The sequence below is a fragment of the Kitasatospora sp. NPDC098663 genome (genome assembly GCF_044760075.1).
Classification (GTDB): Bacteria; Actinomycetota; Actinomycetes; order Streptomycetales; family Streptomycetaceae; genus Kitasatospora.
On the sequence record NZ_JBIWAP010000012.1, the window covers coordinates 168,931 to 216,935 of the forward strand.

Genomic DNA, 48,005 nt, shown 5'->3' on the forward strand with positions numbered 1-48,005 from the left:
GTGTGCTCGATGAACGCGGAGACGTCGGAGGCGAGGAAGTTCTCGCCCTCGCCGCGCCCGACCACGAGCGGCGAGTTGCGGCGGGCGCCGACGACCACGTCCGGCGCGTCGGCGTGCACGGCGACGAGGGTGAAGGCGCCGTCGAGGCGGCGGCAGACCACTCGCATGGCCTCCGCGAGGTCGCCGTCGTAGGCCTCGCCGAGCAGGTGCGCGACGACCTCGGTGTCGGTCTCGGAGCGGAGGGTGTGGCCGCGCTCGGCGATCTCGGCCCGCAGCTGGGCGAAGTTCTCGATGATGCCGTTGTGCACCACGGCCACCCGGAGGTGGTCGTCCAGGTGGGGGTGGGCGTTGGCGTCCGTCGGGCCGCCGTGGGTGGCCCAGCGGGTGTGGCCGATGCCGGTGGTGCCGCCGGGCAGAGGGGTCTCGGCGAGCGACTTCTCCAGGTTGGCGAGCTTGCCGGCCCGCTTGTCGGTGACCAGACTCCACTGCCCGTCGGAGTCCTGCGCCTGCACCGCGACACCGGCCGAGTCGTAGCCCCGGTACTCCAGTCGCTGCAGGCCTGCGATTACTACGTCGAGGGCGGACTGCGCGCCCACGTATCCAACAATTCCGCACATGCGTGCCAGCATAAGGGCGGTTCTGAGGCCCTTTTCCCGATTGCCGCGAACAGTGCGTGACCGACACCACAACCACGGTGAACGCCGCCACGGCTCACAATGGAGCATGTGCTGACCGAACTCTGTACGCGGGGCGCCGCCACGCCCGGCCCGTCGCCGTCCCCCTACGTGGACCTCAGTCGGGCCGAGTGGAGCGCACTGCGCGAGCGTACGCCGCTGCCGCTGACCGCCGAGGAGGTGGAACGGCTACGCGGCCTCGGTACCGCCCTCGACCTGGACGAGGTCCGCGACGTCTACCTGCCGCTGTCCCGGCTGCTGAACCTGTACATCCACGCCACGCACGAGCTGCGCGGCACGCTGGGCACCTTCCTGGACACGCCGGACACCGAGCGCACCCGCACCCCGTTCATCATCGGGGTGGCCGGCTCGGTCGCGGTCGGCAAGTCGACGACGGCCCGCCTGCTCCAGGCCCTGCTCGCCCGCTGGCCCGAGCACCCGCGGGTCGAGCTGGTGACCACGGACGGCTTCCTGCTGCCCAACGCCGAGCTGCGCCGCCGGGGCCTGATGGCCCGCAAGGGCTTCCCGGAGTCGTACGACCGCCGGGCGCTGATGCGCTTCGTCGCGGACGTGAAGGCGGGCAAGGAGCGCGTCACCGCACCGGTGTACTCGCACCTGGTGTACGACATCGTGCAGGGCGAGCGGCTCACCGTGGAGCGCCCGGACATCCTGATCGTCGAGGGCCTGAACGTGCTCCAGCCGGCCCTGCCCGGCAGCGACGGGCGCACCCGTCTGGCGGTGGCCGACTACTTCGACTTCTCGATCTACGTCGACGCCCGCACCGACGACATCGAGCACTGGTACCTGGACCGCTTCCGCAAGCTCCGCGAGACCGCCTTCCAGGACCCGAACTCCTACTTCCGCCGCTTCACCGAGGTGCCGGAGGAGGAGGCGATGGAGTACGGCCGACAGGTCTGGCGCACCATCAACAAGCCGAACCTGCTGGAGAACGTGCTGCCGACCCGCGGCCGGGCGACCCTGATCCTCCAGAAGGGGGCGGACCACAAGGTCCGCCGGGCGCTGCTGCGCAAGCTCTGACACCGATGCGACAAAAGGGGCCCCGCCGGCGGCGGGGCCCCTTCCGTCATGCCGGGCCCGTTCAGCCCAGGTGCGTCCGCACGGCCTCGGCCAGCCGCTGCGCGACGGACTCGGCCTGCACCGGGTCGGCGGCCTCGACCATGACCCGGACCAGCGGCTCGGTGCCGGACGAACGCAGCAGCACCCGGCCGGTGGAGCCCAGTTCGGCCTCGGCCTCGGAGACGGCGGCGGCCAGCTCGACGCTGGTGTTCACCCGGCTCTTGTCGACGCCCCTGACGTTGATCAGCTGCTGCGGCAGACGGGTCATCACGGCGGCCAGGTCGGCCAGCGGCTGCTTGGTGGCGGCCAGTCGGGCGCCCAGCATGAGGCCGGTCAGGGTGCCGTCGCCGGTGGTGGCGTGGTCGAGCAGGATGACGTGGCCGGACTGCTCGCCGCCCAGCGCGAAGCCGTGCTCCTTCATCGCCTCCAGCACGTACCGGTCGCCGACGGCGGTCTCCACCAGGTCGACGCCCTCGCGCTCCATCGCCAGCTTGAAGCCGAGGTTGGACATCACGGTGGCCACCGCGGTGTTGCGGCGCAGGGTGCCGGCGTCCTTCATGGCGACGGCCAGGATGGCGATGATCTGGTCGCCGTCCACCTCGTTGCCGTCCGCGTCGGCGGCCAGGCAGCGGTCGGCGTCGCCGTCGAGGGCGATGCCGAGGTCGGCGCGGTACTCCGTCATGGCGGCCCGCAGCCGGTCCAGGTGGGTGGAGCCGACGCCGTCGTTGATGTTGAGGCCGGTGGGCTCCGCCCCCAGGGTGTGGACGACCTCGGCGCCGGCCCGGGCGAAGGCCTCGGGGGCGACGTAGGCGGCCGCGCCGTGGGCGCCGTCGATGACGACCTTGATGCCGTCGAGGCGGTTGGGCAGCACGCCGATCAGGTGGGCGACGTACTTGTCGAAGCCCTCGGTGTACTCGCGCACCCGGCCGACGGCGGCGCCGGTCGGGCGGTTCCAGTCCTCGCTGCCGAGCGTGTGCTTGCGGTAGTGGGTCTCGATCGCGTCCTCGATGCGGTCGTCCAGCTTGTGGCCGCCGCGGGCGAGGAACTTGATGCCGTTGTCGGGCATCGCGTTGTGGCTGGCGGAGAGCATCACGCCGAAGTCGGCGCCGAGCGCGCCGGTGAGATACGCCACAGCCGGGGTCGGCAGCACGCCGACCCGGAGCACGTCGACGCCGGCGCTCGCCAGGCCGGCGATGACAGCGGCCTCCAGGAACTCGCCCGAGGCGCGCGGGTCCCGGCCGACCACCGCGACCGGCCGGTGGCCCTCGAAGGCGCCGGCCTCGCCGAGCACATGGGCCGCCGCGACCGACAGCCCGAGCGCCAGCTCGGCCGTCAGACCCTCGTTGGCCACCCCGCGCACGCCGTCCGTACCGAAGAGTCGTCCCACTGTCCCGTCCTCCATCACCACTGCTCGGAACCCAACCGATGGCACCCGGCCGCCGCACGATAGCCGGGGAACACGTCGCCCCGGAGTACACGTGGTACTCCGGGGCGACGGTTCGCGCAACCAGGGGGTGCGCCGCCAGGGCGGACCGCACCCCCAGGGACGCGATTAGCGCTTGCTGTACTGCGGCGCCTTGCGGGCCTTCTTGAGACCGGCCTTCTTGCGCTCGACGGCGCGGGCGTCACGGGTCAGGAAGCCGGCCTTCTTCAGCGCGCCGCGGTTGTTGTCCACGTCGGCCTCGTTCAGGGCACGGGCCACACCGAGGCGCAGCGCGTAGGCCTGGCCGGAGACGCCGCCACCGCTGATGCGGGCGACGACGTCGTAACGGCCGTCAAGCTCGAGGAGCTTGAAGGGCTCGTTCACGGTCTGCTGGTGCACCTTGTTGGGGAAGTAGTTCTCCAGGGTGCGACCGTTGATCTTCCACTGGCCGGTGCCGGGGACGATGCGCACGCGGGCGATCGCCTCCTTGCGACGGCCGAGGCCGGCGCCCGGGATGGCCTCGCCGAAGCGGCCGGCCAGCGACTCGGAGGTGTAGCTCTCCTCGGAGGTGTACTCGCCCTCGACGGCCTCAACGGCCTCGTCGAAGTCGACCTCAAGGGTTTCAGTGGTCTCGGCCACGGTGTTCCTCAGCTCTTTTCAGTGTTGGGGGGCTTGGTGGCCGAATTACTGCGCGACCTGGGTGATCTCGAACGGCACCGGCTGCTGGGCAGCGTGCGGGTGCTGGTCGCCCGAGTAGACCTTCAGCTTCGAGAGCATCTGGCGGCCCAGGCTGTTCTTGGGGATCATGCCCTTGATGGCCTTCTCGACGGCCTTCTCCGGGTTGTTCGCCAGCAGGTCGTCGTAGCGCACCGACCGCAGACCGCCCGGGAAGCCAGAGTGGCGGTAGGCCAGCTTCTGGGTCTTCTTGTTACCGGACAGGTGCACCTTGTCGGCGTTGATGATGATGACGAAGTCACCAGTGTCAACGTGCGGCGCGTAGATCGCCTTGTGCTTACCCCGGAGGAGGTTGGCGGCCTGGGAAGCCAGACGGCCGAGCACGACGTCGGTCGCGTCGATGACGTGCCACTGACGCTGGACGTCGCCGGGCTTGGGGCTGTACGTACGCACGGTCGTAGCCTTCGCTTTTCAGTGAGTGAGTCCTGACAGGAGCACCTGGGACGGAAGAGCAGCCTGGCCACCCTTGGACGCAATTCAAGGGGGACCGCTGGTCGTCGAACCTGATGTCTCCGGCGTACCGACCTCTCACGTGAGATAGAGCGAGCCAATACGCACATCAAGCGTCCAGGTTACCGGGCGGGCGGGTGGGGGTCAAAAATCGGCTTCCCCCACCCCCGCCGTCACTCAGCGTTCGCGCTCCACCCGGCTGACGTCCCAGACCGGCTCGGGCGACTCGTAGACCCGGCCGTCGGCGCCGAACACCAGGTAGCGGTCGAAGGTCTTCGCGAACCAGCGGTCGTGGGTGACGCACAGCACGGTGCCGTCGAAGGCCTCCAGCCCGGCCTGCAGCGCCTCGGCGCTGTCCAGGTCCAGGTTGTCGGTCGGCTCGTCGAGCAACAGGGCCGTCACGCCGGAGAGTTCGAGCTTGAGGATCATCAGCCGGGCCTGCTGCCCACCGGACAGCGACTCGAACTTCTGCTCCTCCTGCCGGTCCAGCTCGTAGCGGCGCAGCGCGCCCATCGCGGCGCTGCGGCTGAGCGCGTGCTCCTCCTCGACGATCGAGCGCACCGTCCGGCCGAACAGCTCCGGGTGGGCGTGGGTCTGCCGGAAGTGGCCGGGGACGACCCGGGCGCCGAGCTTCCAGGTGCCGGTGTGCGCGACGCTCTCGTCGCCCGCCAGCAGCCGCAGGAAGTGCGACTTGCCGGAGCCGTTGGAGCCGAGCACGGCGACCCGCTCGCCGTAGAACACCTCCAGGTCGAAGGGCTTCATGAGACCGGTGAGCTCCAGCTGCTCCACGGTGAAGGAGCGCACACCGGTGCGCCCGCCCTTGAGCCGCATGGTGATGCTCTGCTCGCGCGGGGGCTCCTCCGGGCGGCCGGCCTCCTCGAACTTCTTCAGCCGGGTCTGGGCGGCGGCGTAGCGGGTGGCGAGCGCGTGGCTGACGGAGGCCGCCTGGCGCAGGGTGACGACCAGCTTCTTGAGCTTGGCGTGTTCCTCGTCCCAGCGCCGGCCCAGCTCCTCGAAGCGCGCGAAGCGGTCCTTGCGGGCCTCGTGGAAGCTGTCGAAACCGCCGCCGTGCACCCAGACGCTGCTCCCGGCCGCGCCGGACTCGACGGCGATGATCTTGTCGGCGGCCTCGGAGAGCAGCTCGCGGTCGTGCGAGATGAACAGGACGGTCTTCGAGGTGGCCTTGAGGGCCTCCTCCAGCCAGCGCTTGCCCGGGACGTCCAGGTAGTTGTCGGGCTCGTCGAGCAGCAGCACCTCTTCGGGGCCGCGCAGCAGCGCCTCCAGGACGAGCCGCTTCTGCTCACCGCCCGAGAGGGTGTTCAGGCCGCGCCACTGGGCCTTGTCGAAGGGCATCCCGAGGGCCGCCATGGTGCAGACGTCCCAGTCGGTCTCGTAGTCGTAGCCGCCGACGTCGGCCCAGTCGGAGAGCGCCTGGGCGTAGGCCATCTGGGTCTTCTCGTCGTCCTGGGCGATCATCGCCAGCTCGGCGGCGTCCACCGCGCGGGCGGCGACGGCGATCCGCTCGGGGGCGACGGACACCAGCAGGTCGCGGACCGAGGCGTCCGGCGCCAGCGCGCCCGGGGTGGCCCGCTCGTCCTCGCGGCCGGTGGTGCCGACGAACTGGCGCATCACGCCGAGCCCGCCGCTGATCGTCACCGTGCCGCCGTGCGGCTGGAGGTCCCCCGCGATCATCCGCAGCAGGGTGGTCTTGCCGGCCCCGTTGGCGCCGACCAGGGCGACCGCGGCGCCCTCGCCGACCCGGAAGGACGCGTCGTCGAACAGCACCCGCCCGTCCGGCAGGTAGTACTCCAGGTGCGAAATCTCGACGTGTCCCATGCGGACGATTGTCCCAAGCCGACGCGCCCGGCCCAAACGGATTACCCGACGGGCGGCTGACCGGGCAGTGTGCGCAGCCGCCTGGCCTGGCGGTTGCGCTCGGCGAGCTGGTCGTCCGCCGGGTAGCCGACTTCCTCAAGGGTGAGCCCGTACGGCCGGATCACGTTGACGGCCGAGTTGCGGACCCCGCCGGCCAGCACCTCGCCGGGGAACTCCACCGGCCGGTGCCCGTCGCCGACCAGCAGCATCGCCCCGACCAGCGCCCGGACCATGTTGTGGCAGAACGCGTCGGCGCGGACGGTGGCGACCGCCAGCGAGCCCTCCTGGGAGGCGTAGGAGTCCACCGGGACGCGGTCCCAGTGCAGCTCCAGCAGGGTGCGGATGGTGGTGGCGCCCTCGCGCTTCTTGCAGTACGCGGCGAAGTCGTGCTCGCCGAGCAGCAGCTTCGCGGCCTCGTTCATCCGGTCGACGTCCAGCGGGCGGTCGTGCCAGAGCACGTGCCCGCGCAGCAGCGGGTCGACCCCGCCGGGGTGGTCGGCGACCCGGTAGGCGTAGCGGCGCCAGATCGCCGAGAAGCGGGCGTCGAACCCGGCCGGCGCCTCGCCGACCCGGTAGATCCGGATGTCCCCGGGCAGCCGGCCGGCCAGCCGGCGCAGCAGCTTCTCGCGGTGCGCCTCCCACAGCTCGGCCGGCAGGTCGACGTGCGCGACCTGGCCGCGGGCGTGCACCCCGGCGTCGGTGCGCCCGGCCACGGTCAGCGGGAACAGCTCGGGGCTGCGGGTGACGATCCGCAGCGCGCTCTCGATCTCCTCCTGGACCGTCCGGCGGCCGCCGCGCTGGCGGGCCCAACCGGAGAACTCGGCGCCCTGGTAGGCGAGATCGAGCCGGACCCGGACGAACCCGTCGGCCGGGCCGTCCTTCACCGGCGGCTGCTCGGCGCAATCGTTGACCACAATCCACTCCAGACAGAAGGAACGGGCCCGCTCCCCCACGGATGGGAGAGCGGGCCCGTGACCACACCTAGCGGTGTCAGGCCTGCTCGGCCTCGACGGCCTCGTCGGCCTTGGCGTCGGCCGGAGCCTCGACCTTGGCCTCGGCCTCCTTGACGGCGCGCTTGGTGGCGCCCTCGGCCTCGCCGACGGCGGTCTGCGCGACGGTGAGCGCCTCGACCAGCTCGATCACGGCCATCGGGGCGTTGTCGCCACGACGGGGACCGATCTTGGTGATACGGGTGTAACCACCCGGGCGGTTCTCGTAGCGCGGCGCGATCTCGGTGAAGAGGGTGTGCAGCACGGCGATGTCGGTGATCGTCTTGCGCACCAGGCGACGGTTGTGGATGTCGCCCTTCTTCGCCTTGGTGATCAGCTTCTCCGCCAGCGGGCGCATCCGACGGGCCTTGGCCTCGGTCGTGGTGATGCGGCCGTACTGGAACAGCTCCCGGCACAGACCGGCGAGCAGCAGCGGCTCGTGGTGCGGGCCGCCGCCGAGGCGGGCACCCTTGGTGGGACGCGGCATGGATGACTCCTTGAATCTCCGACTACGGCCGTATCAGGTACCGCAGCGGGCGTCCGGGCACTGTTGCCCGGACGACTTTCACGACGACGGGGGCGGTTCGGTGGAACCGCCCCCGCGGCCAAATCTCTTAGTACTGCTCGGTCTCGGCGTAACCCGCGTCGTCCAGGTCGTCGGCGCCGAAGGCGTCGGCGGCGGCGGTCGGGTCGAACCCGGGCGGGCTGTCCTTGAGGGCCAGGCCCATGCCGGCCAGCTTCGCCTTGACCTCGTCGATCGACTTCGCACCGAAGTTGCGGATGTCGAGCAGGTCGGCCTCGGAGCGGGCGACGAGCTCACCCACGGTGTGGATGCCCTCGCGCTTGAGGCAGTTGTAGGAGCGGACGGTGAGTTCCAGCTCCTCGATCGGCAGCGCCAGGTCGGCGGCCAGGGCGGCGTCCGTCGGGGACGGGCCCATGTCGATGCCCTCGGCGTCGATGTTCAGCTCGCGGGCGAGACCGAACAGCTCCACCAGGGTCTTGCCGGCCGAGGCCATGGCGTCACGCGGACGCATGGCGGGCTTGGTCTCGACGTCGACGATCAGCTTGTCGAAGTCGGTCCGCTGCTCGACACGGGTGGCCTCGACCTTGTAGGTGACCTTCAGCACGGGGCTGTAGATCGAGTCGACCGGGATGCGGCCGATCTCCTGGCCGGAGGCCTTGTTCTGGACGGCGGAGACGTAGCCGCGACCGCGCTCGACGGTCAGCTCCATCTCCAGCTTGCCCTTGCCGTTCAGCGTGGCGAGGACCAGCTCCGGGTTGTGCACCTCGACACCCGCCGGCGGGGCGATGTCGGCGGCGGTGACGACACCCGGGCCCTGCTTGCGCAGGTACATCACGACCGGCTCGTCGTGCTCCGAGGAGACGACCAGCTGCTTGATGTTGAGGATGAGGTCGGTCACGTCCTCCTTGACGCCCGGCACGGTGGTGAACTCGTGCAGGACGCCGTCGACGCGGATGCTGGTGACAGCGGCACCCGGGATCGACGACAGGAGCGTGCGGCGCAGGGAGTTGCCGAGGGTGTAGCCGAAGCCCGGCTCCAGCGGCTCGATCACGAACCGCGAGCGGAACTCGTCGACGACCTCTTCGGTCAGCGAGGGGCGCTGAGCGATAAGCATGGGGGGTATTCCTCCAGTTGTCTTCGGCACCCACTATTTGATGCCGACAGGACCAAGCGTACGGGGTCCCGCGAACAGCGACGAATCACCGCGTGGGACCCCGTACGAAGGTTCAAAGCAGGTACTGCGAGCCCGAAGGCGCTGCGTCAGACGCGGCGGCGCTTCGGCGGACGGCAGCCGTTGTGCGGGGTGGGGGTGACGTCCTGGATCGAGCCGACCTCCAGGCCGGTGGCCTGGAGCGAGCGGATCGCGGTCTCGCGGCCGGAGCCCGGACCCTTGACGAAGACGTCAACCTTGCGCATGCCGTGCTCCTGCGCGCGACGGGCAGCGGCCTCGGCGGCCATCTGCGCGGCGAACGGGGTGGACTTGCGCGAGCCCTTGAAGCCGACGTGACCGGCGGAGGCCCAGGAGATCACGTTGCCCGCGGGGTCGGTGATCGAAACGATGGTGTTGTTGAACGTGCTCTTGATGTGCGCGTGGCCGTGAGCGACGTTCTTCTTTTCCTTGCGGCGGATCTTCTTCGCGCCGGCAGCCTGACGACCCTTGGGGGGCATAAGTCTGTTCTCCTACTGAGGTGGTCGGTCCGCTGACCCGCGGGCCGGAGGGATGTCCGGTGACGGGACGGACTACTTCTTGCCCGGCTTCTTCTTGCCGGCGATCGCGCGACGCGGGCCCTTGCGGGTACGCGCGTTGGTGTGGGTGCGCTGACCGCGGACCGGCAGGCCGCGGCGGTGACGCAGACCCTCGTAGCAGCCGATCTCGACCTTGCGGCGGATGTCGGCGGCCACCTCACGGCGGAGGTCACCCTCGACCGTGTAGTTGGCGTCGATGTACTGGCCCAGCTTCACGAGGTCTTCCTCGGTGATGTCGCGAACGCGGACATCCGGGTTGACACCGGTCTCGGCCAGGGTCTGCTGGGCGCGGGTACGGCCGATGCCGTACACGTAGGTAAGGGCGATCTCGATCCGCTTCTCACGGGGGAGATCAACGCCGGCGAGGCGTGCCATTCAAGGCTCCTGTGCTTTTTCAGAGGTCTTGCGTGCTACCTACTCCTTCGCCTCTCGACGATGGAGCCCCGGCCTCTGACCGGGGGTGGCAGTCCGTCCCTTCGTGGGGACGGATCGGGTAGCCCGCTTATGACGTTTTCGCGTCGCGCGAAGTACTACGAGAAATGCTGGGGAGAGATCAGCCCTGGCGCTGCTTGTGGCGCAGGTTGTCGCAGATCACCATGACCCGGCCGTGGCGGCGGATCACCTTGCACTTGTCGCAGATCTTCTTGACGCTCGGCTTGACCTTCATGTTCAGGTTCTCCGGGTCTAGATCTGACGTTCTTACTTGTAGCGGTAGACGATCCGCCCGCGCGTGAGGTCGTAGGGGCTGAGCTCCACGACGACCCGGTCGTCCGGCAGGATGCGGATGTAGTGCATGCGCATCTTGCCACTGATGTGCGCGAGGACCTTGTGACCGTTCTGCAGCTCGACCCTGAACATCGCGTTCGGAAGAGACTCGATCACGGTGCCCTCGATCTCAATGGCGCCTTGCTTCTTAGCCATGAACTGCGAGATCCACCTTCCGGGACCGGCTACCGTATGCGGCACGCTCGTGCGAACCTGGGTTCACCCCGCCCCCGAAGGGAAGAGGGCGTGCTGAAGCACGCTACGAGTGAGCCGACGGTCCATCCTACGCCAGCGCGTCCGGTGGGCCAAAACGAGGTCCCCCGAAGGCAGCCACCGTGACGTCCCGGCTGGTCCCGGCGGGTCAGAACCCGGCGGTGACGGTCAGCGGCTCGACGTGGGCGGTGCAGGCCGCGCAGCGGCGGGCGGCCTCGGGGATCTCGGTCAGGCACTCGGGGCAGGGCCGCTTGGGGGTCTTCACCTTCTTCGGCAGGTACCGCGCGGTCGCCTTGGTGACCGGCAGCACGACGCAGAAGTACAGCACCGCCGCGGTCATCACGAAGGCGATCAGCACGTTGAGGAACTGGCCGTACGGGAAGGTGACCCCGGCCACCGTCGCCTTGTACGAGCTGAAGTCGCCGGCCGCGCCCACCACCACGCCGACCAGCGGGGTGAGGAAGGCCGACACGAAGCCGGTCACCACCCCGGTGAACGCGGCACCGATGACGACACCGACCGCCATGTCGACGACGTTGCCGCGCATCATGAAGTCGCGGAATCCCTTGAGCACTGCACTCTCCCGATCGATCGAAGCCGCCGAAGCCGCTACTGAAGCCACTGCCAGCCGATAAAAATAGGACAAAAGCCCTGGAGGTCCAAACCCCCAGGGCCCTGATCCCTTGTCAGCAGCGGAAGTTGGCCGCTCGGCCGACCGCCACGAGACTAGCCAAGCGGGTCCGGGGCAGCGGTGATGCCCAGCTTCGCGAGCTCCGCCTTGCCGCCGTCGAAGGCCGTCAGGACCAGCGGGCCCTGCTCGGTGACGGCCACCGAGTGCTCCCAGTGCGAGGCCCAGGTGCCGTCGTTGGTGACGACCGTCCAGTCGTCCTCCAGCACGGCGGTGTGCGGGGTGCCCAGCGAGACCATCGGCTCGATCGCCAGCACGGTGCCGGGGATCAGCTTCGGGCCCTTGCCGCGGCCGCGCTCGACGTAGTTCAGCACGTGCGGCTCCATGTGCATCGCGGTGCCGATGCCGTGGCCGCCGTAGCCCTCGGTGATGCCCCACTTGCCCTTGGGGGGCAGCGGCTGGCGGCGGATGAAGCCCTCGATCGCCTTGGAGACGTCGACCAGGCGGTTGTTCTTCTTCATCTGGGCGATGCCGGCCCACATCGAGCCCTCGGTCACCCGGCTCAGCATCTCGACCTCGGGGCGCACCTCGCCGACCGCCACGGTGATCGCCGCGTCGCCGTGCCAGCCGTCCAGGATGGCGCCGCAGTCGATCGAGATGACGTCGCCCTCCTGGAGCACCCGGTCACCGGGGATGCCGTGCACGACCTCGTTGTTCACCGAGGCGCAGATCACCCCGGGGAACCACAGGCCGCCGTGGTCGGCGCGGAAGTTGGAGGTCGCACCGTGATCGGTGATGACCTTGTCCGCGATGTCGTTGAGCTCCTGGGTGGTCACCCCCGGGGCGACCGCCTCCCGGCAGGCCTTCAGCGCCTCGGCGACGACCAGCCCGGCCGCTCGCATCTTCGCGATCTGCTCGGGGGTCTTGATCTCCACCATCTGGTCACGCCTTCCACGTTCTGTTTGCCACTGCCTACCACCGTACGACGCCGTACGGCCGCGCCGCCCGGGATCGGGGAGCGCGGCCGTACGGCGTCGCCGGGAAACTCAGTTGTCCTGCTTCAGCGCCTCGATCGCGCGGCGGGTGACCTCGTCCACCTTGCCGAGGGCCGAGATGGTCGCCACCAGGCCCTGCTGGGCGTAGTAGTCGATGATCGGCTCGGTCTCCGTGTGGTAGACCTCCAGCCGGGTCCGCACCTTGTCCTCGGTGTCGTCCGAGCGCTGGTACAGCTCGCCGCCGCACTCGTCGCAGACGCCCTCGGCCTTCGGCGGGTTGTAGTCCACGTGGAAGACGTGGCCCCCGTCGTTGCGGCACAGGCGGCGGCCGGCGATCCGCCGGACCACCTCGTCCTCGGGGACCTCCAGGTCCAGCACGCCGTCCAGCTTGATCCCCTGCTCGGCGAGGAACTCGTCGAGCGCCTTGGCCTGGCCGAGGTTGCGGGGGAAGCCGTCGAGCAGGAAGCCGCCGGCGGCGTCCTCCTGGAGCATGCGGTCCTTGGCCATCCCGATGGTGACCTCATCCGGCACCAGGCGGCCCGCGTCCATGTAGCTCTTGGCCTCGAGCCCCAGCGGGGTGCCCTGACCGATGTTGGCGCGGAACAGGTCGCCGGTGGAGATGTGGGGAATGGACAGGGTCTTGGCGAGCAGGTGCGCCTGAGTACCCTTCCCGGCCCCGGGAGGACCAACGAGGACGATACGCATCAGCGGAGGAACCCTTCGTAATTGCGCTGCTGGAGCTGGCTCTCGATCTGCTTCACAGTTTCGAGTCCGACGCCGACGACGATGAGCACGCTGGTGCCGCCGAACGGGAAGTTGGTCTGCTGTCCGAAGGCGACCAGGGCGATCATCGGGATCAACGCGATCAGGCCCAGGTAGAGCGAACCCGGCCACGTGATTCGGGTCAGCACGTAGTTCAGGTACTCGGCCGTCGGTCGGCCGGCCCGGATGCCCGGGATGAAGCCACCATACTTCTTCATATTGTCGGCAACTTCTTCGGGGTTGAAGGAGATCGCGACGTAGAAGAAGGCGAAGAAGACGATCAGCAGGAAGTAGGTCGCCATGTAGATCGGGTGGTCGCCCTTGACGAAGTGCTGGGTGATCCACACCGCCCAGCCCGACTGGCTACCGGTCAGCTGGACCACCAGGGCCGGGATGTACAGCAGCGACGAGGCGAAGATGACCGGGATGACACCGGCCTGGTTCACCTTGAGCGGGATGTAGGTCGACGTGCCGCCGAACGCCCGCCGGCCGATCATCCGCTTCGCGTACTGCACCGGGATCCGGCGCTGGGCCTGCTCCACGAAGATGACCAGCATCACGACGATGATGCCGACCGCGACCACGGACAGGAACTCGACCCAGCCGCCACCGATGGTGCCGGAGCCCTTGATCGCCCACATCGAGGACGGGAACTGCGCGGCGATCGAGGTGAAGATCAGCAGCGACATGCCGTTGCCGATGCCGCGGTCCGTGATCAGCTCGCCCAGCCACATGATCACCGTGGTGCCGGCGGTCATCGTGATCACCATGACGGCGATCCGGAACACGCTCGTGTCCGGGACGATCTGGTTGCCCACGGGGCAGCCGGAGAACAGTGCGCCGCTGGAGGCCGTCGCCACGATGCCGGTGCCCTGGAGCACGGCGAGCGCGATGGTCAGGTAGCGGGTGTACTGGGTGATCTTCGTCTGGCCGGCCTGGCCCTCCTTCTTCAGCGCTTCCAGTCGCGGGATCACGACCGTGAGGAGCTGGAGGATGATGCTCGCGGTGATGTACGGCATGATGCCGAGCGCGAAGATCGTCAGCTGGAGGAGCGCGCCACCACTGAACAGGTTGACCAGCCCGAAGAGGCCGTTGTTCTTGGTGTCCTTCACACACTCGTTCACGGCCGTGAAACTCACGCCGGGGATCGGAATGTGCGAGCCCAGGCGGAACAGCACCATGATGCCCAGCGTGAACAGCAGCTTCTTGCGCAGGTCGGGCGTCTGGAACGCCCGCGCGAACGCACTGAGCACGGTGCCTCCTGCGCCTCCCGCGCGTCGTCGGCGGGAGGGTCGGTCCTGAATGGGAGTTTTGGCGGTACGGGCTCCCGTACAGACGGCACAGGCGAGCCTACGCGCAGCCTACAAGGGAACTCCACGGACTCTAACAGTGCGCAGCCACTCGGAAGAAGCGCGTACCGCCCCTCCCCCACTCACGGGGTACGGGATGCCCGGGTTTGCCACACAAAAGAACGAGGACACGTCAACGGAATGCCCGGAAAACGCGATGTCCGGAAAACGCGCGAGCCCCGCACCTCCCGAAGGAGGTGCGGGGCTCGCACGGAAGTCAGCGGGCTCAGACGAGCTCGGTGACGGTACCGCCGGCGGCGGTGATCTTCTCGGCGGCGGAGCCGGAGACGGCGTCGACCGTCACCTGCAGCGCAACCGAGATCTCGCCGGTGCCGAGCACCTTGACGAGGGAGTTCTTGCGAACCGCGCCCTTGGCGACCAGGTCCTCGACGGTGACCTCTCCACCCTGCGGGTAGAGCTCGGCCAGCTTGTCGAGGTTGACGACCTGGAACGTGATCTTGAACGGGTTCTTGAAGCCCTTCAGCTTCGGCAGGCGCATGTGGAGCGGCATCTGGCCACCCTCGAAGCGCTGCGGAACCTGGTAGCGGGCCTTGGTGCCCTTGGTACCACGACCGGCGGTCTTACCCTTGGAGCCCTCACCACGACCCACGCGGATCTTGTCGGTCTTGGCACCCGGGGCGGGACGCAGGTTGTGGATCTTGATCGGGTTGTCGCCCATGATCAGTCCACCTCCTCAACCGTCACCAGGTGACGGACCGTGTGGGCCATCCCGCGGATCTCGGGACGGTCCTCCTTCACCACGACGTCGTGCATGCGCTTGAGACCAAGCGAACGCAGGGTGTCACGGTGATTCTGCTTGCTGCCGATGTACGACTTGGTCTGCGTGATCTTCAGGCGAGCCATCAGGCGCTCACCCCTGCAGCACGCGCCCGCAGCAGAGCGGCGGGGGCCACGTCCTCCAGCGGCAGGCCACGACGAGCGGCGATCTCCTCGGGGCGCACGAGGCCCTTCAGAGCAGCCACGGTGGCGTGCACGATGTTGATCGCGTTGTCCGAGCCGAGCGACTTCGACAGGATGTCGTGAATGCCGGCGCACTCCAGGACGGCGCGCACCGGACCACCGGCGATAACACCGGTACCGGGGGCGGCGGGCTTCAGGAGCACGACGCCGGCGGCCTTCTCACCCTGGATCGGGTGCGGGATGGTGCCCTGGATACGGGGGACCTTGAAGAAGTTCTTCTTGGCCTCCTCAACACCCTTGGCGATGGCGGCCGGAACCTCCTTCGCCTTCCCGTAACCGACACCCACGGTGCCGTCACCGTCGCCCACCACGACCAGCGCGGTGAAGCTGAAACGACGACCACCCTTGACAACCTTGGCGACACGGTTGATCGCGACAACGCGCTCGACGTAAGCGGTCTTCTCGACGGCGGGGGCGTTGCCCCGGTCGTCACGCTTACGGTCGCGCCGCTCGCCACCGCCGGTGCCACCGCCGGCGCCGCTACCGCGGCGCTGGGGTCCAGCCATTGGAATTACCTCTCTCGATTACGTCCGTCGACTGAGTCGACGAGCGGCTTAGAAGTCGAGCCCGGCCTCGCGAGCCGCGTCCGCCAGGGCGGCGATGCGGCCGGCGTACCGGTTGCCCGCGCGGTCGAAGACGACCGACTCGATGCCGGCGGCCTTGGCGCGCTCGGCGACCAGGCTCCCGACCTTCTTGGCCAGCTCGGTCTTGTCGCCCTCGGCGCCCTTGATGGACACGTCGAGGGTGGACGCCGACGCCAGGGTATGACCCTTGGCGTCGTCGATGACCTGGGCGACCATGTGACGGTTCGAGCGCGTCACGACGAGGCGCGGACGCACCTCGGTGCCGACGACGCGCTTGCGAACGCGGATCGCGCGGCGCTTGCGAGCGGCGCTCTTGTAGGCGTTGCCCTTGCCGATCTTGACAGAGACGCTCATCGCTTACTTACCACTCTTTCCGACCTTGCGGCGGATGACCTCGCCCGCGTACTTGACGCCCTTGGCCTTGTACGGGTCGGGCTTGCGCAGCTTGCGGATCTTCGCGGCGACCTCGCCGACCTTCTGCTTGTCGATGCCGTCCACGTGGAACTTGGTGGCCGACTCGACGACGAAGGAAATGCCCTCGGGGGCCTCGACCAGGATCGGGTGGCTGTAGCCCAGCTGGAACTCCATGTCGGAGCCCTTCGCCAGAACTCGGTAGCCGACACCGCTGATCTCCAGCGACTTGCGGTAGCCCGCGGTCACGCCGGTGATCATGTTCGCCACCAGCGTGCGGGAAAGGCCGTGCAGGGCCTTCGACAGACGCTCGTCGTTGGGGCGGGTGACGAGCAGCGTGCCGTCCTCGCCCTTACCGATCTCGATCGGCGCGGCGACAACGTGGGTGAGGGAGCCCTTGGGGCCCTTCACCGAGACCGCCTGGCCATCGATGGTGACGTCCACGCCAGCGGGGACCTGGATGGGCAGCCGTCCAATGCGCGACATTGCTGTACCTCCGTTTCCCGAATTACCAGACGTAGGCGAGAACTTCTCCGCCTACGCCCTTCTTGGCGGCCTGCTTGTCGGTGAGGAGACCCGAGGACGTGGAGATGATCGCCACGCCCAGGCCGCCGAGCACCTTCGGCAGGTTGGTGGACTTTGCGTAGACCCGCAGGCCCGGCTTGCTGATCCGCTTGATGCCAGCGATCGAGCGCTCACGGTTGGGACCGAACTTGAGCTCGATGGTCAGCTTCTTGCCGACCTCGCCCTCAACGGGCTCCTCAACCTTGTAGGAGGAGATGTACCCCTCCTGCTGCAGGATCTCGGCGACGTGCGCCTTGATCTTGCTGGCCGGCATCGCCACGGAGTCGTGGTACGCCGAGTTAGCGTTACGCAGACGCGTGAGCATGTCTGCGATGGGGTCGGTCATGGTCATGATGGCCTCAGGCCTCTCTCGCCGTGGTTTCTCCGCGCCAGGTCCCCCCGCCGCACTCCGAGGAGTGCGGCAGGGGCACAGACGCAGGGGACCTGCGGCGTCGTAAGACTGGGTGCGAGCCCTCCGAAGAGGGTCGACGGCAGCTATGGAGCCACCGCGACAGGGGGCCCGACCTCACTACCCTACGGGATTCCGTACGCAGCCCCAAAAAGGGGCTCTGTGGGGTCGGGCACACCTGCTTCGCTATGGCGTTACCGCGAGGTCCTGGTTACCAGGAGCTCTTGGTCACGCCCGGCAGCTCGCCGCGGTGCGCCATCTCACGAAGGCAGACACGGCAGAGGCCGAACTTGCGGTACACCGAGTGCGGACGGCCGCAGCGCTGGCACCGGGTGTAGGCCCGGACGCCGAACTTCGGCTTGCGCTCGGCCTTCGCGATGAGGGACTTCTTCGCCATGTGGTTACGCCTCCTTGAACGGGAAGCCCAGAGCGCGCAGGAGCGCCCGGCCCTCGTCGTCGGTCTGGGCGGTGGTCACGACGGTGATGTCCATACCGCGCTGACGGTCGACCTTGTCCTGGTCGATCTCGTGGAACATGACCTGCTCGGTCAGACCGAAGGTGTAGTTGCCACGGCCGTCGAACTGCTTCGGGGAGAGACCACGGAAGTCACGGATACGCGGCAGGGCCAGCGACACCAGACGGTCCAGGAACTCCCACATGCGGTCACCGCGGAGGGTGACGTGGGTGCCGATCGGCTGGCCCTCACGCAGCTTGAACTGCGCGATGGACTTGCGAGCCTTCGTCACCGCCGGCTTCTGACCGGTGATGGCGGTGAGGTCGCGGATCGCGCCCTCGATCAGCTTGCTGTCACGGGCGGCCTCGCCGACACCCATGTTGACGACGACCTTGACCAGGCCGGGCGTCAGCATGACGTTCTCGTACGAGAACTGCTCCTGCAGCTGACCCTTGATCTCGGAGTTGTAACGCTCCTTGAGACGGGGGGTCACCTTCTCAACAGTCGTCTCAGACATCAGATGTCCTCACCGGTTCGCTTGGCAACGCGGATCTTGTTGCCCTCGTCATCGAAGCGGTAGCCAACGCGGGTGACGACCTTCTTGCCGTCCTTCTCCACGACCAGCTGGACGTTGGAGACGTGCACCGGGGCCTCGACGGTGACGATGCCACCCTGAGTGCCCGGGCCCGGCTTGGTGTGCTTCTTGACCCGGTTCACACCCTCGACCAGGACCTTGTTCTCGGCGGGCATGGCCTGGATGACCTTGCCCTGCTTGCCGCGGTCCTTGCCGGTGATGACCTGAACCAGGTCACCCTTCTTGATCTTCATGCTGTTCGCCATGAGTTAGAGCACCTCCGGCGCAAGCGAGATGATCTTCATGAACTTCTTGTCACGCAGCTCGCGGCCCACCGGGCCGAAGATGCGGGTACCACGGGGGTCACCATCGGTGTTCTTCAGAACGACCGCGGCGTTCTCGTCGAAGCGGATGTACGAGCCATCCGGACGACGACGCGACTTCACGGTACGGACGACGACGCACTTGACGACGTCACCCTTCTTCACCGAACCGCCGGGGATCGCGTCCTTGACGGTCGCGACGATGACGTCCCCGATGCCGGCGTAGCGACGACCGGAGCCACCGAGAACGCGGATGCAAAGGATTTCCTTCGCGCCCGTGTTGTCGGCGACACGCAGTCGCGACTCCTGCTGGATCACAGCTTTCTCCTGATCGTCAACGAGAGCTGACGGGCCGGCCGCTGCTCACACCAGCGCCCACGAGGGGCCTGGTGCACATACGGCCGTACCGCATCAACTTCGTTACTTGGCCTTCTCGAGGATCTCGACGACGCGCCAGCGCTTCGTCGCGGACAGCGGGCGGGTCTCCGCCAGGAGGACCCGGTCGCCGATGCCGCAGGCGTTCGCCTCGTCGTGCGCCTTCAGCTTGTTCGTACGGCGGATGACCTTGCCGTACAGAGCGTGCTTGACGCGGTCCTCGACGGCGACGACGACGGTCTTGTCCATCTTGTCGCTGACGACGAGACCCTCACGGGTCTTGCGGAAACCGCGCGTCTCGTTGGTGTTCTCAGTCATCAGGCGTTCTCCACCGTCTCGATGCCCAGCTCGCGCTCGCGCATCAGGGTGTAGATCCGCGCGATGTCCTTACGGACGAGCTTGAGCCGTCCGTGGTTGTCGAGCTGCCCGGTCGCCGCCTGGAAGCGGAGGTTGAACAGCTCCTCCTTGGCCTCACGGAGCTTGGCAACGAGACCCTCGTTGTCCAGCTCGCGGAGGTCAGCAGCCTTGGTGCCGGCCGACATCAGCTCTCACCTGCCTCGCGCCGGATGATCCGGCACTTCATCGGGAGCTTGTGAGCAGCGCGGGTCAGCGCCTCACGAGCCACCTTCTCGTTGGGGTACGACAGCTCGAACATGACCCGACCCGGGTGCACGTTCGCGATCCACCACTCGGGCGAACCCTTACCGGAACCCATGCGGGTCTCGGCCGGCTTCTTGGTGAGCGGACGGTCCGGGTAGATGTTGATCCAGACCTTGCCGCCACGCTTGATGTGACGGGTGACGGCGATACGAGCGGACTCGATCTGCCGGTTCGTCACGTAGGCCGGGGTGACGGCCTGGATGCCGTACTCGCCGAAGGCGAGCTCGGTGCCACCCTTGGCAGCGCCACGGCGCTTGGGGTGGTGCTGCTTGCGGTGCTTGACCCGACGGGGGATCAGCATTGGAGTCAGGCCTCCGTTCCGGTGTTCTCGGCAGCCGGAGCCTCGGCGGCCGGGGCCGCGGGGGCCTCGGACGCGGCGGGGCGACGGCCGCGGCCACCGCGCTCGCCACCACGGCGCTCGCCACCGCGGGCGGGACGACCACCCTCGGGACGGGCCGGGCGGTTGCCCGAGCGGGCAGCGGCGTTCTCAGCGCGGACCTCGGCGATGTTCTTGACGTCGCCCTTGTAGATCCAGACCTTCACGCCGATACGGCCGAAGGTCGTCTTGGCCTCGAAGAAGCCGTAGTCGACGTTCGCGCGCAGGGTGTGCAGCGGCACACGGCCCTCGCGGTAGAACTCCGACCGGCTCATCTCGGCGCCGCCGAGACGACCGGAGCACTGAACCTTGATGCCCTTGGCGCCGGACTTCATGGTGCCCTGCATCGACTTGCGCATGGCACGGCGGAAGGAGACGCGGGAGGACAGCTGCTCCGCGACGCCCTGAGCCACGAGCTGGGCGTCCAGCTCGGGGTTCTTGACCTCGAGGATGTTCAGCTGGACCTGCTTGCCGGTCAGCTTCTCGAGGTCGCCGCGGATGCGGTCGGCCTCGGTGCCACGGCGGCCGATGACGATGCCGGGGCGAGCGGTGTGGATGTCGACGCGGACGCGGTCGCGGGTGCGCTCGATCTCGACCTTGGAGATGCCGGCGCGCTCCATGCCCTTCGTCATCATGCGACGAATGGCGACGTCTTCCTTGACGTAGTCCTTGTACAGCTTGTCGGCGTACCAGCGGGACTTGAAGTCCGTGCTGATGCCGAGGCGGAACCCGTGCGGGTTAACCTTCTGGCCCATTACCGGGTCCCTTCCTTGCTGCTGACGACCACGGTGATGTGGCTGGTCCGCTTGCGGATCCGGTAGGCACGACCCTGCGCACGCGGACGGAACCGCTTCAGGGTCGGGCCCTCGTCAACGTACGCCTCGCTGATGACGAGGTCGTCCACGTTGGAGTGGTTGTAGTTGTGCGCGGCGTTGGCAATGGCGCTGTCGAGCACCTTGCCGACGGGCACGGTGGCGGCCTGCGGAGCGAAACGCAGGACGGCCTGGGCCTCCGTGGCCGGCAGGCCACGGATGAGGTCCACCACGCGGCGGGCCTTCATGGGCGTGACGCGGATGTACCGCGCCTGGGCCCTGGCTTCCATGGTTGTCCCCTTGCTGGTGTAAGTCATTGAGTCGGTAATCTCGCTGGCGACTAGCGACGCTTCGACTTGCGGTCGTCCTTGACGTGACCGCGGAAGGTACGCGTCGGCGCGAACTCGCCGAGCTTGTGGCCGACCATCGACTCGGTGACGAACACCGGGACGTGCTTACGGCCATCGTGCACCGCGATCGTGTGGCCGAGCATGGCCGGGAAGATCACGGAGCGACGGGACCAGGTCTTGATGACGTTCTGGGTACCCGCCTCGTTCTGCGCGTCCACCTTCTTGAGAAGGTGGCCGTCGATGAAGGGGCCCTTCTTGAGACTGCGCGGCATCTGACCTGCTCCTAGCGCTTCTTGTTGGTCTTGCGGCGGCGCACGATGAGGGCGTTCGAAGCCTTCTTCGGGCTACGAGTGCGACCCTCCTTCTGGCCCCACGGCGAGACCGGGTGGCGGCCACCAGAGGTCTTACCCTCACCACCACCGTGCGGGTGGTCGATCGGGTTCATGGCGACACCACGCACGGTCGGGCGAACGCCCTTCCAGCGCATACGGCCGGCCTTGCCCCAGTTGATGTTCGACTGCTCGGCGTTGCCGACCTCACCGACGGTGGCGCGGCAGCGCGCGTCCACCAGGCGGATCTCACCGGAGGGCATGCGCAGGTGCGCCATCTTGCCCTCACGCGCCAGCAGCTGGATGCCGGCACCGGCGGAGCGGGCCATCTTGGCACCGCCACCGGGACGCAGCTCCACCGCGTGGATGGTGGTACCGACCGGGATGTTGCGAAGCGGCAGGTTGTTGCCCGGCTTGATGTCGGCGCCAGCGCCGTTCTCGATCCGGTCACCCTGCGCGATACCGCGCGGCGCGATGATGTAGCGCTTCTCGCCGTCCGCGTAGTGCAGGAGCGCGATGCGCGCGGTGCGGTTGGGGTCGTACTCGATGTGCGCGACCTTGGCCGGCACGCCGTCCTTGTCGTGACGACGGAAGTCGATCACGCGGTAGGCGCGCTTGTGACCGCCACCCTGGTGGCGAACGGTGATCCGACCGGCGTTGTTACGGCCGCCCTTGCTGTGCAGGGGGCGAACCAGCGACTTCTCCGGCGTGGACCGCGTGATCTCTACGAAGTCGGCCACGCTGGAGCCACGACGGCCCGGCGTAGTCGGCTTGTACTTGCGGATGCCCATTTGGCTCTCTCGTCCTCGTCCTTATCGACGATCACGATCTCCGTTAGGAGACCGGACCACCGAAGATGTCGATGCGGTTGCCCTCAGCCAGCGTCACGATGGCGCGCTTGGTGTCCTTGCGCTTGCCAAAGCCCGTCTTGGAGCGCTTGCGCTTGCCCTGACGGTTGAGCGTGTTGACGGACTCGACCTTGACCGAGAAGACCGCCTCGACGGCCTGCTTGATCTGGGTCTTGTTGGCACCGGGCGACACGACGAACGTGTACTTGTTCTCGTCGAGGAGCGAGTAGCTCTTCTCCGAGATGACCGGCTTCACCAGGACGTCACGGGGGTCCGTGAACGTCTTGCTCGTGATCTCTGCAGCCATCAGGCGGCGCTCCCTTCGAGCTCGCCCTCAGCAGCCACGGCCTTGGCGGACGCGGCGGGACCCGCCACGAAACGCTCGAAGGCGGCCTGGGTGAAGACCACATCGTCGGAGACGAGCACGTCGTAGGTGTTCAGCTGACCGGCGTCCAGGATGTGCACGTGCGGCAGGTTGCGGGCGCTCTTCAGACCCAGCTCGTCGGCACGCTCGACGACGAGGAGGATGTTCTTGCGCTCGGTGATCTTGCCGAACAGACCCTTGGCGGCCTTGGTCGACGGCGCCTCGGCCGCGATCACGTCGGTGACGACGTGGATGCGGTTGTGGCGGGCCCGGTCGGTGAGCGCACCGCGCAGGGCGGCGGCGATCATCTTCTTCGGGGTCCGCTGCGAGTAGTCGCGCGGCACGGGACCGTGCACGACGCCACCGCCGGCGAACTGCGGGGCGCGGGTCGAGCCCTGACGGGCGCGGCCGGTGCCCTTCTGGCGGTACGGCTTCTTGCCGCCACCGCGGACCTCGGCGCGAGTCTTGGTCTTGTGGGTGCCCTGACGGGCCGCAGCGAGCTGCGCCACGACGACCTGGTGCATCAGCGGAACGCTGACCTTCGCGTCGAAGATCTCGGCCGGCAGCTCGAGGCTACCGGTCTTGTCGCCCGAGGGCGACAGGATGTCAATGGTGCTCATATCCTCACAGCCCCTTCGCCGCAGTGCGGACGAGGACGAGGCCGCCGTTCGGGCCCGGGATTGCGCCCTTGATCAGGAGCAGCCCCTTCTCCGCGTCAACGGCATGGATGGTCAGGTTCTGGGTGGTCACACGCTCGTGGCCCATCCGGCCGGCCATCCTCACGCCCTTGAACACGCGACCCGGGGTGGCGCAGCCACCGATCGAGCCGGGCGAGCGGTGCTTGCGCTGCACACCGTGACCGGCGCCGAGGCCCCGGAAGTTGTGGCGCTTCATGACACCGGCGAAGCCCTTGCCCTTGGAGGTGCCGGTCACGTCGACCTTGACACCCGCCTCGAACAGCTCCGCGGTGATCTCCTGGCCGAGGGTGTACTCGGACGCGTCCGTGGTACGGAGCTCGACCAGGTGGCGGCGCGGGGTGACACCGGCCTTGGCGAAGTGGCCCGCGAGGGGCTTGTTCACCTTGCGGGGGTCGATCTCGCCGAAGCCGATCTGGACGGCGTCGTAGCCGGCCGGACTGTCAGCGGTGTGGACCTGGGTCACGACATTGGGCCCAGCCTTGACGACGGTCACCGGAACGATCCGGTTGTTCTCGTCCCAGACCTGGGTCATGCCGAGCTTCTCGCCCAGGATGCCCTTAATCTGCTTAGCCATCTTCGGTGCGCCTCTCAGAGCTTGATCTCGATGTCGACGCCAGCCGGCAGGTCGAGACGCATGAGCGAGTCAACCGTCTTCGGCGTGGGGTCGAGGATGTCGATCAGACGCTTGTGAGTACGCATCTCGAAGTGCTCGCGCGAGTCCTTGTACTTGTGCGGCGAGCGGATGACGCAGTACACGTTCTTCTCAGTGGGCAGCGGCACCGGGCCCGCGACCTGCGCACCAGTACGGATCACCGTCTCGACGATCTTCTTCGCCGAGGAATCGATGACCTCGTGGTCGTAGGCCTTGAGCCGGATGCGGATCTTCTGTCCCGCCATGGCTACTCAGTAGTCCTTTGTCCTTAGTCACTGCACGACCACCCTCCGACCCCCGCGCTCGGGCGTGTCGCTCTCGCGCTTGCAAAAAACCGGCGAACAACTCGTCGGTTTCAAACTTTCGGGGTGGGGGGCCGGGTCGAGGCCCCGCATACGCTTCCCGGAAGATTCCCGTACTTTCGCCCCGCAGCTGCCGTGGCGTCGACTTCACGCTTAACGGCCATCACGGGAACGACGAATACCTGGGACTCGCTTCCAGTCCTCCCGGCGGGAGGCGCGCAGCATCGGCAACTCAACCGAGCAACTTGGACATACTGCCACATGGAGCAGCCCAGATGCCAATCGGGGCCGGTGAGGTCGCCCTCACCGGCCCCGATCGGGTGACCGTCCTCAGCCGCGGCGCCCACCGCCGCGGACCCGTGTCACCAGGGTCGCTTGCTCCCGCAGGTCAGCGCCCACTCGTCACCGGTCACGTTGGCGCACCACAGCTGGCCCTTGTCGGGCTCGTTGTTGTACTCCTTGAGGTCCTTGTTCACCGGCGCGCAGTCGGTCGGCCCGGCCGGGTCGTACTTCGGGCACTTGCCGTCGCGGTTCACCAGGATGTGCGCGCGCCAGGCGTCCGCGCCCATGTCGATGCCCTTGGCCCCGGCGACCGGCACGTACTCGGGCTTGGTGGTCGGCATGTAGCGGTCCGCCGACCAGGAGGCCGCCATGGTGGCGAACAGCGCCACCGCGCAGACCGCGCCGGCGACCAGCCGGCCGGTGACCGCGGGCCGCAGGGTCAGCGGCGCCGGCCGCCCGTCGGTGCCGACCCGCTGCACCGTGCGCAGCCAGCCCGCGCCCCGCTGGACGAGGAACATCAGGCCGAGCACCGCGAGGATCATCAGCGCGTACAGGATGATCCAGGTCGTCCGCGGGTACAGCTGGATGGACTTCGTCTGGGCCATCTGGGAAGCGAACCAGAAACGCAGCAGCCAGGCGCTGACCAGGGTGGCCGTCACGGTCCGGACGGTGATGCTGCGCAGCCCGAGGCCCAGCGCCAGCGCGACCCCGGCGAGCAGCAGCAGGGTGTAGGCGCTCTGCCCGGCGAGCTCACCGCGCAACGGGAAGTCGTGGTAGTTCAGGTCGCCGTTGCGGTCCGAGGCCCAGCCCATGATGTACGCCGGGTCGATGTACACCGAGAGGTACGCGTACCGGTCCTTGGCCTGGGCGCCCAGCCTCACAAGCTCGTACAGCAGCGGCGAGCCGACCACGCCGGCGCTCACCAGCGTCACGCCGAGGAACAGCAGCACCCGCTTGACCCGGGCGGCGCCCTGGCGCCACGGGACGACGAACAGCGCCAGGACGAGGACGCCGGGCGCGGCCCAGACGAACCAGCCCGAGTACCAGAGGAACATCAGGCCGAACGAGACGCCGAAGCCGAGGCCGCGCAGCACCGTGGACCGGGTCGACAGCTCGTGCGACCGGCGGAGCTCCCGCAGGGCGGCGGCCAGCATCGGCACCATGACCAGCATCGTGACGTGGCTGTACGGCCGGATCGGGTCGAGGAAGAGGATCGCCGACGGGACGGCGATCAGCAGCGCCCAGACCGGCCGCAGCATCAGCCGCCAGGAGAGGTACGCCATCGGGCCGACCAGCGCGCTGCAGATCAGCTGGACGTCCTTCATGGCGTAGCCGACGCCGCCGACGCCGCCGTAGAACAGCTTCGACCAGACCGCCAGCAGCGCCGGGAAGCCGGGCGGGTAGACGCCGGGCAGGCCCTTGCCGCGCAGCATGTCGTTGGCCATGCCCATGAGGTTGCCCGGGTCGCCCTCCTGACCGCCGAGGCCCCACTGGGTGCCGTTCAGCGCCACCGCGATCCCGCCCGCGACCGCGCCGGTGGCAAGACCGGCGACGGCCGCGCAGACCAGGCGCTGGGCCAGCTGGTACCGGGCCAGGCTGCCCCGGTAGGCGGCGTACAGCAGCACCGCCAGGATGGGCAGGCCCACGATGGCGGCGTACTTCTGGAGCATGGCCAGACCGCTGACCTGGCCCACCCGGTTCAGCGGGTTGACGTCGATGCGGGTGCAGAGCAGCGCGAAGCCGAGCGCCGCCACGATCGAGACCAGGGCCTCGGCCGAGCGGACCGCCCAGGGACGCTCCAGCAGGCCGTCGAGCCGTCCGGGGCGGGGCGCGATCGCGCCCTCCGGTTCGAGCGACTCCTTGCTGGAGCCGCCGACCGGGCTGGTGGCCAGATCAGTCATGTCAGTCACTTCCGTGCAGTGGCCACGTCCGATGAGTGGCGAAGAATGGCTCAGTGGACCGGCGATCAGCGGCCATCATAGGGCGCCTACCAGAAGCCGAAGCCTCGGGCAAGGACCCCGTTCCGGCCGTGTCGGGGCTTGGGCGTGGTGGTTCGGCAGGATCCGCCCGGTCGGTCGTCGGTGCTCCCCATGAGCACCCCCTCACCCATCTAGAGCCCAGCGGCCGACCGAAGCGCTTACTCCCGCCCCGTCGAATTCGGCCGGGCGCCTCGGGGCGCCGTGGCCCGGGGGCGTCCGGCCGGCTGCCGGTACCGCCCTCGGACAGCTCCGGTCAGCTGCTGCGGACCGCGCGGCCGACCATGGCGCCGGCGTGGGAGAAGTCACCCGCGCCGAGCCGGCCGGCGGCGACCATCAGGGCGTGCAGGCGGGACGACAGGTGCAGGTCGGCCGAGCGCGCGGCGTTGTTCCAGCCCTTGGCGCGCAGTTCCTTGGAGATCAGCGAGTAGTACCGCAGCTCCTCGTCGAAGCGCTTGCCGTCCTTGACCCGGTTCGAGGAGTCGCTGGCCTGGTGGCGCCGGTAGCGGAACACCTCGCGCTCGTCGACCAGCAGGTTGCCGCCCTCCATCAGCATGTCGACCATGAACGCCAGGTCGTGGATGGCGTCGATGTCCGGGCGGTACGGGATCTTCGACAGCGCGGACTGGCGGTAGGTGAGCGACGGCGTGTACAGCCAGTTGCCGGACAGCAGGCTCTTCACCGCGGCCTCGCCGCTGATCACCCCGGCCTTGCGGGCCGGCGCGCTGATCCGGCGCTTGACCTTGTCGCCGATGCCGAGCGAGGGCACCAGGGTCCCGTCGCTGTCCATCACCCGCACGCCCGGCTGGACCGCGATCGCGTTCGGGTCGGCCCGCAGGCGCTCCAGGACGACGTCCAGGTAGTCGGGCTCCAGCAGGTCGTCGGCGCCCATCATCGAGACGAACTCGCGCTCGGCCAGGGTGGAGGCCTTGTAGGTGTTGCCGTTGGGGCCCAGCCGCTCCGCGTTGCGGATGTACCGGATCCGCTCGTCGTTCAGGCTCTCGATGTACTGGGGCGCCCGGAAGCCCGGGTACTGGTCGTCCACGACGGTCAGCCGCCAGTCCTGCTGGTGCTGGGCCCGGATGCTGTCGATGGTGGCGAACAGGTACTCCGGATCGCCGTAGTACGGGATGACGAAATCGACGCTCATGACGGCGCCGCACCTCCTGGTCCTGGATCACGCTTCGGTGCCGCCCGGCCGCGGCCAGCGGGCGCCCCAAGTCAACCAGCTTTGCCGGGCCCGTGCGTCAGCCGGTCGGCCCACACCGGCGCCGGGGGGCGGAAACCGGGTGCGCAGAGGCCGCCGATCGGGAATTCTGGCACAAAGAAATACGTCCACCGGGCGGCCGGTGGATGAATGAACTCGGTAATGTCCGGATTTTCCGGAGCCCAAAAAGGCGGCACGCATTGGTGCCCCCTCTTTGACAACGGATGAACGGGCGTCACCGTTCGACCCGGTGGCCGACGGGACCGTTCGCCGGCCTCTCCGGCGGCGCGCCCACCCGCACGCACGACTGAGGGCCGGCACCCCGTCGGGGGTGCCGGCCCTCAAGTCCGCTGCCCTGTCGCGTGGAGCGCGATCAGTGGTCGGAGCCGACCGGAGCGTCGAGGCGGTCGTTGTTGTGACGGACGCCCTCGGTGATGGCGACCGTACGGGCCAGGTCGGTGAGCTTCTTCTCCAGCGACCGGAAGCGCAGGTAGGTGTTGAGCGTCAGGAAGCCCATGGCGATGACCATCAGGTAGAGCACCAGGTCCGTGCCACGGCCGACGCCCAGCGCGGTGGCCAGCTTGGTCACGCCGGCCGGCCACAGGATCGCGATGACGTTGGCGACGACGAAGAGCGAGAAGGCGATGCGCTTCCACGCCCGGGTGTTCGCGGCGTCCCAGCGCCGGACGAACAAGAGGGCCATGCCCACGGCGGCCAGGACGAGGATCAGCTGGATCCAGAGGTGATTCATCGGCGGTTACGCTCCCGCAGCGAGATGTCGAAGAGGATGTTCACGCCGTTGATCAGGGACTGGCCCTTGGCGCGCGAGTAGTCGGTGTAGAGGATGTCCACCGGCACCTCGGCCACCCGGAGGTCCGAGCCGGCGAGGAAGGAGACGATCTCCGAAGCGTGGGCCATGCCGTTCATGGTGATCCGGATGCGGCTGGCCGCCTCCCGGTTCATCACGCGCAGACCGTTGTGCGCGTCGGTGAGCTTGAGCTTGCGGGCGGTCGGGCTGACCGCGGCGGCGGTGCGGAGCACGACCCGCTTGATCCACGGCACCTGGCCGGTCTGCTCGATGAAGCGGGAGCCGAGCACGATGTCGGCCTCGTCCTGGCGCAGCAGCGCCACCATCTTCTCCACGTCGGCGGTCTGGTGCTGGCCGTCCGCGTCGAAGGTGGCGAAGTACTCGGCGCCCTCCTGCTCCAGCGCGTACTTCAGGCCGGTCTGCAGCGCCGCGCCCTGGCCCAGGTTGACCGGGTGCCGCACCAGGTGGGCGCCGGTCGTCATGACGTGCTTCGCCGTGTCGTCGGTGCAGCCGTCGTCGATCACCACGATGTTGGGGAAGGTCTTGCGTGCCCCCTCCACGACCTCGGCGATCACCTGGCCTTCGTTGTAGGCCGGGATCACCAGCCAGACGTTGTCATAGTCGGACACAGGGGCTCCATGCTTGGCGAACGGCACGGCGTCGCGTGCCTCGGTCTGTCTGTCGGTGGTGATCACGGGCGTCGTCGGCCAATCACAGTCCGGTCCCCCACCGTCACGAGGTCCGCAGCGGTTCGGCCGCGCTCCTGCTGTCCAGCCCGGAGTGCCCGGAGGCGGCGGGGCGGGAGGGGAACGCGCGGTACAGCGCCCACAGCATCAGGACGGCGCTGACCAGCGCGCCGGCCAGGTACGCGAGCTCGGCACGGAGACCGACGTCACCCGGGGAGAGGGCGACCGCAACCAATGCTACGGAACCGGCCGTCCAGCCCACCAGCTGTCGGCGATGCTGGGCGCTCGACATCAGCGCCTGGCCGAATACCGTCGCGAGGACGTAGCAGAGCGTGCCGAGGACGAGCCAGGTGAAGTCCAGCGGGTTGAGCAGGTCCTTGGCGTTGAAGAGCAGCGGGTTGAGCCAGGCGCCGAGCGCGATCACCGGCAGCCCGCCGCCGATGCACATGGCGGCGACGATCGCCGTGGTACGGGTCAGCACCTTGCGGAACTCGGCGTGGTCGCCGGCCGCGGTGGCACCCGAGAGCGCGGAGACCATGGAGGCCTGGAGGGCGCTGTAGGCGAAGAGCGGCACGCGGGCCATCACCACGGCCTGGCCGAGGGCGAAGACCAGGGCGTCGGACGCCTCGGAGTGCTTCGGCGCGAGCAGGCGCACGCACACGACGGTCGCGTTCACCACCAGCTGGCTGAGCATCACGGAGCCGATCAGCAGGCCGAGCCCGCTGGTGAGCTGGCGCCAGGACACCTCCGGCCCGGGGGCGCGGTCGGCGAGGATGCCGCGCAGGCCGATCAGCGAGGCGGCGACCGGGGCGACCACCAGGATCAGGCCGAAGGCCAGCGCCGAGTGCAGCCCGAGGACGGCGGTCAGCGCGGCCAGCCCGATGCGCAGGGCACCGTCGACGGCCAGCTGGGTGCCGTAGGGGCCGAACAGCCCGAGGCCGGCCAGCGCACCGCGGGAGACCGAGCTCACCGCGAGGCCCGCCATGCCGCCGGCGAGGGCCACCACGAGGGTCCGGTCGCCGCCGAACAGCTGGTCGGCGATCGGGCCGGCGGCGGCCGCCAGCACGGCGCAGGCCGCGGCCAGGATCGCCAGGGCGAGCAGCAGCATCCGCCGTACCGCGGGCAGTGCCCCCGCCCCGGACACCTTGCGGGCGGCGACCAGCCGCGTCAGCTCCAGTTCGACGGGCTGGAACAGACCCCACCCGACGGACATCACGATCGTCCAGAGCATCGTCACCCTGGCCGCACCGGCCGTGCCCAGGCTGTAGCCCACGAGCGCCATGTAGACGTACGCCGAGGCGCCGAGCACGACCGTCCCACCGACCACGAGCCGGGCCCCCGGGGGTAGCACCCCGAGCAGCTTGGCGATCGGGTTCTTCATCACATGATCACCGAATTAACCGGCCGACCTTGCCACACGTCTCCGCACGAGGCCGGCCAGGCCGTGCGATTGCTGTGAATAGTAGCGGGTAGCCGTGAACGTCCGATGACGGTGGCCCCCACCCTCAGACACCCGGGAAGGTACGGGACCACGGCTCTGTCCAAAGGTTCTGAGGATCGCTCAGCACCGTCACCGTGACACCCTGCGCCGCCAGGTCCCGCTTGATCCGGTCGCCCACGGAGGGGTCGGCGGTCAGGACGGTCGGCGGGACGGGCGCGGCCGGGAGCTTGTCGATGGCTCCCTTGAGGCGGCCCAGGGACTTCTGGTAGTCCTCCTCCTTCACCTGGGGGCCGCCGATGGACACCCAGTGGATGTCGTACAGCGCCGTCATGTCGCCCCCGCGCCGGTTCAGCAGCGAGGCGAGCCAGGTGGCCTTGAGGTTCTTGTAGTCGTCGTTGGCGAAGAGCGCGATCACCGGGCCCTTGCTCGATATGTCGAGCGCCTGCGCGCCCTTGGGGCCCATGTCCCCCTTGAACTCGCCGCGTCCCCAGGCCACCAGCGGGTTGGCGGACCAGGCGGACGGGTTGTCCTTGGTGGTCAGGAAGCCCCACTGCACGTTGGCGAAGAGGCTGAGCGCGGCGGCGACGGCGAGGCCGGATATCGCCAGCTCGCCGAGGCGGCTCGGCAGCGTGCGGGCCGTCCCCCGGTACGGGCTCTGCAGCATGACCCCGACGGCGCCGAGGGATATCAGGCTGACCACGACGCCCACGGCCGTCATCTTGTGGAAGTAGTACGAGTACTTGCCGATGGTGTGCAGCTGGTAGGCGGCGAAGGCGCTGAGCAGCCCCCCGGTGCCGAGCAGGACCGCGAGGTGCGCCTGGCCGACGGCGGTCCGGCGGTTGCGCGGCATGACCGCGGCCAGCAGGCCGAGCAGCCCGCCGCCGATGAGTATGGAGCGGTCGGCCCCGACGCTCGGGCCGTTCATGTTCGAGGCACCGGCCACGTCGAGGTTGCCCAGCACGGACAGGACGCTCGGCAGCGCGGCCACGCCCAGCGCGCACGCCAGCGCGCCGGCGGTCCACCACCAGCGCCCGGCGAACTTGCGCCGGTGCGCCACCAGCGCGCCCAGCAGTGCGACGCCGACGAAGGCGCCGTAGATGTTGTACGCGTAGGTGACGGTGATCAGTCCGGCCGACGCGGCCAGCACGAACTCGGTGGTGCCCATCGCCGGCCGGATCAGCACGGCCAGCGCGAGTGCTATCAGCAGCAGCCCGATGAAGGTCGAGTCGAAGCCGTGGACCATCAGGTCCATGTAGTTGCTCGCGAACATGATCGCGCCGACGGTCGCGCACACCGCCGCGCAGCGCCAGCCGCGCAGCCGCGGCCCGCCGATCCACCGGGCCGCCCAGACCAGCACGGCGCAGAACAGCGCGTAGCCCACCAGCAGGTACAGGAAGTACCGGTTCATGGTGTAGAGCATGTCGCCGGAGTCGGCGGAGGAGTGGACGAGGGTGTCCGTCCAGGCCAGCAGGAAGTGGGAGCCCTGCGGGTACGTCACCTCGGACGGCGGTATCAGGAAGGACCTGGCCGCGTCCTGGTGGAGGAAGTTGAAGCCGCCGACGTTCTGGATGCCGGAGAAGAAGGAGAAGTGCGCGAGCCGGTCCTCCGACGTGGCGAAGTACGCGACCCGCTCGGCCGCGGACGTTCCCGCGATCGGGTGGAAGAGGTAGTGCCAGACGCCGTAACCGGTGCCCAGGACCAGCAGGTCGGACCAGCGGAAGCGCAACGGCAGGCGCGGGCCGCGGCGGGCGGCCCAGGCGGCGACCGTCACCACGCTGAACATCAGGCCGCTGGTGGCGACCGGCGAGAGGCCCCACGGCCAGAGCGAGAAGAGCAGGCCGAACGTCAGCACCGAACCGGCGAGCACCAGCCCGGCGACGAACAGCCGGTCGAGCAGCACGCCGCCGACCCGGAGCACGGCGGCTATCGAGAACAGCAGCAGCGGCAGCAGCAGGACGCCCAGGTCCAGCGCGACCAGCCCGGTCGGCACCAGCCAGGACAGGGCCAGCCCCCCGGCCAGGACGAGCGGGTTGCGTCTGGACCGTCCACCGGTGGTCGGCTCGGGCGGCGGCCCCGGCGGTGCGGTCGGACGTTGAAGCTCGCGCTCAGGCGAGGAATGTACGGTCGACACGGTGCCGTGCCCCTTCGGTCAAGTCCCTGCCGCCCGTCTCCCCGGCCGGGTGCGGACTTCCACTACCGTCAGCGGGCAGGCTACGAGCCACAGCATACCGAGGGGCCCGTCGGCACGACGGGCTGAGGGGGCCGGGTGGGCGGCACCCGAACCGGTGGGAACGGCCGCCGTTCAGCCCCGGTTCAACCCCGGAAGACCCAGATCTTCAACAGGACGAACCGGGCCACCGTGGCCAGGCCGTTGGCGGCGACCAGTCCGGCGACCTCCACCGGCCGGGAGGCGTTCGGCGCCACCTGGTCCAGCAGGGCGAGCGCGCCCGCGCTGAGGCCGAGCCCGATCAGGAAGGCCACCGCGCCCTGGAGCTGGTGCCGGACCATGCCCTGCGAGCCGGTGACCCCGAAGGTGAAGCGGCGGTTGGCCGCGGTGTTGGCCACCGCGCTGACGGCCAGCGCGATCAGGTTCGCCGCCTGCGGGTCGGTGAACCAGCGCGCGGCGACGAAGAGCGCCAGGTAGAAGACGGTGCTGAGCACCCCGATGACCAGGAAGGACGGCAGCTGGCGGCGGGTCGACGGGGCCGGCTGGACGGGCTCCGCCGGTTCCGCGGTGACGGTCACCGGCCCGGGCCCCGCGCGTCGCCCCGCGCCGCGCCGTCCTGCGCCAGTTCGTCGTCCGCCGAGTCGTAGCCGACGAAGTAGGTCGGGCGGGCCTGCACCGCCGAGTAGATCCGGCCGACGTACTCCCCCAGCAGTCCGACGCAGATCAGCTGCACGGCGCCGATGAAGAGCATGCCGATGAACAGCGAGGACCAGCCGGGCACGGTCGCACCGAGCGCGTACGAGAGGGTGGTGTAGACCGCGAGGGCCAGGCAGACCACGAAGCTCACCAGGCCCAGCCAGGTGGCCAGCCGCAGCGGGGCGGCGGAGAAGTTGGTCACGCTGTCCAGCGCGAGCCGGACCATCTTGGACAGCGGGTAGTGGGTACCGCCGGCGACCCGCTCCTCCCGGACGTACACCACCTCGCCGCTGGGGAAGCCGAGCCACGGCACCAGCAGCCGGTAGACCGGCTGGTGCTCGGGCAGCTGCTTGAGGGCCTCCACGGCCGCGCGGCTGAGCAGGCGGAAGTCGCCGGCCTGGTTGGGCATCCGCTTGCCGACCAGCTTGCGCATCAGCCAGTAGTAGGCGCCGGCCGTCCGGCGCTTGAAGGCGGTGTCGGTGGCGCGGTCCCCGCGCACGCCGTAGACGACGTCGAAGCCCTGCTCGCGGGCCAGGTCGAGCATCTCCGGGATCTTCTCCGGCGGGTCCTGGAGGTCGGCGTCGATGCTCACCACGTAGTCGCCGCGCGCCCGGTGGATGCCGGCGGTGAGCGCGGCCTGGTGCCCCGAGTTGCGGGCGAAGCGGACGATGCGGAACTCCGGCCAGTCCTGCCGGACCTTCTGCAGGACGACGGGGGTGGCGTCCGTGCTGCCGTCGTCGACGCCCACGACCTCGTAGTCGACCCCGAGCCCGTCCAGGATCGGCCGCAGCCGCTCGACGGTCAGCGGGAGCGCCTCCTGCTCGTTGTAGATCGGCATCACGACCGACAACAGTGGTGCCGTTGGCATGCGTTGGATCCCACTTTCCGCGACGGCGGGCTGGACGGTCGCCCGACAATAACAGCCGGCCATGAGCAGCCCGTGAAAGCGCGTGAAGGCGCGTGAAAGCCTGATGAAGGCCGAAGGGCTCCGCACACCTGGGTGTGCGGAGCCCTTCGGTTCGCCTGTGCGGGACAGACAGGTCAGAACACCAATTACTTGATGATCTTGGTGACCTGGCCGGCGCCCACGGTGCGGCCACCCTCACGGATGGCGAACTTCAGGCCCTCCTCCATGGCGATCGGCTGGATCAGCGCGACCGTCATGGCGGTGTTGTCGCCCGGCATGACCATCTCGGTGCCCTCGGGGAGGGTCACGACGCCGGTCACGTCCGTGGTACGGAAGTAGAACTGCGGGCGGTAGTTGTTGAAGAACGGGGTGTGGCGGCCACCCTCGTCCTTCGACAGGATGTAGGACTGGGCCTCGAAGTCGGTGTGCGGCGTGACCGAACCCGGCTTGATGATGACCTGGCCGCGCTCGACGTCCTCGCGCTTGATGCCACGGAGCAGCAGACCGACGTTCTCACCGGCCTGGCCCTCGTCGAGCAGCTTGCGGAACATCTCGATGCCGGTGACCGTGGTGGTGGTCTTGGTCTCCTTGATGCCGATGATGTCGACAGTCTCGTTGACCTTGAGGATGCCACGCTCGATACGACCGGTGACGACGGTGCCACGACCGGTGATCGTGAAGACGTCCTCGATCGGCATCAGGAACGGCTGGTCCACGGCGCGGGCCGGGGTCGGGATGGCCTCGTCCACGGCAGCCATGAGGCCGAGGAGCTTCTCGCCCCACTCCTTGTCGCCCTCCAGCGCCTTCAGCGCGGAGACGCGGACGACCGGCAGGTCGTCGCCCGGGAACTCGTACTCCGAGAGGAGCTCGCGGACCTCGAGCTCGACGAGCTCCAGGATCTCCTCGTCGTCCACCATGTCGGCCTTGTTCAGGGCGACGACGATGTAGGGGACGCCGACCTGGCGGGCCAGGAGGACGTGCTCCTTGGTCTGCGGCATCGGGCCGTCGGTGGCGGCGACGACGAGGATCGCACCGTCCATCTGGGCCGCACCGGTGATCATGTTCTTGATGTAGTCCGCGTGACCCGGGCAGTCGACGTGGGCGTAGTGACGCGCCTCGGTCTGGTACTCGACGTGCGCGATCGAGATGGTGATACCGCGCTGCCGCTCCTCCGGCGCCTTGTCGATCTGGTCGAACGGCGTGAAGGGGTTGATCTCCGGGTGAGCGTCGTGCAGCACCTTGGTGATCGCCGCGGTAAGGGTCGTCTTACCGTGGTCAATGTGACCAATGGTGCCGATGTTGACGTGGGGCTTCGTCCGCTCGAACTTCGCCTTCGCCACTGCAGTCCTCCTGAGGACAGTTCTGTACGCCGTGCTGACGTCAGTTGGTCTTTGATCGGGTTTGGCCCGAGGTGCCGGAAGCACCTCGCACCGTCCCGCGGGGTGGGGGCCGGAGGCCCCCCGGGAGAATCCGACCGGATTCTCCCGGGACGCCTCCTAATAGCCTAAGGGTTCACAATCGTCCCGAAATATCGGGACGGCCGCGGCCTCGTAGGGAACCGGCTGGAGCCGGTCCTTACTCGCCCTTGGCCTTGGCGATGATCTCCTCCGCCACGGCCTTCGGAACCTCGGCGTACGAGTCGAACTGCATCGAGTAGCTGGCGCGACCAGAGGTCTTGCTGCGCAGATCACCGACGTAGCCGAACATCTCGGAGAGCGGCACCAGCGCCGTGACGACGCGGGCACCGTGACGCTCGTCCATGGACCGGATCTGGCCACGGCGAGAGTTGATGTCACCGATCACGTCGCCCATGTAGTCCTCGGGCGTGGTGACCTCGACGGCCATCATCGGCTCGAGGAGGACCGGCTTGGCCTTCCGCGCGCCTTCCTTGAACGCCATCGAACCGGCGATCTTGAACGCGAGCTCGGACGAGTCGACGTCGTGCGCCTGGCCGTCGAGCAGCTTCACGCGGACACCCTGCAGCGGGTAGCCGGCGAGGATGCCGAACTCCATGGCCTCCTGGCAACCGGCGTCGACCGACGGGATGTACTCCCGCGGCACGCGGCCACCGGTGACCTGGTTGACGAACTCGTAGCCCTCGGCCTGCTCGAGCGGCTCGATCGCGATCTGCACCTTGGCGAACTGACCGGAACCACCGGTCTGCTTCTTGTGGGTGTAGTCGATGCGCTCGACGGCCTGACGGATCGTCTCGCGGTACGCGACCTGCGGCTTGCCGACGTTGGCCTCGACCTTGAACTCACGCTTCATACGGTCGACCAGCACCTCGAGGTGCAGCTCGCCCATACCCGCGATGATGGTCTGGCCGGTCTCCTCGTCCGTGTTGACCTGGAAGGACGGGTCCTCCTCGGCGAGACGCTGGATGGCAACACCCAGCTTCTCCTGGTCACCCTTGGACTTGGGCTCGATCGCGACGCGGATGACCGGGGCCGGGAAGTCCATGGACTCCAGGATGACCGGGGCCTTCTCGTCGGACAGCGTCTCACCAGTGGTGGTCTGCTTCAGGCCCATGACGGCGACGATGTCGCCGGCGCCCACCGACTCGATCTCCTCACGCTTGTTCGCGTGCATGCGGTAGATCTTGCCGATGCGCTCCTTCTTGCCCTTCACGGCGTTCAGCACCGAGGTGCCGGACTCCAGGCGGCCGGAGTAGATCCGGACGAAGGTGAGCTTGCCCAGGTGCGGGTCGGACATGATCTTGAACGCCAGCGCGGCCAGGGGCTCGTCGTCCGAGGCCTTGCGGGTGATCTTGGTCTCCGGGTCGTTGGGCTTGGTGCCCTCAACCGACTCGATGTCCAGCGGCGACGGGAGGTACTTGACGACCGCGTCGAGCAGGGGCTGAACGCCCTTGTTCTTGAACGCGGTACCGCAGAAGATCGGCGTGAAGGCCGACTCCAGGGTGCCCTTGCGGATCGCCTCGTACAGCAGCTCCTCGGGGACGTCCTCGCCCTCCATGGCGAGCATCATCACGTCATCGCTGACGTTCGACACCTCGTCCAGGAGCATCTCGCGGTACTCGTTCGCCTGCTCCTGCAGCTCGGCCGGGATGTCGACGATGTCGTACATCTCGCCCTTGGCGGCCTCGGCGGACCAGACCAGCGCCTTCATGCGGACAAGGTCGACAACGCCCTTGAAGTCCGCCTCGGCACCGATCGGGAGCTGCATGACCAGCGGGGTCGCGCCGAGGCGGTCCACGATGGTCTTGACGCAGAAGAAGAAGTTCGCGCCCGTGCGGTCCAGCTTGTTGATGAAGCAGATGCGCGGGACGCCGTAGCGGTCAGCCTGCCGCCACACGGTCTCGGACTGGGGCTCGACACCGGCAACACCGTCGAACACCGTCACGGCACCGTCGAGGACGCGCAGCGAACGCTCCACCTCTACGGTGAAGTCGACGTGACCCGGGGTGTCGATGATGTTGATGGTGTTGTCGACGTCGTCGACCGTCCAGTGACAGGTCGTCGCGGCCGACGTGATCGTGATGCCGCGCTCCTGCTCCTGCTCCATCCAGTCCATGGTGGCAGCGCCATCGTGGACCTCACCGATCTTGTACGAGACGCCGGTGTAGAACAGGATCCGCTCGGTGGTGGTGGTCTTGCCCGCGTCGATGTGCGCCATGATCCCGATGTTGCGGACCCTGGCGAGGTCAAGGGAGGTTGCAGCCATGGTGGCTCGTTCTCTCTCTGTCTAGTGACGGGGTAGGGACTACCAGCGGTAGTGCGCGAAGGCCTTGTTGGACTCGGCCATCTTGTGGGTGTCCTCGCGACGCTTCACGGAAGCGCCCAGGCCGTTGCTGGCGTCGAGGATCTCGTTCATCAGGCGCTCGGTCATGGTCTTCTCGCGACGGGCGCGGGAGTAACCGACCATCCAGCGCAGCGCCAGGGTGCTGGCGCGGCCCGGACGGACCTCGACCGGAACCTGGTAGGTCGCGCCACCGACACGGCGGGACTTGACCTCGAGGGCCGGCTTGACGTTCTCCAGCGCGCGCTTCAGCGTCACGACCGGGTCCGAGCCGGTCTTCTCACGAACGCCCTCGAGGGCGCCGTAGACGATCCGCTCGGCGGTGGAGCGCTTGCCGTGCAGCAGGATCTTGTTGACCAGCTGGGTGACGACCGGGGAGCCGTAAACCGGGTCGATGATGACCGGGCGCTTCGGGGCGGGGCCCTTACGAGGCATTCTTACTTCTCCTTCTTGGCGCCGTAGCGGCTGCGAGCCTGCTTGCGGTTCTTGACACCCTGGGTGTCAAGCGAACCGCGGATGATCTTGTAGCGGACACCAGGAAGGTCCTTCACACGACCACCGCGCACCAGCACGATGGAGTGCTCCTGCAGATTGTGGCCCTCGCCCGGGATGTAAGCGGTGACCTCGATCCCGCTGGTGAGGCGCACACGGGCGACCTTGCGGAGAGCCGAGTTCGGCTTCTTCGGGGTGGTCGTGTACACACGCGTGCAGACCCCACGACGCTGCGGGGAACCCTTCAGCGCGGGAGTCTTGTTCTTCTCGACCTTGTCCTGCCGGCCCTTTCGGACCAGCTGCTGGATCGTAGGCACCGTTTCTCCGTTTTCTGTGTGCCAAGGCTTGGTAAAACTAACCTGCGGTGATCCCCCGCACACGGCCCCGTGGTCGACCCACGCGGTCGGGTGTGTTGGGCTTATTCCGACACGGAATCCCATGAGCTGATGTACAGCGACGGCGCTCAACGCGCGGGGCGCTGGAAGGCGCTCCGGCTCGGCGCGGCGACCGGTGTGCATGCACGCACAAGGACCCGGGGACACCCCAGGCACAAGGTCAGAGCGTACCTAGCGCATCGGGCGCGGTCAAAACAAATGCAACGCCGCAGGTCGCGACCTTCGGCCGGATGTCCCAGGAGTGTCCCGGACGCGACCACCCGGTGTCGGGCCGCCCTCCAACCGCTCTACCACAGCCCGCCGACCGCCGCCACCGGGGCGGGACGCGCCCCGGGCGGCTCGCTCAGATCGGCGCCTGCAGCGCCACCAGGAGAAGCAGCGTCCAGAGCGCGCAGCCCGCGTAGCCGAAGAGCAGGCCGAGGGTGGAGACCCAGTCGCCGGCCCGGTCGTGGCGGCTCAGCTGGGCCTTCGCGACGTGCCCGACGACCACCGCGGGCAGCGAGAGACCGGTCAGGCCGAAGACCAGCGAGGTGACCGCCAGCCCGTTGGTGGAGCGAACCGGCGGCGGGGGCGGCGGAAGGAAGGTCGCCGGGACGGGCGGGGCGGCGAAGGCCATCGGCGACGGCATCGGGCCGGAGGGCAGGTCGGACACCAGCCCGGCCAGCTGGCCGTAGGTCTGCGCGCCGGAGGCCTGCTCGTGGCGCTGCTCGTACTCCTCGGCGGAGAGCCGGCCCTCGGCGAACGCGGCCTTCAGCACGTCGATCGTCCGGTCACGGTCCGCGTACCCGGCGCGCATCCCCGCGTGGAACCCGGGCTGCGGGACGGGTTGCGGGGCGGCCTGCGGGGCGGGCTGGGGCTGCCAGTCCCCGCGGCGATCGGGCTCGCCGGGGCCCGCGGCTCCCCACGGTTGAACGGCCATCCGCACCTCCCGGCACCCGGCGCGGCCCCGCGCGCCTCGCTGTCCCTCACTGTCCCTCATAGTGCAGGACGAACGGCGCAGCTGAGTAGTTGCCAATTCCGGCCCGGCACCCGCCGTAACGCGCCGTCCCGACGGCGCGCCTCACTCGTTCGGCCCACTCGCTCAGGGGATCCTCAACTCGGGAGACAGCCCGTTTCCGCAGTGACAGGCTGATTCCGAGACACCCATCCGCCAGCGAACAGAGAAGGCCGCCATGCAGGCGTCAGCGCCGCCGCCGTCCGACCACCCCGTACCCGTTCCCCCCTCCGCCGTCAGCATCCAGGGGCTGTGGAAGCACTTCGGCGGCCAGGCCGCCGTCGCCGGACTCAGCCTGGAGCTGCCGGCCGGCTCCTTCATCGGCCTGGTCGGCCCGAACGGCGCCGGCAAGACCACCACGCTGTCCATGGCCACCGGCCTGCTCCGGCCCGACCAGGGCACCGTCCTCATCCACGGCGGCGACGTCTGGGCCGACCCGGTCGCGGTCAAGGCGCGGATCGGCATCCTGCCCGAGGGGCTGCGGATGTTCGAGCGCCTCAGCGGCCGCGAACTGCTGCAGTACAACGGGCGGCTGCGCGGCCTGCCCGGCGCCGAGGTGGACCGCCGCGCGGAGGAACTGCTGGCCGTCCTGGACCTCGCCCGCGACGCCGACAAGCTGGTCGCCGACTACTCCACCGGCATGCGCAAGAAGATCGGTCTGGCCGCCGCGCTGCTGCACAACCCCGACGTGCTGTTCCTCGACGAGCCCTTCGAGGGCGTCGACCCGGTCTCCGCGCAGACCATCCGCGGCGTGCTCAAGCGGTACGCGGCGGCCGGATCCACGGTGATCTTCTCCAGCCACGTGATGGAACTGGTCGAACAGCTCTGCGACTGGGTCGCCGTGGTCAACGCCGGCCGGGTGATCGCCCACGGCCCGCTGGACACCGTGCGCGGCGGGCGCAGCCTCCACGAGGCCTTCCTCGGGCTGATCGGCGTCCGCGAGGACGACGGCCAGGCGCTCGGCTGGCTCGGCGGACAAGCCAGTGGGCAGACCGGCGCGCAGCTCGGGGGCGGGCAGTGAGCACCACCCCCGCGGCCGCCCCGACCCCGGTGCCCGACGGGCGGACGGTGGTCCGCGCCCTGGTGGCGCTCAAGCTGCGGCTGCTGCGCAACGGCCTGCGGCGCAGCCCCGGCCGGACCGCCGTGTACGTCATCGGCGGTGTCGTCGGCCTGGCCTTCGCGGCCGGCATCGCCTTCGCCCTCGCCATGCTGAACGGGCGCTTCGACGGCTCCGGGGACGCCGGGGTGATGCTGCTCGGCGTGCTCACCCTCGGCTGGGCGGCGCTGCCGCTGTTCCTCTTCTCCAGCGACGAGAGCGCCGACCCGACCCGGCTCACCATGCTCCCGCTGCGGCCCGGCCCGCTGCTGCGCGGCTCGCTGCTGGCCGCGCTGATCGGGCCCGGCCCGCTGGTCAGCCTGGTGCTGGTGACCGGCGCGGCGCTGTCCGGCGCCAACGGCGGTGCCTCGGCCGCGGCCGCGCTGGTCGGCGTCCCGCTGGCCGTGCTCTGCCTGGTCACGCTCGCCCGGGCGGTCGCCGCCGGCAACGCCCGGATGCTCTCCAGCCGGCGCGGCAAGGACTTCGCGATCTTCGGCGGACTGCTGTTCGCCCTGCTCGTGCAGGCCGCCAACGTCGGCTCGCAGAGCGTCTTCGGCCGCCCCGGGGACCACCTCGACCTCAGCCCGCTGGCGCCGATCGCCTCCGTGCTGCGCTGGCTGCCGCCGGTCAGCGCGGCGGACGCGGCCCGCACCGCCGGCGAGGGGCGGTACGGGCTGGCGCTGTTCCAGCTCGCCGCGGCCGCGGCGCTGCTCGCCCTGCTGCTGCGCTGGTGGCGCGGCAGCCTCCAGGAGCTGATGGTCACCGCCGACTCCTCCACCCTGGAGGTGGCCCGCGGCGTGCAGAGCTCGCGCGGCTGGAGCTTCCTGCCCGAGGGCCGGACCGGCGCGGTGATGCAGCGCCACCTCCGGTACGCCTGGCGGGAGCCGCGGGCCAAGGCCGCGGTGTTCACCAGCATCGGCATGACGCTGGTGATCTGCGTGCTGTCGATGGTCCAGGGCTGGTCGAGCGTCTACCTGCTGGCGATGACCGGGATGTTCCTCGGGCTGCAGATGCTCAACCTGTTCGGCATGGACGGCTCGGCGTTCTGGATGGTCGCCGCCACCCTGCTCACCCCGGCCGACGCCCGGGACGAGCTGCGCGGCCGGGCCTACGCGGTGCTGTCGTACGCCGTTCCGGTGACGCTGGTGCTCGGGCCCGTGCTGGCCGCCGCCACCGGCGACTGGGCCGGTCTGCCGTCCGCACTCGGCCTCGCGCTCGCCCTGCTCGGCTGCGGCGTCGCGCTCGGCGCGACGCTCAGCGTGCTCGCGCCGTACACCATGCCGGCCGACAGCAACCCGATGCGCAACGCCGCCCCCGGGCAGGGCGGCCTGGTGCTGGTCAACCAGTTCGGCTCGCTGTTCGGTGTGGCGTTGCTCTCCCTGCCGGTGAGCGGCTACCTCGGCTGGGCGCTGCTCTCCGCCGGCCCGACCTGGCCGGTCCTGCTGGCCGGCCCGCTCTACGGCGCCCTGATCGCCGCCCTCGGCATCCGCTTCGCGGCCGGGCGGCTGCTGGAGCGCGCCCCGGAGATCCTGGCCAAGGCCGTCGAGCGCTGAGTCGCCCGCGTCACCCGGAGCGCCCGGTCCCGTCGAAGGGGCCGGGCGCTCCGGCATCATGGGCGGGAGGGCCGGACCGTCGAGGAGAGCAGGGACACACCGTGGGCAAGCGCGCGCAGCAGGACGGGGACGGGGGCGCCGGCCCGCTGCTGGAGCAGGCGGTGCGATCTGTGCTGACCGCCCCGGACGAGACGCTGGACCTCGCCCTCGACACCGGGGCGTCGCTGCTCGCCGCCTCGGCCGGCCAGTGGCCGGCGGTCAGCCGGGCCCTGCTGGGGTACGCGGACACCGCCGTCGGCCGCTGCTGGTCCGCCGGGTGGCGTCCGGCGGACCTCGCCCGGGTGGTCCGGCGCGGGCTGAAGCCCGTCCACCTGGCCCTCGCGGTGGACCTGATCGCCGCCGAGGGCCGTCGGCACGCCGCGGCCGCCCTCGACCGGCGCTGGCACGAGCAGTTGCGCGAGCTGGAGGCCGAGGTGTGGTGGCCGGGCGACGAGCAGTACCTCGGCGCCTTCGCCGACCGGCACCGGCTGGACCGCTTCGCGCTCGCCACCACCGCCCTGGAGCTGCTGCGGACCTGGGGCCGGCTGCCGCCGATCTCCCCGGTCGGCCCCGCGCCGGGCCGGCGGCCGCAGGCCGAGCGCACCACCGGCCCGCAGGCCGGCGAGCCGAGGATGCTGGCCCGGATCCGGGCGCTGCTGGCCAAGGCCGAGTCCACCGAGTACCCGGAGGAGGCTGAGGCGCTCACCACCAAGGCCCAGCAGCTGATGGCCCAGCACAGCATCGACGATGCGCTGCTGGCCGCCACCGGAGACGACCGGAACACCCCGGCGGCGCTGCGGATCGGCGTGGACAACCCGTACGAGAGCCCCAAGACGATGCTGCTGGACGCCGTCGCGGCGGCCAACCGGTGCCGGGTCGTGTGGGCCAAGGAGTTCGGCTTCTGCACCGTCGTCGGCTTCGACGGCGACCTGGACGGCGTCGAGCTGCTCTACACCTCGCTGCTGGTGCAGGCCACCCACGCGCTCAACAAGGCCGGCTCTCGCCGGGACTCGCGCAGCAAGGCGTTCCGGCACTCCTTCCTGGTCGCGTACGCGGCGCGGATCCGCGAGCGGCTGACCGCCGCCACCGAACGCGCGACCACCGCCGCCGCGGCCGGCCGGCACCTGCGCGAGGACGGCACCGAGGAGCAGCTGCTGCCCGACGAGCGGCTGCTGCCCGCGCTCGCCGCCCGCTCCGAGGCGGTGGACGACGAGGTCGGCCGGCTGTTCCCCAAGCTGGTCTCGCAACGGGTCCGGGTGAGCGACGGCGTGGGCTGGGCGGCCGGGCGCGCCGCCGCCGACCGCGCCGCGCTGCACGGGCGCGCCGGGCAGATCCGCCGGTAGACCTGATAGAACGTATCCCGCCATGAACCAAGGGGGATCGACGTGACGGAGTCGGCGGCCGAATCGGGATACCGCGACCGGGTGCGCGGGGCGCTGCTCGGCGGGGCCGTCGGCGACGCGCTGGGCTGGCCGGTGGAGTTCCAGCAGCTCCACCAGATCCAGCAGCGGTACGGGCCGGACGGCGTGACCGGGCTGCCGGCCGGCGCCGGGCCGGTCGAAGTCACCGACGACACCCAGATGACCCTGTTCACCGCCGAGGGCCTGATCCGTGCCTTCGTCCGCGGCTGGACGGGCGGCGGCGGCTCGGTGCCGGAGGCCGTCCACGCCGCGTACCGGCGCTGGCTGCTGACCCAGCGCCAGGGCTCGCCGGACACCGCGCCGCAGCCCCGCCCGTACGACGGCTGGCTGCTGACCAGGCCCTTCCTGTACGCGTCGCGGGCGCCCGGCAACGCCTGCATGAGCGGGGTGGCCGAGCACCCGGAGTTCGAGTCGCCGTCCGTGATCGGGCAGCCGGGGCCGATCAACCCGGACTCCAAGGGCTGCGGCACGGTGATGCGCTCGGCGCCGTTCGGGCTGGCCCGGCTGGGCGTCGAGCTGTCCTTCGGGCTGGCCGTGCAGTGCGCCCAGATCACCCACGGGCACCCGACCGGCTACCTCTCGGCGGGCGCCTTCGCGGCACTGGTCGAGCGGCTCGCCAGCGGGACCGAGCCGTGGGCGGCGGTCGGCGAGACCGTGGAGCAGATCCGCGAGCTGCCGGGGTCCAAGGAGACGGTGCAGGCGCTGGCCCGGGCCGTCCGGGTGGCCCAGGAGTCGCAGCCGACGGCGGAGTCCGTGGAGCGGGTCGGGCTCGGCTGGATCGCCGAGGAGTGCCTGGCCATCGCGGTGTACTCGCTGCTGGCGACCACCCTCGAACCCGACCCGGTGCGCAGCGCGCTGGTGCTGTCGGTGAACCACTCCGGGGACAGCGACTCCACCGGCGCGGTCTGCGGCAACCTGGTCGGCGCCGCGTACGGCGCCTCGGCGCTGCCCGCCGAGTGGGCGGGGGCGGTCGAGGGCCGGGCCGAACTGCTGCGGGTCGCGGACGACCTGCTGGTGCTGTTCGGCAGCCGCGACCCGGCCCACCCGGCGCTCGGCGGGCGCTACCCGGCCTGGTGACGCCCGATCCGCCTCCGTGTGCTTCGCCCGCTTCGTCTGCGGGTCGGCTCAAGGCGCCTGCGAGTCGGCTCAAGGCGCCTGCGGGTCGGCTCAGGGCGCCTGCGGGTCGGTGACCTGGCCGAGGAACAGCGGCCGCCCGTCGACGGTGTCGCGGATCAGGAACAGGAACGGCCGGTCGATGTACAGCTGGACGGACTCCGGCGCGGCCGGCGCCGCCATCGCCGCCACCCCGGCGCCGCTGCCGGCCGCCGCGACCGTACCGTCCTCGTTCACCTCGACGGTGGCCTTCTGCACCACCGCGCCCAGGCCGAGCGGCTCCTTGGCGGTGATGCCGGTGAAGTCGGGCGCGTCGAAGGCCGCCTTGACGCCGAGTGAGCGCAGGGCGGGGACGAGGTCGTTGGCCGTGTCGAAGTGGAACCGCGGCAGGGTCAGGTCGACGGACCGCTCGTCGAGCCCGCCGAGGATCCGGTCGAGCTGGGCCCGGTCCAGGCCCTTGCTGAAGGCCGCGTACCCGCCCTGTGCGGGGACGATCAGGTCCATCGCCAACCCACCTCCCACGTAAGGCAGTTCGACGGCCTGCCAGGGTTCGCCGACGATGCCGCCGGAGCCCTCGGCGTACCGGAGGGTGCCGGTGCGGCTCATCGTGCTCACCGACGGGGTGGAGCCGTCCAACCGGTGGAAGGGGCGCTCGGAGGTGTTCGCGGGCTTGAACCCGGAGGCCCACGCCGCCTTCAGGTAGAGCGCGTCGGTGAGCGCCAGCCGGGTGTCGGCGGTGATCTGCCGCGGGCCGAAGAGCTCCTTGATCCGCCCCTCGGTGGCCTTCTCCACCGCCGCGTTGATGCTTCCGCGGGCGCCGTCCGGGTCCCTGGCGAAGTCGACGGGGTGCACACCGGTGTCGAAGGCGGCGGCGAGCGTGTCCAGGTACTCCGGGGCGACGGCCAGGCCCTGCTGCGTCCACAGGGCGTCGGACCGGCGCAGGACGACCTGGTCGCCGCCGGCCCGGCTCCCGCCGTCCGGCGCGCCGACGGCGAGGGCGTACTGCCGCGGGTCGAGCCCGGTGTGCAGGGCCTTGGCCAGCTCCTCGGCGGTGGCGCCGCGCGCCCCCGGCAGCAGCATCCCGAGCACGCTCGCCAGCCCGGCCGGCGAGACCACGACGTTGCGCCCCGCCCCGTCCGGCGTCGCCGTCAGCGCGTGCAGCAGGTCCAGCCCGAACGCGCCGGTCCCGGCCGCCACCGCCGCCACCTGCCCCGGATCCACCGCCGCCCGGCTCCCCGACGCCGAGGCCCGCACCACCACGGGCCCCCCGCCCGCCGCACTCCCGCACCCGGCCAGCGCCGGGCCGACGGCCAACCCGGCGGCGAGAAGCAACCCCGCCCGACGGCGGGAACGGCGATGCCCTACGGCGCTGCGCTTCGTCATGGCCCTTCGACGCACCACCCCCGACCCCGGTTCCGCCCGGGGCCGGACCGCGGGTCGTGGAGCTCAGGTCGTGGAGCTCAGGTCGTGGAGCTCAGTCCCAGAGCGCCCCGAGCGCGAGCAGCTCGTCCCGGTACTCGATCCGCTCCACCCACTCCTGCGGCCAGACCGACTCCCCGTGACGGGCCCCGGCGAAGGCGCCGGTCAGACAGGCCAGGGAGTCCGAGTCGCCGCTGGAGTAGGCGGCCCGGCGGACGGCGGCCACCGGGTCGTCCGGCAGCAGCAGGAAGCAGAGCAGGCCGGTGGCGAAGGCCTCCTCGGCGACCCAGCCCTCACCGGTGGCCAGACACGGGTCCGCTTCGACGTCGGGCGCGGCGAGCGCAGCGTCGAGTCGGTCGAGAACGGCCAGGCAGTCGTCCCAGCCGCGGGCGATGACGTCCTGCGGCGAGCGGCCGTGCCAGCGCGCGGCGAGGTCGCCGAGCCAGAACTCGTCGTAGCGCTCGCGGCTCGCCAGCGCGTAGGCCCGCAGCACCTCGGGCAGGCCGGCCGGCGGAACGCCCTCGGCGAGCTTGCGGATGGCGTACGCGGTGAGGTCACTGGCGGCGAGCGCGGTCGGGTGCCCGTGGGTGAGCGCGGACTGCAGCTGCGCGGCGCCCGCGAGCTGGCGGGCGTCGAGTTCGCGGATCAGCCCGACCGGAGCGACCCGCATGTTGGCGCCGCAGCCCTTGGAACCGACGTCGCTCGCCTGCTGCCAGCGGTACGCGGGGCGGCTCAGCCGCTCGCAGGCGCGCAGGCAGGTCATGCCGGGAGCACGGTTGTTCTCCGGGGAGCGCCACCAATCGACGAACTCCTCGCGAACGGGCCGCTCCAGCCGTAGCGGGGTCAGCGGCCCGCGCTCCAGGGCAATGCGCAGACCACGGCCGAGGGCGAGGGTCATCTGGGTGTCGTCGGTGACCAGCGCCCTTGGGGGCAGCGGAAGTTGCCGCCAGTCCGGGTGGTCTACGGCAATCATCTCGACCGTCTTGAACTCGGTCACCCGGCCGATCGCATCCCCGATCGCCAGCCCCAGCAGTGACCCCGTCGCCTTGCCCACAGCTCTCCCCCGTTCCTCGAACCGACCCGACCCGACCTGGCCCAGACCTCGGTCTAGACCCAATGCCGGTGACTTTAGGTTGTTGCCGGCTGGGTGATTGTGACTGTTGCCGGTTGTGGTGGTGGCCAGTTGCGGTGTTGGGCGCGTTTGAGGGGCCAGTTGGACATCTTGCGTTTGATGACGCGGGGGCAGGTCCGCTGTCGGCGTTGGGGCAGCAGGCGTTCGGCGATCTC

57 protein-coding genes (1 of these 57 running past the window's edge) are annotated in these 48,005 nt (G+C 69.6%); 5 read left to right on the forward strand and 52 right to left on the reverse strand.

All coding sequences use genetic code 11. The annotated features are described in order from the left end of the window. Window positions 1-617, reverse strand: partial view of a glutamine--fructose-6-phosphate transaminase (isomerizing) gene (gene glmS / locus ACIQVZ_RS16015; RefSeq protein ID WP_350877134.1) — the start only. The gene continues 1,240 nt to the left of window position 1, outside the view; the window shows 617 of its 1,857 coding nt (coding positions 1-617); its start codon is at window positions 615-617; the stop codon falls past the left edge of the window. Between the two features lie 99 nt (window positions 618-716). Here glmS and coaA point away from each other — a divergent pair, with 99 nt between their 5' ends. Next, on the forward strand, window positions 717-1,712 hold the full coding sequence (gene coaA / locus ACIQVZ_RS16020) for a type I pantothenate kinase (RefSeq protein ID WP_350877132.1): 996 nt from the start codon (window positions 717-719) through the stop codon (window positions 1,710-1,712). A gap of 61 nt (window positions 1,713-1,773) precedes the next feature. Here coaA and glmM read toward each other — a convergent pair whose 3' ends face one another. The 49 genes from glmM to ACIQVZ_RS16265 form a co-directional block, all read right to left on the reverse strand. Beyond that, window positions 1,774-3,138 carry a phosphoglucosamine mutase gene (glmM, locus tag ACIQVZ_RS16025; RefSeq protein WP_350877130.1) on the reverse strand — a complete coding sequence of 455 codons (1,365 nt, stop codon included), beginning with the start codon at window positions 3,136-3,138 and terminating at the stop codon, window positions 1,774-1,776. 165 nt (window positions 3,139-3,303) lie between these two features. Beyond that, window positions 3,304-3,813 (reverse strand): 30S ribosomal protein S9, encoded by a 510-nt coding sequence (gene rpsI, locus ACIQVZ_RS16030; protein ID WP_350877128.1) that lies wholly within the window; start codon window positions 3,811-3,813, stop codon window positions 3,304-3,306. Between the two features lie 45 nt (window positions 3,814-3,858). After that, a complete protein-coding gene (rplM, locus tag ACIQVZ_RS16035; RefSeq protein ID WP_030055846.1) occupies window positions 3,859-4,302 on the reverse strand; it encodes a 50S ribosomal protein L13 in 444 nt (147 codons plus the stop codon). Window positions 4,303-4,536: 234 nt separating this feature from the next. Continuing rightward, the gene (locus tag ACIQVZ_RS16040; protein WP_350877126.1) at window positions 4,537-6,195 is read right to left on the reverse strand and encodes an ATP-binding cassette domain-containing protein; all 1,659 of its coding nucleotides are present in this window, start codon (window positions 6,193-6,195) and stop codon (window positions 4,537-4,539) included. A 41-nt stretch (window positions 6,196-6,236) separates the two neighbouring features. Beyond that, window positions 6,237-7,148 carry a tRNA pseudouridine(38-40) synthase TruA gene (gene truA / locus ACIQVZ_RS16045; RefSeq protein ID WP_350877124.1) on the reverse strand — a complete coding sequence of 304 codons (912 nt, stop codon included), beginning with the start codon at window positions 7,146-7,148 and terminating at the stop codon, window positions 6,237-6,239. Between the two features lie 76 nt (window positions 7,149-7,224). Beyond that, entirely contained in the window at window positions 7,225-7,710 is a 486-nt protein-coding gene (gene rplQ / locus ACIQVZ_RS16050) for a 50S ribosomal protein L17 (protein ID WP_350877122.1), read from the reverse strand. Between the two features lie 127 nt (window positions 7,711-7,837). After that, window positions 7,838-8,860 (reverse strand): DNA-directed RNA polymerase subunit alpha, encoded by a 1,023-nt coding sequence (locus ACIQVZ_RS16055; protein ID WP_030232516.1) that lies wholly within the window; start codon window positions 8,858-8,860, stop codon window positions 7,838-7,840. 146 nt (window positions 8,861-9,006) lie between these two features. After that, on the reverse strand, window positions 9,007-9,414 hold the full coding sequence (rpsK, locus tag ACIQVZ_RS16060) for a 30S ribosomal protein S11 (RefSeq protein WP_030232513.1): 408 nt from the start codon (window positions 9,412-9,414) through the stop codon (window positions 9,007-9,009). Between the two features lie 72 nt (window positions 9,415-9,486). Further along, window positions 9,487-9,867 (reverse strand): 30S ribosomal protein S13, encoded by a 381-nt coding sequence (gene rpsM / locus ACIQVZ_RS16065; protein WP_148644398.1) that lies wholly within the window; start codon window positions 9,865-9,867, stop codon window positions 9,487-9,489. Window positions 9,868-10,045: 178 nt separating this feature from the next. Next, the gene (gene rpmJ, locus ACIQVZ_RS16070) at window positions 10,046-10,159 is read right to left on the reverse strand and encodes a 50S ribosomal protein L36 (RefSeq protein ID WP_003956441.1); all 114 of its coding nucleotides are present in this window, start codon (window positions 10,157-10,159) and stop codon (window positions 10,046-10,048) included. A 32-nt stretch (window positions 10,160-10,191) separates the two neighbouring features. Beyond that, a complete protein-coding gene (gene infA, locus ACIQVZ_RS16075; protein ID WP_014047798.1) occupies window positions 10,192-10,413 on the reverse strand; it encodes a translation initiation factor IF-1 in 222 nt (73 codons plus the stop codon). Between the two features lie 205 nt (window positions 10,414-10,618). Beyond that, the gene (gene mscL / locus ACIQVZ_RS16080) at window positions 10,619-11,044 is read right to left on the reverse strand and encodes a large conductance mechanosensitive channel protein MscL (RefSeq protein WP_350877119.1); all 426 of its coding nucleotides are present in this window, start codon (window positions 11,042-11,044) and stop codon (window positions 10,619-10,621) included. A gap of 152 nt (window positions 11,045-11,196) precedes the next feature. Continuing rightward, a complete protein-coding gene (gene map, locus ACIQVZ_RS16085) occupies window positions 11,197-12,036 on the reverse strand; it encodes a type I methionyl aminopeptidase (RefSeq protein WP_063348975.1) in 840 nt (279 codons plus the stop codon). A gap of 108 nt (window positions 12,037-12,144) precedes the next feature. Further along, window positions 12,145-12,798 (reverse strand): adenylate kinase, encoded by a 654-nt coding sequence (locus tag ACIQVZ_RS16090; RefSeq protein WP_350877116.1) that lies wholly within the window; start codon window positions 12,796-12,798, stop codon window positions 12,145-12,147. Then, a complete protein-coding gene (secY, locus tag ACIQVZ_RS16095) occupies window positions 12,798-14,108 on the reverse strand; it encodes a preprotein translocase subunit SecY (protein ID WP_350877114.1) in 1,311 nt (436 codons plus the stop codon). Before secY ends, ACIQVZ_RS16090 begins: the two co-directional genes overlap by 1 nt. 322 nt (window positions 14,109-14,430) lie before the next feature. Beyond that, window positions 14,431-14,883: a 50S ribosomal protein L15 gene (gene rplO, locus ACIQVZ_RS16100; protein WP_255752515.1), complete on the reverse strand. Its 453-nt coding sequence runs from the start codon at window positions 14,881-14,883 to the stop codon at window positions 14,431-14,433. 2 nt (window positions 14,884-14,885) lie between these two features. Then, window positions 14,886-15,068, reverse strand: coding sequence for a 50S ribosomal protein L30 (gene rpmD / locus ACIQVZ_RS16105; RefSeq protein WP_030055835.1), 183 nt, complete (start codon window positions 15,066-15,068; stop codon window positions 14,886-14,888). Then, entirely contained in the window at window positions 15,068-15,691 is a 624-nt protein-coding gene (gene rpsE / locus ACIQVZ_RS16110) for a 30S ribosomal protein S5 (RefSeq protein ID WP_030055834.1), read from the reverse strand. Before rpsE ends, rpmD begins: the two co-directional genes overlap by 1 nt. Before the next feature lie 48 nt (window positions 15,692-15,739). Continuing rightward, window positions 15,740-16,123, reverse strand: coding sequence for a 50S ribosomal protein L18 (gene rplR / locus ACIQVZ_RS16115; protein ID WP_030280785.1), 384 nt, complete (start codon window positions 16,121-16,123; stop codon window positions 15,740-15,742). 3 nt (window positions 16,124-16,126) lie between these two features. After that, window positions 16,127-16,666, reverse strand: coding sequence for a 50S ribosomal protein L6 (gene rplF / locus ACIQVZ_RS16120; protein WP_030055832.1), 540 nt, complete (start codon window positions 16,664-16,666; stop codon window positions 16,127-16,129). A 22-nt stretch (window positions 16,667-16,688) separates the two neighbouring features. Next, entirely contained in the window at window positions 16,689-17,096 is a 408-nt protein-coding gene (rpsH, locus tag ACIQVZ_RS16125; RefSeq protein WP_030055831.1) for a 30S ribosomal protein S8, read from the reverse strand. Between the two features lie 268 nt (window positions 17,097-17,364). Then, on the reverse strand, window positions 17,365-17,550 hold the full coding sequence (locus ACIQVZ_RS16130; protein ID WP_030393303.1) for a type Z 30S ribosomal protein S14: 186 nt from the start codon (window positions 17,548-17,550) through the stop codon (window positions 17,365-17,367). Window positions 17,551-17,554: 4 nt separating this feature from the next. Next, window positions 17,555-18,124, reverse strand: a complete 570-nt coding sequence (gene rplE, locus ACIQVZ_RS16135; protein WP_030393302.1) for a 50S ribosomal protein L5 — start codon at window positions 18,122-18,124, stop codon at window positions 17,555-17,557. Continuing rightward, window positions 18,124-18,435 (reverse strand): 50S ribosomal protein L24, encoded by a 312-nt coding sequence (gene rplX, locus ACIQVZ_RS16140; protein WP_030055828.1) that lies wholly within the window; start codon window positions 18,433-18,435, stop codon window positions 18,124-18,126. The genes rplE and rplX overlap by 1 nt, the downstream gene beginning before the upstream one ends. Before the next feature lie 15 nt (window positions 18,436-18,450). After that, window positions 18,451-18,822, reverse strand: a complete 372-nt coding sequence (gene rplN / locus ACIQVZ_RS16145; RefSeq protein ID WP_030393301.1) for a 50S ribosomal protein L14 — start codon at window positions 18,820-18,822, stop codon at window positions 18,451-18,453. A 102-nt stretch (window positions 18,823-18,924) separates the two neighbouring features. Next, a complete protein-coding gene (rpsQ, locus tag ACIQVZ_RS16150; RefSeq protein WP_030055826.1) occupies window positions 18,925-19,197 on the reverse strand; it encodes a 30S ribosomal protein S17 in 273 nt (90 codons plus the stop codon). Then, entirely contained in the window at window positions 19,197-19,421 is a 225-nt protein-coding gene (rpmC, locus tag ACIQVZ_RS16155; RefSeq protein ID WP_063348970.1) for a 50S ribosomal protein L29, read from the reverse strand. The genes rpsQ and rpmC overlap by 1 nt, the downstream gene beginning before the upstream one ends. After that, on the reverse strand, window positions 19,421-19,840 hold the full coding sequence (gene rplP, locus ACIQVZ_RS16160) for a 50S ribosomal protein L16 (RefSeq protein ID WP_030055824.1): 420 nt from the start codon (window positions 19,838-19,840) through the stop codon (window positions 19,421-19,423). Before rplP ends, rpmC begins: the two co-directional genes overlap by 1 nt. Window positions 19,841-19,845: 5 nt before the next feature. Then, window positions 19,846-20,670: a 30S ribosomal protein S3 gene (gene rpsC / locus ACIQVZ_RS16165; protein ID WP_350877110.1), complete on the reverse strand. Its 825-nt coding sequence runs from the start codon at window positions 20,668-20,670 to the stop codon at window positions 19,846-19,848. After that, entirely contained in the window at window positions 20,670-21,017 is a 348-nt protein-coding gene (gene rplV / locus ACIQVZ_RS16170; protein WP_030055822.1) for a 50S ribosomal protein L22, read from the reverse strand. The genes rpsC and rplV overlap by 1 nt, the downstream gene beginning before the upstream one ends. 50 nt (window positions 21,018-21,067) lie before the next feature. Further along, the gene (rpsS, locus tag ACIQVZ_RS16175; protein ID WP_030055821.1) at window positions 21,068-21,349 is read right to left on the reverse strand and encodes a 30S ribosomal protein S19; all 282 of its coding nucleotides are present in this window, start codon (window positions 21,347-21,349) and stop codon (window positions 21,068-21,070) included. Window positions 21,350-21,360: 11 nt separating this feature from the next. Then, window positions 21,361-22,197 (reverse strand): 50S ribosomal protein L2, encoded by an 837-nt coding sequence (rplB, locus tag ACIQVZ_RS16180; protein ID WP_063348968.1) that lies wholly within the window; start codon window positions 22,195-22,197, stop codon window positions 21,361-21,363. A 43-nt stretch (window positions 22,198-22,240) separates the two neighbouring features. Further along, window positions 22,241-22,561: a 50S ribosomal protein L23 gene (gene rplW / locus ACIQVZ_RS16185; protein WP_063348967.1), complete on the reverse strand. Its 321-nt coding sequence runs from the start codon at window positions 22,559-22,561 to the stop codon at window positions 22,241-22,243. Next, window positions 22,561-23,238 (reverse strand): 50S ribosomal protein L4, encoded by a 678-nt coding sequence (gene rplD, locus ACIQVZ_RS16190; protein ID WP_350877106.1) that lies wholly within the window; start codon window positions 23,236-23,238, stop codon window positions 22,561-22,563. Before rplD ends, rplW begins: the two co-directional genes overlap by 1 nt. 4 nt (window positions 23,239-23,242) lie before the next feature. Continuing rightward, complete coding sequence (gene rplC / locus ACIQVZ_RS16195; RefSeq protein ID WP_327677876.1) at window positions 23,243-23,890, reverse strand: 50S ribosomal protein L3; 648 nt, start codon at window positions 23,888-23,890, stop codon at window positions 23,243-23,245. 14 nt (window positions 23,891-23,904) lie between these two features. After that, entirely contained in the window at window positions 23,905-24,213 is a 309-nt protein-coding gene (rpsJ, locus tag ACIQVZ_RS16200; protein ID WP_012785157.1) for a 30S ribosomal protein S10, read from the reverse strand. A gap of 419 nt (window positions 24,214-24,632) precedes the next feature. Then, window positions 24,633-26,453, reverse strand: a complete 1,821-nt coding sequence (locus tag ACIQVZ_RS16205; RefSeq protein ID WP_350877104.1) for a hypothetical protein — start codon at window positions 26,451-26,453, stop codon at window positions 24,633-24,635. A 331-nt stretch (window positions 26,454-26,784) separates the two neighbouring features. Further along, complete coding sequence (locus ACIQVZ_RS16210) at window positions 26,785-27,678, reverse strand: glycosyltransferase (RefSeq protein ID WP_350877102.1); 894 nt, start codon at window positions 27,676-27,678, stop codon at window positions 26,785-26,787. A gap of 430 nt (window positions 27,679-28,108) precedes the next feature. Further along, window positions 28,109-28,486 carry a DUF2304 domain-containing protein gene (locus ACIQVZ_RS16215; RefSeq protein WP_063348962.1) on the reverse strand — a complete coding sequence of 126 codons (378 nt, stop codon included), beginning with the start codon at window positions 28,484-28,486 and terminating at the stop codon, window positions 28,109-28,111. Then, the gene (locus tag ACIQVZ_RS16220) at window positions 28,483-29,172 is read right to left on the reverse strand and encodes a glycosyltransferase family 2 protein (RefSeq protein WP_063348961.1); all 690 of its coding nucleotides are present in this window, start codon (window positions 29,170-29,172) and stop codon (window positions 28,483-28,485) included. Before ACIQVZ_RS16220 ends, ACIQVZ_RS16215 begins: the two co-directional genes overlap by 4 nt. Window positions 29,173-29,275: 103 nt before the next feature. Beyond that, window positions 29,276-30,610 carry a hypothetical protein gene (locus ACIQVZ_RS16225; RefSeq protein WP_400330294.1) on the reverse strand — a complete coding sequence of 445 codons (1,335 nt, stop codon included), beginning with the start codon at window positions 30,608-30,610 and terminating at the stop codon, window positions 29,276-29,278. 124 nt (window positions 30,611-30,734) lie between these two features. Further along, window positions 30,735-32,801, reverse strand: a complete 2,067-nt coding sequence (locus tag ACIQVZ_RS16230) for a hypothetical protein (protein WP_402450483.1) — start codon at window positions 32,799-32,801, stop codon at window positions 30,735-30,737. Window positions 32,802-32,983: 182 nt separating this feature from the next. Beyond that, the gene (locus ACIQVZ_RS16235) at window positions 32,984-33,415 is read right to left on the reverse strand and encodes a GtrA family protein (protein WP_350877095.1); all 432 of its coding nucleotides are present in this window, start codon (window positions 33,413-33,415) and stop codon (window positions 32,984-32,986) included. Then, window positions 33,412-34,401, reverse strand: a complete 990-nt coding sequence (locus tag ACIQVZ_RS16240) for a glycosyltransferase family 2 protein (RefSeq protein WP_350877093.1) — start codon at window positions 34,399-34,401, stop codon at window positions 33,412-33,414. The genes ACIQVZ_RS16235 and ACIQVZ_RS16240 overlap by 4 nt, the downstream gene beginning before the upstream one ends. Before the next feature lie 185 nt (window positions 34,402-34,586). Then, window positions 34,587-35,780 carry an elongation factor Tu gene (gene tuf, locus ACIQVZ_RS16245; RefSeq protein WP_063348956.1) on the reverse strand — a complete coding sequence of 398 codons (1,194 nt, stop codon included), beginning with the start codon at window positions 35,778-35,780 and terminating at the stop codon, window positions 34,587-34,589. A gap of 235 nt (window positions 35,781-36,015) precedes the next feature. After that, complete coding sequence (fusA, locus tag ACIQVZ_RS16250; RefSeq protein ID WP_063348955.1) at window positions 36,016-38,121, reverse strand: elongation factor G; 2,106 nt, start codon at window positions 38,119-38,121, stop codon at window positions 36,016-36,018. A 39-nt stretch (window positions 38,122-38,160) separates the two neighbouring features. Further along, entirely contained in the window at window positions 38,161-38,631 is a 471-nt protein-coding gene (gene rpsG, locus ACIQVZ_RS16255; protein WP_030055803.1) for a 30S ribosomal protein S7, read from the reverse strand. Between the two features lie 2 nt (window positions 38,632-38,633). Further along, window positions 38,634-39,005 (reverse strand): 30S ribosomal protein S12, encoded by a 372-nt coding sequence (rpsL, locus tag ACIQVZ_RS16260; RefSeq protein WP_014144289.1) that lies wholly within the window; start codon window positions 39,003-39,005, stop codon window positions 38,634-38,636. A gap of 421 nt (window positions 39,006-39,426) precedes the next feature. Further along, complete coding sequence (locus ACIQVZ_RS16265; RefSeq protein ID WP_350877090.1) at window positions 39,427-40,002, reverse strand: DUF1707 and DUF4190 domain-containing protein; 576 nt, start codon at window positions 40,000-40,002, stop codon at window positions 39,427-39,429. Between the two features lie 253 nt (window positions 40,003-40,255). Here ACIQVZ_RS16265 and ACIQVZ_RS16270 point away from each other — a divergent pair, with 253 nt between their 5' ends. From ACIQVZ_RS16270 to ACIQVZ_RS16285, 4 genes are all read left to right on the forward strand, one after another. After that, window positions 40,256-41,098, forward strand: coding sequence for an ABC transporter ATP-binding protein (locus ACIQVZ_RS16270; protein WP_350877088.1), 843 nt, complete (start codon window positions 40,256-40,258; stop codon window positions 41,096-41,098). Next, window positions 41,095-42,726 (forward strand): transporter, encoded by a 1,632-nt coding sequence (locus ACIQVZ_RS16275; RefSeq protein ID WP_402450486.1) that lies wholly within the window; start codon window positions 41,095-41,097, stop codon window positions 42,724-42,726. Before ACIQVZ_RS16270 ends, ACIQVZ_RS16275 begins: the two co-directional genes overlap by 4 nt. A 101-nt stretch (window positions 42,727-42,827) precedes the next feature. Further along, window positions 42,828-44,108: a DUF2786 domain-containing protein gene (locus ACIQVZ_RS16280; protein ID WP_402450488.1), complete on the forward strand. Its 1,281-nt coding sequence runs from the start codon at window positions 42,828-42,830 to the stop codon at window positions 44,106-44,108. Window positions 44,109-44,150: 42 nt separating this feature from the next. Beyond that, window positions 44,151-45,263: an ADP-ribosylglycohydrolase family protein gene (locus ACIQVZ_RS16285; RefSeq protein ID WP_402450491.1), complete on the forward strand. Its 1,113-nt coding sequence runs from the start codon at window positions 44,151-44,153 to the stop codon at window positions 45,261-45,263. Window positions 45,264-45,353: 90 nt separating this feature from the next. Here ACIQVZ_RS16285 and ACIQVZ_RS16290 read toward each other — a convergent pair whose 3' ends face one another. Continuing rightward, window positions 45,354-46,520: a serpin family protein gene (locus tag ACIQVZ_RS16290; RefSeq protein ID WP_402450494.1), complete on the reverse strand. Its 1,167-nt coding sequence runs from the start codon at window positions 46,518-46,520 to the stop codon at window positions 45,354-45,356. Between the two features lie 253 nt (window positions 46,521-46,773). Then, window positions 46,774-47,772, reverse strand: coding sequence for an ADP-ribosylglycohydrolase family protein (locus tag ACIQVZ_RS16295; protein WP_402450495.1), 999 nt, complete (start codon window positions 47,770-47,772; stop codon window positions 46,774-46,776). Window positions 47,773-48,005: the final 233 nt, after the last annotated feature.

What these genes read in the sequence shown, in the direction of transcription:
- coaA (WP_350877132.1), top strand. Translation starts at nt 717, where the DNA reads ATGGAGCATGTGCTGACCGAACTCTGTACGCGGGGCGCCGCCACGCCC.
- ACIQVZ_RS16040 (WP_350877126.1), bottom strand. Translation starts at nt 6,195, where the DNA reads ATGGGACACGTCGAGATTTCGCACCTGGAGTACTACCTGCCGGACGGG.
- rplQ (WP_350877122.1), bottom strand. Translation starts at nt 7,710, where the DNA reads ATGCCGCGTCCCACCAAGGGTGCCCGCCTCGGCGGCGGCCCGCACCAC.
- ACIQVZ_RS16055 (WP_030232516.1), bottom strand. Translation starts at nt 8,860, where the DNA reads ATGCTTATCGCTCAGCGCCCCTCGCTGACCGAAGAGGTCGTCGACGAG.
- rpsK (WP_030232513.1), bottom strand. Translation starts at nt 9,414, where the DNA reads ATGCCCCCCAAGGGTCGTCAGGCTGCCGGCGCGAAGAAGATCCGCCGC.
- rpsM (WP_148644398.1), bottom strand. Translation starts at nt 9,867, where the DNA reads ATGGCACGCCTCGCCGGCGTTGATCTCCCCCGTGAGAAGCGGATCGAG.
- rpmJ (WP_003956441.1), bottom strand. Translation starts at nt 10,159, where the DNA reads ATGAAGGTCAAGCCGAGCGTCAAGAAGATCTGCGACAAGTGCAAGGTG.
- infA (WP_014047798.1), bottom strand. Translation starts at nt 10,413, where the DNA reads ATGGCTAAGAAGCAAGGCGCCATTGAGATCGAGGGCACCGTGATCGAG.
- map (WP_063348975.1), bottom strand. Translation starts at nt 12,036, where the DNA reads ATGGTGGAGATCAAGACCCCCGAGCAGATCGCGAAGATGCGAGCGGCC.
- ACIQVZ_RS16090 (WP_350877116.1), bottom strand. Translation starts at nt 12,798, where the DNA reads ATGCGTATCGTCCTCGTTGGTCCTCCCGGGGCCGGGAAGGGTACTCAG.
- rplO (WP_255752515.1), bottom strand. Translation starts at nt 14,883, where the DNA reads ATGGGCGACAACCCGATCAAGATCCACAACCTGCGTCCCGCCCCGGGT.
- rpmD (WP_030055835.1), bottom strand. Translation starts at nt 15,068, where the DNA reads ATGGCTCGCCTGAAGATCACGCAGACCAAGTCGTACATCGGCAGCAAG.
- rpsE (WP_030055834.1), bottom strand. Translation starts at nt 15,691, where the DNA reads ATGGCTGGACCCCAGCGCCGCGGTAGCGGCGCCGGCGGTGGCACCGGC.
- rplR (WP_030280785.1), bottom strand. Translation starts at nt 16,123, where the DNA reads ATGAGCGTCTCTGTCAAGATCGGCAAGGGCAACGCCTACAAGAGCGCC.
- rplF (WP_030055832.1), bottom strand. Translation starts at nt 16,666, where the DNA reads ATGTCGCGCATTGGACGGCTGCCCATCCAGGTCCCCGCTGGCGTGGAC.
- rpsH (WP_030055831.1), bottom strand. Translation starts at nt 17,096, where the DNA reads ATGACCATGACCGACCCCATCGCAGACATGCTCACGCGTCTGCGTAAC.
- ACIQVZ_RS16130 (WP_030393303.1), bottom strand. Translation starts at nt 17,550, where the DNA reads ATGGCGAAGAAGTCCCTCATCGCGAAGGCCGAGCGCAAGCCGAAGTTC.
- rplE (WP_030393302.1), bottom strand. Translation starts at nt 18,124, where the DNA reads ATGTCTGAGACGACTGTTGAGAAGGTGACCCCCCGTCTCAAGGAGCGT.
- rplX (WP_030055828.1), bottom strand. Translation starts at nt 18,435, where the DNA reads ATGAAGATCAAGAAGGGTGACCTGGTTCAGGTCATCACCGGCAAGGAC.
- rpsQ (WP_030055826.1), bottom strand. Translation starts at nt 19,197, where the DNA reads ATGACTGAGAACACCAACGAGACGCGCGGTTTCCGCAAGACCCGTGAG.
- rpmC (WP_063348970.1), bottom strand. Translation starts at nt 19,421, where the DNA reads ATGTCGGCCGGCACCAAGGCTGCTGACCTCCGCGAGCTGGACAACGAG.
- rplP (WP_030055824.1), bottom strand. Translation starts at nt 19,840, where the DNA reads ATGCTGATCCCCCGTCGGGTCAAGCACCGCAAGCAGCACCACCCCAAG.
- rpsC (WP_350877110.1), bottom strand. Translation starts at nt 20,670, where the DNA reads ATGGGCCAGAAGGTTAACCCGCACGGGTTCCGCCTCGGCATCAGCACG.
- rplV (WP_030055822.1), bottom strand. Translation starts at nt 21,017, where the DNA reads ATGGAAGCCAGGGCCCAGGCGCGGTACATCCGCGTCACGCCCATGAAG.
- rpsS (WP_030055821.1), bottom strand. Translation starts at nt 21,349, where the DNA reads ATGCCGCGCAGTCTCAAGAAGGGCCCCTTCATCGACGGCCACCTTCTC.
- rplB (WP_063348968.1), bottom strand. Translation starts at nt 22,197, where the DNA reads ATGGGCATCCGCAAGTACAAGCCGACTACGCCGGGCCGTCGTGGCTCC.
- rplW (WP_063348967.1), bottom strand. Translation starts at nt 22,561, where the DNA reads ATGGCTGCAGAGATCACGAGCAAGACGTTCACGGACCCCCGTGACGTC.
- rplD (WP_350877106.1), bottom strand. Translation starts at nt 23,238, where the DNA reads ATGAGCACCATTGACATCCTGTCGCCCTCGGGCGACAAGACCGGTAGC.
- rplC (WP_327677876.1), bottom strand. Translation starts at nt 23,890, where the DNA reads ATGGCTAAGCAGATTAAGGGCATCCTGGGCGAGAAGCTCGGCATGACC.
- rpsJ (WP_012785157.1), bottom strand. Translation starts at nt 24,213, where the DNA reads ATGGCGGGACAGAAGATCCGCATCCGGCTCAAGGCCTACGACCACGAG.
- ACIQVZ_RS16205 (WP_350877104.1), bottom strand. Translation starts at nt 26,453, where the DNA reads ATGACTGATCTGGCCACCAGCCCGGTCGGCGGCTCCAGCAAGGAGTCG.
- ACIQVZ_RS16210 (WP_350877102.1), bottom strand. Translation starts at nt 27,678, where the DNA reads ATGAGCGTCGATTTCGTCATCCCGTACTACGGCGATCCGGAGTACCTG.
- ACIQVZ_RS16215 (WP_063348962.1), bottom strand. Translation starts at nt 28,486, where the DNA reads ATGAATCACCTCTGGATCCAGCTGATCCTCGTCCTGGCCGCCGTGGGC.
- ACIQVZ_RS16225 (WP_400330294.1), bottom strand. Translation starts at nt 30,610, where the DNA reads ATGAAGAACCCGATCGCCAAGCTGCTCGGGGTGCTACCCCCGGGGGCC.
- ACIQVZ_RS16240 (WP_350877093.1), bottom strand. Translation starts at nt 34,401, where the DNA reads ATGCCAACGGCACCACTGTTGTCGGTCGTGATGCCGATCTACAACGAG.
- fusA (WP_063348955.1), bottom strand. Translation starts at nt 38,121, where the DNA reads ATGGCTGCAACCTCCCTTGACCTCGCCAGGGTCCGCAACATCGGGATC.
- rpsG (WP_030055803.1), bottom strand. Translation starts at nt 38,631, where the DNA reads ATGCCTCGTAAGGGCCCCGCCCCGAAGCGCCCGGTCATCATCGACCCG.
- ACIQVZ_RS16265 (WP_350877090.1), bottom strand. Translation starts at nt 40,002, where the DNA reads ATGGCCGTTCAACCGTGGGGAGCCGCGGGCCCCGGCGAGCCCGATCGC.
- ACIQVZ_RS16270 (WP_350877088.1), top strand. Translation starts at nt 40,256, where the DNA reads ATGCAGGCGTCAGCGCCGCCGCCGTCCGACCACCCCGTACCCGTTCCC.